General features: G+C 70.1%; 36 protein-coding genes and 6 pseudogenes. 22 read left to right on the plus strand and 20 right to left on the minus strand.

The window, feature by feature from the left end; all coding sequences use genetic code 11:
* Positions 1–102 precede the first annotated feature (102 nt).
* Positions 103–647 (minus strand): annotated as a pseudogene (locus ACFWWR_RS38250) (SulP family inorganic anion transporter); the annotation flags it as partial.
* A gap of 11 nt (positions 648–658) precedes the next feature.
* On the opposite strand from ACFWWR_RS38250, the gene ACFWWR_RS38255 reads away from it, so the two are divergent.
* A complete protein-coding gene (locus ACFWWR_RS38255; protein ID WP_383868534.1) occupies positions 659–1,015 on the plus strand; it encodes a MerR family transcriptional regulator in 357 nt (118 codons plus the stop codon).
* Positions 1,016–1,328: 313 nt separating this feature from the next.
* On the opposite strand, the gene ACFWWR_RS38260 is transcribed toward ACFWWR_RS38255, so the two are convergent.
* The 5 genes from ACFWWR_RS38260 to ACFWWR_RS38280 form a co-directional block, all read right to left on the minus strand.
* Entirely contained in the window at positions 1,329–2,792 is a 1,464-nt protein-coding gene (locus ACFWWR_RS38260; RefSeq protein WP_384308241.1) for a glycoside hydrolase family 32 protein, read from the minus strand.
* A 68-nt stretch (positions 2,793–2,860) separates the two neighbouring features.
* A complete protein-coding gene (locus ACFWWR_RS38265) occupies positions 2,861–3,733 on the minus strand; it encodes a carbohydrate ABC transporter permease (protein ID WP_383868514.1) in 873 nt (290 codons plus the stop codon).
* A gap of 1 nt (position 3,734) precedes the next feature.
* On the minus strand, positions 3,735–4,661 hold the full coding sequence (locus ACFWWR_RS38270; protein ID WP_383868512.1) for a carbohydrate ABC transporter permease: 927 nt from the start codon (positions 4,659–4,661) through the stop codon (positions 3,735–3,737).
* A gap of 89 nt (positions 4,662–4,750) precedes the next feature.
* A complete protein-coding gene (locus ACFWWR_RS38275) occupies positions 4,751–6,010 on the minus strand; it encodes an ABC transporter substrate-binding protein (protein ID WP_383868510.1) in 1,260 nt (419 codons plus the stop codon).
* 185 nt (positions 6,011–6,195) lie between these two features.
* Positions 6,196–7,230 (minus strand): LacI family DNA-binding transcriptional regulator, encoded by a 1,035-nt coding sequence (locus tag ACFWWR_RS38280; RefSeq protein WP_384308244.1) that lies wholly within the window; start codon positions 7,228–7,230, stop codon positions 6,196–6,198.
* Positions 7,231–7,747: 517 nt separating this feature from the next.
* Between ACFWWR_RS38280 and ACFWWR_RS38285 the strand changes: the two genes are divergently transcribed.
* On the plus strand, positions 7,748–8,182 hold the full coding sequence (locus ACFWWR_RS38285) for a LamG-like jellyroll fold domain-containing protein (RefSeq protein ID WP_384308281.1): 435 nt from the start codon (positions 7,748–7,750) through the stop codon (positions 8,180–8,182).
* Between the two features lie 819 nt (positions 8,183–9,001).
* Here the strand turns inward: ACFWWR_RS38285 and ACFWWR_RS38290 are convergent.
* Positions 9,002–10,528, minus strand: coding sequence for a CATRA conflict system CASPASE/TPR repeat-associated protein (locus ACFWWR_RS38290; protein ID WP_384308247.1), 1,527 nt, complete (start codon positions 10,526–10,528; stop codon positions 9,002–9,004).
* Positions 10,529–10,571: 43 nt separating this feature from the next.
* Positions 10,572–10,910 carry a CATRA system-associated protein gene (locus ACFWWR_RS38295; RefSeq protein WP_383868500.1) on the minus strand — a complete coding sequence of 113 codons (339 nt, stop codon included), beginning with the start codon at positions 10,908–10,910 and terminating at the stop codon, positions 10,572–10,574.
* Positions 10,911–11,202: 292 nt separating this feature from the next.
* On the opposite strand from ACFWWR_RS38295, the pseudogene ACFWWR_RS38300 reads away from it, so the two are divergent.
* The 10 genes and pseudogenes from ACFWWR_RS38300 to ACFWWR_RS38345 all read left to right on the plus strand — a co-directional run bounded on the left by ACFWWR_RS38300 (position 11,203) and on the right by ACFWWR_RS38345 (position 28,363).
* Positions 11,203–12,704, plus strand: a pseudogene (locus ACFWWR_RS38300) (IS200/IS605 family accessory protein TnpB-related protein).
* A gap of 204 nt (positions 12,705–12,908) precedes the next feature.
* Positions 12,909–16,043 carry a CHAT domain-containing protein gene (locus ACFWWR_RS38305; protein ID WP_383868498.1) on the plus strand — a complete coding sequence of 1,045 codons (3,135 nt, stop codon included), beginning with the start codon at positions 12,909–12,911 and terminating at the stop codon, positions 16,041–16,043.
* An 800-nt stretch (positions 16,044–16,843) separates the two neighbouring features.
* The gene (locus ACFWWR_RS38310; protein WP_384308250.1) at positions 16,844–18,868 is read left to right on the plus strand and encodes a dynamin family protein; all 2,025 of its coding nucleotides are present in this window, start codon (positions 16,844–16,846) and stop codon (positions 18,866–18,868) included.
* Positions 18,869–18,913: 45 nt separating this feature from the next.
* A complete protein-coding gene (locus ACFWWR_RS38315; protein ID WP_383868494.1) occupies positions 18,914–20,491 on the plus strand; it encodes a dynamin family protein in 1,578 nt (525 codons plus the stop codon).
* Positions 20,488–22,029, plus strand: a complete 1,542-nt coding sequence (locus ACFWWR_RS38320) for an Hsp70 family protein (protein WP_383868492.1) — start codon at positions 20,488–20,490, stop codon at positions 22,027–22,029. The genes ACFWWR_RS38315 and ACFWWR_RS38320 overlap by 4 nt, the downstream gene beginning before the upstream one ends.
* Positions 21,992–23,914, plus strand: coding sequence for a dynamin family protein (locus tag ACFWWR_RS38325; protein ID WP_384308253.1), 1,923 nt, complete (start codon positions 21,992–21,994; stop codon positions 23,912–23,914). The genes ACFWWR_RS38320 and ACFWWR_RS38325 overlap by 38 nt, the downstream gene beginning before the upstream one ends.
* Positions 23,907–25,400 carry a hypothetical protein gene (locus ACFWWR_RS38330; RefSeq protein WP_383868488.1) on the plus strand — a complete coding sequence of 498 codons (1,494 nt, stop codon included), beginning with the start codon at positions 23,907–23,909 and terminating at the stop codon, positions 25,398–25,400. Before ACFWWR_RS38325 ends, ACFWWR_RS38330 begins: the two co-directional genes overlap by 8 nt.
* A 3-nt stretch (positions 25,401–25,403) precedes the next feature.
* A complete protein-coding gene (locus tag ACFWWR_RS38335) occupies positions 25,404–27,377 on the plus strand; it encodes a dynamin family protein (RefSeq protein ID WP_383868486.1) in 1,974 nt (657 codons plus the stop codon).
* Between the two features lie 25 nt (positions 27,378–27,402).
* Entirely contained in the window at positions 27,403–27,852 is a 450-nt protein-coding gene (locus ACFWWR_RS38340; protein WP_383868484.1) for an ATP-binding protein, read from the plus strand.
* Positions 27,853–28,216: 364 nt separating this feature from the next.
* On the plus strand, positions 28,217–28,363 hold the full coding sequence (locus ACFWWR_RS38345; protein ID WP_384308287.1) for a hypothetical protein: 147 nt from the start codon (positions 28,217–28,219) through the stop codon (positions 28,361–28,363).
* Here ACFWWR_RS38345 and ACFWWR_RS38350 read toward each other — a convergent pair.
* A pseudogene (locus tag ACFWWR_RS38350) lies at positions 28,320–28,651 on the minus strand (IMP dehydrogenase); the annotation flags it as partial. The gene ACFWWR_RS38345 and the pseudogene ACFWWR_RS38350 sit on opposite strands and share 44 nt — an antisense overlap.
* Positions 28,652–28,697: 46 nt before the next feature.
* Entirely contained in the window at positions 28,698–29,675 is a 978-nt protein-coding gene (locus tag ACFWWR_RS38355) for an aldo/keto reductase (protein ID WP_384308256.1), read from the minus strand.
* 216 nt (positions 29,676–29,891) lie between these two features.
* On the opposite strand from ACFWWR_RS38355, the gene ACFWWR_RS38360 reads away from it, so the two are divergent.
* Positions 29,892–30,803 carry a helix-turn-helix transcriptional regulator gene (locus ACFWWR_RS38360; RefSeq protein ID WP_383868480.1) on the plus strand — a complete coding sequence of 304 codons (912 nt, stop codon included), beginning with the start codon at positions 29,892–29,894 and terminating at the stop codon, positions 30,801–30,803.
* Positions 30,804–31,242: 439 nt separating this feature from the next.
* On the opposite strand, the gene ACFWWR_RS38365 is transcribed toward ACFWWR_RS38360, so the two are convergent.
* On the minus strand, positions 31,243–32,226 hold the full coding sequence (locus tag ACFWWR_RS38365; RefSeq protein WP_384308259.1) for an aldo/keto reductase: 984 nt from the start codon (positions 32,224–32,226) through the stop codon (positions 31,243–31,245).
* Positions 32,227–32,388: 162 nt separating this feature from the next.
* Here ACFWWR_RS38365 and ACFWWR_RS38370 point away from each other — a divergent pair.
* Positions 32,389–32,766: pseudogene (locus tag ACFWWR_RS38370) on the plus strand (transposase); the annotation flags it as partial.
* Between the two features lie 361 nt (positions 32,767–33,127).
* Complete coding sequence (locus tag ACFWWR_RS38375; protein ID WP_383868478.1) at positions 33,128–35,425, plus strand: PQQ-binding-like beta-propeller repeat protein; 2,298 nt, start codon at positions 33,128–33,130, stop codon at positions 35,423–35,425.
* 362 nt (positions 35,426–35,787) lie between these two features.
* Here ACFWWR_RS38375 and ACFWWR_RS38380 read toward each other — a convergent pair whose 3' ends face one another.
* On the minus strand, positions 35,788–36,315 hold the full coding sequence (locus ACFWWR_RS38380; protein ID WP_383868476.1) for a GNAT family N-acetyltransferase: 528 nt from the start codon (positions 36,313–36,315) through the stop codon (positions 35,788–35,790).
* A 655-nt stretch (positions 36,316–36,970) separates the two neighbouring features.
* Between ACFWWR_RS38380 and ACFWWR_RS38385 the strand changes: the two genes are divergently transcribed.
* A complete protein-coding gene (locus ACFWWR_RS38385; RefSeq protein WP_384308262.1) occupies positions 36,971–37,960 on the plus strand; it encodes an ornithine cyclodeaminase family protein in 990 nt (329 codons plus the stop codon).
* Positions 37,961–38,213: 253 nt separating this feature from the next.
* Positions 38,214–38,738: a hypothetical protein gene (locus tag ACFWWR_RS38390; protein ID WP_384308264.1), complete on the plus strand. Its 525-nt coding sequence runs from the start codon at positions 38,214–38,216 to the stop codon at positions 38,736–38,738.
* Between the two features lie 909 nt (positions 38,739–39,647).
* On the opposite strand, the gene ACFWWR_RS38395 is transcribed toward ACFWWR_RS38390, so the two are convergent.
* From ACFWWR_RS38395 to ACFWWR_RS38405, 3 genes are all read right to left on the minus strand, one after another.
* Positions 39,648–39,953 (minus strand): hypothetical protein, encoded by a 306-nt coding sequence (locus ACFWWR_RS38395; RefSeq protein ID WP_384308267.1) that lies wholly within the window; start codon positions 39,951–39,953, stop codon positions 39,648–39,650.
* A 19-nt stretch (positions 39,954–39,972) separates the two neighbouring features.
* Positions 39,973–41,082, minus strand: a complete 1,110-nt coding sequence (locus ACFWWR_RS38400; protein ID WP_384308270.1) for an LLM class flavin-dependent oxidoreductase — start codon at positions 41,080–41,082, stop codon at positions 39,973–39,975.
* Between the two features lie 117 nt (positions 41,083–41,199).
* Positions 41,200–41,667, minus strand: coding sequence for a MarR family winged helix-turn-helix transcriptional regulator (locus ACFWWR_RS38405; RefSeq protein ID WP_384308273.1), 468 nt, complete (start codon positions 41,665–41,667; stop codon positions 41,200–41,202).
* A gap of 760 nt (positions 41,668–42,427) precedes the next feature.
* On the opposite strand from ACFWWR_RS38405, the gene ACFWWR_RS38410 reads away from it, so the two are divergent.
* Positions 42,428–42,799 carry a DoxX family protein gene (locus ACFWWR_RS38410; RefSeq protein WP_384308276.1) on the plus strand — a complete coding sequence of 124 codons (372 nt, stop codon included), beginning with the start codon at positions 42,428–42,430 and terminating at the stop codon, positions 42,797–42,799.
* Positions 42,800–42,861: 62 nt separating this feature from the next.
* Here the strand turns inward: ACFWWR_RS38410 and ACFWWR_RS38415 are convergent.
* From ACFWWR_RS38415 to ACFWWR_RS38425, 3 genes and pseudogenes are all read right to left on the minus strand, one after another.
* Positions 42,862–43,218 (minus strand): annotated as a pseudogene (locus ACFWWR_RS38415) (MarR family winged helix-turn-helix transcriptional regulator).
* 472 nt (positions 43,219–43,690) lie between these two features.
* On the minus strand, positions 43,691–44,053 hold the full coding sequence (locus ACFWWR_RS38420; protein WP_383868462.1) for an MmcQ/YjbR family DNA-binding protein: 363 nt from the start codon (positions 44,051–44,053) through the stop codon (positions 43,691–43,693).
* An 8-nt stretch (positions 44,054–44,061) separates the two neighbouring features.
* Positions 44,062–44,445 carry an MmcQ/YjbR family DNA-binding protein gene (locus ACFWWR_RS38425; protein ID WP_384308284.1) on the minus strand — a complete coding sequence of 128 codons (384 nt, stop codon included), beginning with the start codon at positions 44,443–44,445 and terminating at the stop codon, positions 44,062–44,064.
* 541 nt (positions 44,446–44,986) lie between these two features.
* Between ACFWWR_RS38425 and ACFWWR_RS38430 the strand changes: the two genes are divergently transcribed.
* Positions 44,987–45,985, plus strand: coding sequence for a helix-turn-helix domain-containing protein (locus ACFWWR_RS38430; protein ID WP_383868458.1), 999 nt, complete (start codon positions 44,987–44,989; stop codon positions 45,983–45,985).
* A 347-nt stretch (positions 45,986–46,332) separates the two neighbouring features.
* Here the strand turns inward: ACFWWR_RS38430 and ACFWWR_RS38435 are convergent.
* Positions 46,333–46,698, minus strand: a pseudogene (locus tag ACFWWR_RS38435) (transposase); the annotation flags it as partial.
* Between the two features lie 304 nt (positions 46,699–47,002).
* A complete protein-coding gene (locus ACFWWR_RS38440; protein ID WP_384308279.1) occupies positions 47,003–49,351 on the minus strand; it encodes an alpha-L-fucosidase in 2,349 nt (782 codons plus the stop codon).
* A 1,330-nt stretch (positions 49,352–50,681) separates the two neighbouring features.
* On the opposite strand from ACFWWR_RS38440, the gene ACFWWR_RS38445 reads away from it, so the two are divergent.
* The 3 genes from ACFWWR_RS38445 (at position 50,682) to ACFWWR_RS38455 (ending at position 52,498) form a co-directional block, all read left to right on the plus strand.
* Positions 50,682–51,584: an NADP-dependent oxidoreductase gene (locus ACFWWR_RS38445; protein WP_383868454.1), complete on the plus strand. Its 903-nt coding sequence runs from the start codon at positions 50,682–50,684 to the stop codon at positions 51,582–51,584.
* A 192-nt stretch (positions 51,585–51,776) separates the two neighbouring features.
* Entirely contained in the window at positions 51,777–52,007 is a 231-nt protein-coding gene (locus ACFWWR_RS38450) for a hypothetical protein (protein WP_383868452.1), read from the plus strand.
* 11 nt (positions 52,008–52,018) lie between these two features.
* Entirely contained in the window at positions 52,019–52,498 is a 480-nt protein-coding gene (locus tag ACFWWR_RS38455) for a MarR family winged helix-turn-helix transcriptional regulator (protein ID WP_383868450.1), read from the plus strand.
* Positions 52,499–53,053 lie beyond the last annotated feature (555 nt).

Consider the following 53,053-nt stretch of genomic DNA (forward strand, 5'->3'; position numbering starts at 1 on the left):
GTGTAAGACCTCAACGGAGTTCTCCGGGCGGGCAGTCGGCGACGAAGCAGAAAACCCCACGGCGCGAGCCGTAGGAATCCCCCTCGTTCACGAGGAGGAGAAAGTCAACAATGACTCCATCAGGCCGACCAGCGCCATCGCGAAGGCGTAGGGGCGATGGTGGTCAGGGTGTCCATGGTGAACGGCACGTCGGGCAGGCCGGGTGTCGGCAGGGAGGACGGCAGGGCGCCCTTGTCGCCCACGGTCGGCACGGCGATCCCGGCGGCGACGGTGATGACGATGGCGACGAGCGGCACCGGGATCACCGTGGTGATCTTCGGGAAGGACACCATCAGCGCGAGACCGCCGATGATCAGCGGATAGACGGGCCAGAGCACGTCGTGCATCTCCGGCACCTGCGCCATGAAGATCAGGATGGCGAGGGCGTTGACGAAGCCGACCATCACCGAGCGCGGGACGAACCGCATCAGCTTGGCCACGCCGAGAGCGCCGAGAACGATCTGGATGACGCCCGCCAGGATGACGGCGGCGACCAGGTAGCCCAGGCCGTGCTCACGGTTCAGCGGTCCGATGACCAGGGCGACGGCGCCGGTCGCCGCCGAGATCATCGCGCGGCGACCGCCGACCACGGAGATGGTCACAGCCATCGTGAAGGACCATCCGGCACTACGAGGAGACCGGTCTGGTCATCCCCTTCGCCCGCTCCCAGGGCGGCTTCCGCCTCTACACCGAGGCAGACATCGCCCGCCTCATGGTCATCCGCCGCATGAAGCCCCTCGGCTTCACCCTGGACGAGATGCGCGACCTCCTGGACGCCACCGACCGCGTCGACTCCGGCGAGCCGGCCGACATCGACGAGCGTGAAGCACTCCTGAAGCGGATCAGGGCCTACGAGCAGGCCGCCGCCCAGAAGATCGAGGACCTCCGCGTCCAACTGGCCCGCGCCGAAGACTTCGCCGCCACCCTCCGCGCCCGGCTCGGGACCGCCCGCCACGAGCAGGACGCCTCGGCCTGAATCACCGGCCGACAGCCGGCCCCGCGCAGCGCACGCCGGGCTCCCAAGAGGCCGCCGGCCCCGGCGACGCGGGGCTGTCGCGCTCCGCGCATGGGTCCGGTACACGAGCGAGCTGTGACGCCGCGTGGCGGGCGGCGCCCGCGAGGGTTCACTCGCTGACGCCGCCCGCCCTGCTTCGGACGACCTCTCCTGCTGCTCCCCGGCCAACCGCCGAGCAGAGCTACGGCATCCGGCGCGCCGCTGGTGCCCGTGCAGCCCCTGGCCGCCGTGGCACCTCGGTGGCCGACGGTCCCGCGGCGTTCCGCCCTTGGCGCTACGCGTCCTGCCGGTGGCCTGCCAGCAGCGATTCTTGGACGAGCCCGGCCGGGGTGAGGTCCCATGCCTCGACAGTGAAGTCGCCGCGGCCGGTGCCGGTGGCGTGGGCCTGGAGCCGCCACGGGCCGTCGGCGAGCGGATAGAACCTGAGGGTGAGCACTTGGCCGCCCGCGAGATAGATCTCGGCGATCGAGCGGTCGACCATGACGCGCAGTTCGACCGGTGTGCCGGGGGCCTCGGCGGCCGGGTACGGGAGGGCGTAGGCGCCTGCTCGTGCCCGTGCGTCCGTTGACGCGTGGCTGCGATCGACGGTGATCCGGCCGGCGGTGGGATCGAGAGTGATGTCGAGGTACTCGCTGCCGTCAGCGGAAGTGACCAGGCGCAGGCCGCTGGTGCCCGTGGTGTCGGGGGTCAGGACGGCGGTGAGGTCGAAGGTGCGGCTGACCTGGCCGAGTTCGGCCGTCCCGGACTCGGTGATGTGTCCGGTGCGGTGCAGTACGCGTTCGCCGCGCAGGGCGAGCAGCTCGCGGGCGGGACGTTGGACGACCGTGCCGTCGGCGGCGAGGGTCACCTCGCGGGGAAGGGTGAGGACGCCTGCCCAGCCGGCCTCGTTCACCCAGTCGGCGTCGCGGGCTTCCCAGGCCCAGCCCCAGAGCAGCCAGCGGTCTTCCTCGGGCGCCTTCAGCAGGGCGGGGGCGTAGAAGTCCGGGCCGTGGTCCAGCGGTACCGGTGGCGCGCTCGCCGTGAAGCGGCCGCCCTGCTCGTGGCCGGTGTGAACAGTCGTATGGCTGGGGCCGCCCTGCGGGGTCCAGTCGCTGACGATCAGGACGGCCCGGTCGCCGAAGGTCGCGTACTGGGGGCACTCCCAGCCGACCGGGGCGGTCGTGGTGGCGGGGCTGCTGACGTGGAAGGGGCCGCGATGGGCCCAGTTCTCCAGGTCGTCGGACTCGTAGAGCAGTGCTGCCCCGCGGCCGTCGGCGAAGGCGGAGCCGACGAGCATCCGCCAGCCGCCGTCCTGCCGCCAGACATAGGGGTCGCGGTACATGGTGGCGTCGGCGGGCGGCTGCGGGATGAGGAGTTCGGGCCGCTTGGCCCAGGTGTGGCCGCCGTCGTAGGACTCGGCGGTGGTGACCGGCTGCCACCAGCGGCCGGTGCGGTTGGCGGAGTAGAAGGCCACCAGTCGGCCGTCGACGGAGATCGCGTTGCCGGAGAAGCAGCCGTCGGCGTCGTCGCCGCCGGGGGTGGGGGCGAGCGCGACCGGGAGCTCTTCCCAGGTGATCAGGTCGGGGCTGCGGAAGTGGCCCCAGTGGACGTTCGCGTGCTGCGGGCCGTACGGGTTGTACTGGAAGAACACGTGGTAGTGGCCGTCGTGGAAGACGAGCCCGTTGGGGTCGTTGATCCAGTTGCGAGGCGGTCGCAGATGTACGGCGGGCAGGTGGGGGTCGGCGGGCGGCGTGGACACACGGGGCCTTTCTCGGGGTGCGCGGAGCACAGGAGGGTCAAGAGCCAGGAACGGGTGGGGATGTGGGGTCAGCCCTTGACGCCGGTGGAGGCGATGCTGTTGACGAACGACCGCTGGAACGCCACGAACAGGGCCAGGATCGGCACGGTGATCATGGATGAGTACGCCATGATCTGGCCCCAGCCCACGTTTAGCTGGAAGAAGTAGGAGATGCCCACCATCACCGGCCGCAGCTCCTCGGTCTGGACGACCATGAGCGGCCACAGGTAGGAGTTCCAGGCGGGGAGGAAGGTCAGGATGGCGACGGTGGCGACGGCCGGGCCGGACAGCGGCATGACGATGCGGCGGTAGATGGTGAACCAGCCGGCGCCGTCCACGATCGCCGCCTCGTCCAGTTCCTTCGGGATGCTCTGGAAGTACTGGTGGAAGAAGAAGATCGAGAAGGCGTTGGCGACGAACGGCACGATCTGGACCTGGTAGGTGTCCATCCAGCCGGTGGTCCACTCCAGGTGGAAGCCGTTGACGCGGAGCAGCGGCAGTTGGTTGACCCACCACACCAGCGGCAGGGCGAAGGTCTCGAACGGCACGATGAGGGTGGCGATGACGGCGGTCAGGACGAGCTTGCGGCCGGGCCAGCGCATCCGGGACAGGGCGAAGGCGGCCAGGCTGTTGACGATGATGCCGAGCACCACGGTGATCGTAGAGATCAGCACGGAGTTCAGCAGGAACCGTGCCGCCGGGACGCGCTCGAACACGCTGCTGTAGTTGTCCAGCGACAGGGCGCCGACCGGCAGGAAGGCGCGCAGGGAGCCGAGGTCGCCGAAGATCTGGTCGTCCGGCTTGAACGAGGAGACCAGCATGAAGACGAGCGGGAGCGCGAAGACCAGGGCCAGGACGACTCGGCCGGCGTGACCGCCGAGGTGTTTGAGGACGGAGGTCATGTCAGTCCCTCTCCCGGGTCAGGAATCGCTGGACGCCGGACACGCTCAGCACGAGCACGAAGAAGACCAGCGAGATCGCCGCCGCGTACGCGGTCTGCTGCTGGTCGTAGCCGGTGTGCACCGCCTGGTAGACGACGGTGGTGGTGGAGTCGAGGGGGCCGCCCTGCGTCATCACCCTGATCTGGGTGAAGAGGCTGAACGCCGCGATGGTGATGGTGACCAGCACGAACGTGCGGGTGGCACTCAGCCCGGGCCAGGTGACATGGCGGAAGCGGTCCCAGCGGCTCGCACCGTCCAGGTCAGCGGCCTCGTACAGCTCGGCGGGGATGGTCTGCAGACCGGCCAGCCAGATGATCATGTGGAAGCCGACGCCCTGCCAGACCGACATCAGGATGATGGCGGGCATGGCCGTGGCCGGGTCGCCCAGCCAGTCCGGGCCGTCGACGTGCCCCAGGGTGAGCGCCGAGATCACGTGGTTGACCAGGCCGTCCTGCCGGTAGAGGAAGGTCCACAGCAGGGACACGACGACCATCGAGGTGACGACCGGCAGGAAGTAGACGGTGCGGAAGAAGTTGATGCCGCGCACCTTCGCGTTGACCAGCAGCGCCAGCACCAGGGCGAGCCCGGCCTGGAGGGGGACGACGACGGCGGCGAAGTACGCGGTGTTGCGCAGGGACTTGTAGAAGACCGGGTCTTCGAAGAGCAGGGTGAAGTTGCGCAGGCCCACGAAGCGGGCCGGGGTGGGCGAGATGAGCCTCGCGTCGGTGAACGCCAGGGCGAAGGCGAGGGCGACCGGTACGACGAGGAAGACGACCAGCAGCACGACGGCCGGGGTGGCCATGCCGAGGGCGGCGAGGCTCTCACGGCGACGGGCTTGCGTCGTTCGGGTTCGCCGGACCGGACGCAGCCGGCCGAGGGCTGCGATCATGGTGGTCACGGTAGCTCCAGGGGAAACCGGTCCGGTTCGGGCACGCGGGAAGGCGCGGTCGGGGCCTGAACCGGACCGGGGCGGGTGGGTCAGCCGGCGTAGTAGTTGTTCGTCTTCAGGTTGGTGTCGATGTCCTTCGCGGCCTGGCCGAGCGCGTTCTTGGGGTCGGCGCCGGCCAGGATGTCCTGGGCCGCCTTCTGGAACTCGGTGGAGATGTAGGGGTAGGCCGGGGTGACCGGGCGTACCTCCGCGAACTCGCGGGCGAACTGGACGAAGACGTTGAGCTTCCCGCCGGGCTGGTAGTCGGCGACCTGCTTCGCGGCGGCGTCGGTGGCCGGGATGGTGCTGGTGGTCTTGGCGTAGTCGACGAAGTACTTGGTCTGGCGGGAGAACTCCAGCCATGCCTGGGCGCCGGCCTTGTTGGAGCAGGTGGAGCTCATCGCCCACTGCCAGGATGCGCCGCCGATCTTGGGTCCGTTGCCGAAGTCGACCGGCGGGATGACGGCCAGGTCGTCGCCGAGCTTGTCGGCGTTCTTGGCCGCGTTCCAGCTGCCGTCCCACTGGATGGCGCTCTTGCCGGCCAGGAAGTCCTTGTTGGGGTCGGCTCCGGACTTCTTCGCCATGTAGTCCTTGGCCACCAGGGAGCGGAACCAGGTCGCCCACGTGACGGAGCTCTTGCCGTCGAGGGTGCCCGAGGCGGTCTTGTAGCCGTCCCGGTCGATCAGGTCGCCGCCGAAGCTCTGCAGTTGCGGGGAGTAGGCGTAGGGCCACCACTCGCCGCTGCCGCCGGTGCCCATCTCCAGCGGGTACTGGAACTTTCCGCTCTTCTTCAGCTTGGCCAGTGCGGAGTCGAACTCGGCCTTCGTCCAGGGCTTGTCGATGGTCGGGACGCGGATGCCGTACTCGTTCAGCACCGACTTGCGGGCGAAGAAGGTCAGAGCGACGTCGTAGAAGCCGAACGCGTAGACCTTGTCCTTGTAGCGGCCGACGGTGCTGGGCAGCTGGTCGGACAGCGGGACCTCGCTGCCGGCGACGTCGATCGGGGACAGGTAGCCGCCCCAGGCCCAGTTCGGCACGTTGGGGCCGTCCACGTCGAGCAGGCAGGGGAGCTTCTTGGCGGAAGCCGCTGCCACGACGGAGTTGTTGTAGTCGCTCTGCGGGAACGCCTGCAGCTTGACCTTGTACTTGCTCTGCGAGCCGTTGAAGTCCTTGATGATCTTCTTGACGACGTCGAGCTCGGCCGAGTTGCCGGCGTTGTGCGTCCACAGTGTCAGCGTGTCGCCGTCGGCTCCGGACGTGCTGCCGCCGCTGCCGGTCGCGCATCCGGCGACCAGCGCGGTCGCCGCCACGACGGCTACACTCGCTACTGCGAGGCGCCTGGTTCTGAACACCACGAGGTTCCTCCATCTCACTGAGGCGGGTCCTGCAAGACCCGCCTGGGCGACCGGTTGCGACGGTCGCTGTTCTTGGTGGTCGTCCCGCCGCTCAGGGTCTGCGCTCCGGGCGGCGGGACAACCGTTTTCGGGTGCCGGTCTCAGCCCTTGGCGGGGCCGCCGATGGAGGCGCGGTCCTGCAGCGGCATGGGCACACGGTGTACGGCGGCTTCGAGCGGCCCGTCGCCGAGGATCAGCTCCACGGCGAGGCGGCCGAGTCGGTAGTGCGGCAGTTTCAGCGTGGTGAGCGCCGGGCGCAGCACGGACGCGATGTCCTGGTCGTCGAAGGAGATCACCGACACGTCGCCGGGCACCGACAGACCCGCCTCGCCGAGCGCCTGGTAGGCGCCGAAGGAGACCCGGTCGGCCAGGCACACCAGCGCCCGTGGGCTGTGGCCCGCCGCGAGCAGGGCGGAGACCTCCCGGTAGCCGTCCGGCGTGTCCCAGTCGCACTCGACGACACCGTCCAGGCGGGCGCCACCCTCCCGTAGGACCTCCTCCAGGCCGCGCATGCGCTCGTTCCCGGCGATGATCCCCTCGGGTGTGGCGGGGATGGCCTGGTGGCCGCCGATCGCCCAGATGCCGTCGGTGTGGCCGGCCGCGAGCAGGGCACGGGCCGCGTCCCGGCCGGCCTCGAGCTCGTCGGGGACGACGGACGGCGCGTCGAAGCCGGGGGCCAGGCAGTTCAGCAGCACCACCCGGCGCCCGAACAGTTCCTTGGGCGGTGTCACGTACCGGGTGAACATGGACGCGTAGATCACCGCGTCGACCTGGCGGTCCAGCAGCGCGTGGACCAGCGACGCCTCAGCGGCGCGGTCGCCGCCCGCCTCCGTGATGAACAACAGGTTGTCCCGCTCCCCGGCGGCCTCCATCGCACCGCGGATCACATCGCCCGCGAACGGTGTCGTGGTGATCCGGTCCGAAACGAAGCCGATGGTCTGTGTCGACTTGGTCCGCAGGCTGCGTGCGGTGACGTTCGGGCGGTAGCCCAGCTCCCGGGCGGCGTCCAGCACCTTCTGGCGGGAGGCGTCGGAGATGCGCATGTCGGTGCGGCCGGACAGAGCGAACGACGCGGTCGTCGGCGAGACGCCCGCTTTGCGGGCGACATCGGCCATGGTCACACGACGCTCAGACATCCGCTGCTCAGCTCCGTTGTTAAATCGGATTAGCAAGTTGCGACGAGACTGATGCGCACGTGGCCTGATGTCAACACTCCGGATATACCGAAAGGGAAACGGTGACACTATGAGCCGTTTTGTGAGACCTCAAGGTAACGCCCAGGTAAATCGGTGTGCATTAGCTCTTGCGTTAGCAGGAGCGGCGCGCGAACGATGCCGACCCATCACTTAAACCGATTTGGCAGGGCGTCAAACCTGCCGCGCACCCCTGGGAGCCAGCCCATGAGCCGGCCCATGAGGAGAAGAACAGCCCTCAGCGTCGTGTCCGCCGCCATCGGCGGCGCCGTCGTACCGCTCTCGTTCGCTTCCGCTCCCGCTTCCGCCGCCGCCGCCGAGGAACAGCGCGGGCCACAACGCCCCTCCGCCCGCTGGGACTTCGACGAGCGCGCCGGCACGGTCACCCGCGAGGCGGTCTCCGGCACGGCCGACCCCGTCGACTACGTCTTCAACGACGCCCGCTACAAGCCCGACAGCGATCCCGTACGGCGCCGAGGGGTGGGCGGCCGGGCGCTCTACTTCGACGGCTACTCCACCGTCGTCACCGCCCCGGGCCCCCGGCAAGCTCGACCCCGCCGACGGCATCACCCTCGACGTGTGGATCGCCCCCTACGCCTACGAGCACGGAATCGACGGCAAGCCCCAGGCGCTGATCAACCAGCATGACCCGGACGCGAAGACCGGCTTCCTGCTCGGCCTGCGCCGCTTCGGGCAGATCGTCTTCCAACTCGGCTTCGGCGCCGACCTGATCGAGGTCAAGGGTGCCGCGGACCAGCCCGCCACGAAGGGCAGGTGGACCCATGTCGCGGCCACCTACGACCCGGCCGCCCATGAACTGCGCCTGTACCGCGACGGCCGGCCGACAGGCACCGCCCCCACCCCCGACAGGGCCCCCCAACTGGCCTCCGGCTAGCCCCTGTTGATCGGCCGCAACAACCGGCCCACCCTGCTGAACGGCGAGTTCCACGCCAACACGTACATGGGCCTGATGGACAGCCTCGTGATCCGCCCCGGCACCCTGGACGACTCGACGGCACAGCAGGAACACGCCGAGAGGATCGCGGCTCTTCCCGGCCGTCGCGTGCCCCGCCCGGACCTGACCCGAACCGCGCCCGCTTCGACGGCGACCGGCACACCGACCCCAGTTCCACATGCTGCCGCCCTGGCACCGGATGAACGAGCCGCACGCGCCCGTGTACTTCAGACACTGCTCTCCTACGACACGAACGAGCGGCGTTTCTCCATCGACCGCAGCCGCTCCAGCCTCGACCCGGACGTACGCAAGAGTGCCCATGGAGGGACCGTGGAACTCGACGGCGGACGGCTGAAGCAAGGAGGTCACGGCGCACTGCACGGATACGGGAGAGCACCCGCAGACCGCCTTCGGCGACCCGGACGCCTACGCCGTGCAAGCCGCCGCGCGGCTGGTGCCGGCGGACCGGGCGGCGCGCGCGAGGCGGCACAACGCCGTGGTGGGCGCGCTCGACTCGGTGCTTAGGAGGGGCGGGGACGTCGCCGGCATGTGACCGGTTGAGGTTACTTCTCGCCCCCCCTTGTGGCCTGGCGAGTTGTCCCCACTGAGGGCACGATGACAGAGGCCGTACCCCATGCCGAGTGCGGCCATGACGACGCAGGGCCCTACCTGCCGGTTGGGGGACACGGCCCAGCACCCCCGAGAAGCCTCACCACCGCAGTCAAGGCCGTCAGCCTCGCCCGCACTCCTCGGGAGTGGTCATTCTGGTCGGTGCCGACGACTCAGCAGCCAAGTGGCGGACGCGACAGCGACGGCGCCGCCGACCACGGTGCAGGCCAGTACGGCCCCGGGGACGACGTGGGGATGGTAGGCGGCAGTGACACCCAGCCAACCTGCGCTCGCACCCAGGCAGGCAGCGGCCGGGGTGTCCGCCCAGCGGTACGGCGAGTACCGCGGGGTGAGCCCGGCCCAACGTAGGACGCCGAGGGGCAGGGCCACAGCAAGGGCGGTCAGGACGGCGATCACGGGAGCCTGCAACCGCGGGGTCAACGGCACGCGGTAGCCGAACGCTTGGATGGCCGTGAGAGCCATGACGACACCGCCGAGCGCGGAGGTCTGCAGCAGGGAGAGTCTGCTGCCACGCGTCTGCATCGCCCGGTCCACGGTGGAGGTGGCCAGAGCGCGCACGGCGTCGGTGCGCTCCCTGGCGGCGTCGAGGTGGACCAGGTCGTCCTCCACTTGGGCCAGGACCCTCTCGGCCACGGCCAGGTCCTGGTCGGCCATGGAGCCGCCGGCACCACGGCGGACGGCAGCGGGGGCGGTGCTGCGGATGTTGGCTGAGATGCCGGTGAGGGTGCGGGCGAGTTGGCGCAGCCGGGTGCTGGTCCACAGCGATCCGCCGGGTTCCAGCCGGGAGCGGTCCAACAGTGCGGCGGCGCGCAGGACTCGTCCCAGGGGCACTTCCGTGTCGGTGTCGGCTGTCCGCAGGTGACGCAGCAGTTCCTGGGCCTGGCGGTCTCCGGCCTCGATGGAGGTGTGGACCGAGCCCAGGGCCATGTGTCGCTCCGCGGCGTAGCGAAGCCGGGCCGCGTGCGACAGGTAGCGGGCCAGCGGGCGGAGCCCGTGGAATCCGTCGACGGCCCACACCCACGCGTCGAGGCGCTCCTCCAGGCTCTCGGGGGCCAGCACGTAGTGGGCGCGGCGGGCGGCAGCCGGGGCACTTGCGTCGGTCGTCCACAGGGAGAAGCCGTCCTCGGTGCGGTCGAACCCCTGCCACCAGGAGCCACCGCCGGTGACTGGGGCGTGGTCGCGTACGGCAGCGCACAGACGGCGGGTTCCACCGGGAAAGCCGCGCCGGTAGAGGGCTTCGAACACCAGGTACTCGCCGAGCACGCCCGCCGCGGGCGGGTTGCCTACGGCGCTCACCGCACGGTTCCAGTCGGTGAACAGGTCTGCCCACTCGTCCAGCGAAGCGTCGGCCGTGTTGGGGGCGAGCAGGGCCACGAGGCCGGCCACGTCGTGGTGCGCGAAGACGTACACGGAGTGGATCTGGCCCGGGGCCGGGCGGGTCGCGGCAGCCAGGACACGGAAATCCACGCTGTGGGCGGGGACCTCGGGCAGGACGAGAGCCGGGGCGGGCAGGCCGGTCAGCGGGGCGGTCATGCCCAGCTGCCGACACGCCTGCCACAGTCCGGCCAGGTAGCGGTGGGCCGCGGGCGCCGTCTGGGCTGCGGCGGGTACGAAGCACAGGACGACGAGCGCCGGTTTGGTGACCCGCGCGTTCACCCCACCCCTCCGCGGTCGGCGGTGAGCCGTAGGCGTGTCGTGGTCATTCCTGTGCGCCCTGGGAGGCGGCATCTCGTCCTGGGTCCTGCTCCACACCGGAAGGGCCGTCGAGGTCGAGGGTGAGGGAGTGGAGCAGCGGGGTGCGTTGTTCCTGCTGTTCGGGCGGCATGGGGACCCCGCCGGGCTGAGAGTTGGCCCGCCGCGGCGCCAGGAGTTCCAGTTCCCGGCGCGCCGCGCGCACCGCCTGCTCGTCGGCGATGGGGTCCGTGGCGGCGAGGGCGGACAGGACCGCACCGAAGCGCTGCCATTGTGCGTCCTCGAGCGACCAGTCCTCCGCGTCGTCGAGCAGGTTGATGAGCCGTTGGATGTCGCGGCTTGCCACGCGCCCCCCTGTGTCAAAGCTTTGGTCTGTTCCGATGCAGGACGGGACGTCTCACTGAGGGCGCCGGTTCCCGCAAAGCCCCACTCCGTCCGCAGGGGGTTTGAGCTGTTGCCGTTGGAGTGCGTTCAAAGGTGTTCTGGTGCGTGGGAGTGAGCGTGGGTGGTCTGTGTCGTGTCGCGCCTCGGCCGTGGGCTCGGTTCTCGGTGGTGAACTGACGTTCTTTCATCGAATGCGTGACCTTCCTGGGGGGTGCTCGTTTGTCATGGCGACAGGGTTCTTCGGGTGGGACGGGGTGGGTGGGCTGAGGAGTGTGGCGGAGCCGTTCGTCGTGTCCGGTCCTGGTGGTGTGGCCGTGCGGACCCGTCTCAAGCACCTGACGCCCGGCGATGAGAGGGTGCTGCGTCTGGTGGGCGCGCATCTGGGATCGCTGGCTTCGAAGGACCTCAAGGCGCGTTGCCGGGACGGCCTGGAGCATTCCGGTGAGACGTGGGCGGTGCGTAAGCGGGAGCTGACTGCGCTGTCGTCGTCACGGTGGGCTGGCAGCATCACCAAAGCCACGCACGACCAGTGGGCGCTGGCCCGCCGCTGCCAGCTCGCACACATCCAGAACCTGGAAGCCGGCGTCCGTACCATCGAGCACCGGCTGTCCCTGCCGGTCGGGCAGAAGGGGACGAAGAAGGCGGCCGGGGGTTACCGGTCGGCGCGGGAGTGGCATGCGAAGTCAAGGCGCCTGCGGGTACTTCAGGACCGGCTGACTGCCGCGCGGGCCGACCGCGAGGCCGGCCTCGTCCACGTCGTACGCGGCGGCAAGGCTTTGGCTCGCACCCGGCACCACCTGGACGCCGCCCAGCTGACCGAGTCCGCGTGGCGCGGGCGTTGGGAGGCGGAGCGCTGGTTCTGCCAGGCGGACGGCAAGTCCGGCAAGCACTACGGCAACGAGACCATCCGCATCAGCCCCGGCGGCGAGGCGAGCATCAAACTCCCCGCACCGCTCACCCATCTGGCCAACGCCCCACACGGCCGCCACATCCTCGCCTGCCGGGTCACGTTCGCACACCGGGTCGGCGAGTGGGCGGACCGCGTCGCGGCCGACCGGGCCATCGCCTACCGCATCCACTACGACACCGGCCGGAACCGCTGGTACCTGACCGCCTCCTGGCAGATTCCGCCCACCCCCACCCTCCCATTGGAGGCCGCGCTCACGCACGGTGTGATCGGCGTCGACATGAACGCCGACCACCTGGGCGCCTGGCGCCTCGACATCCACGGCAACCACCGGCAGCCCGCGCCGCTTCTTCTACGACCTGACCGGCACCGCACCCCACCGTGACGCCCAGGTCCGCCACGCCCTCACCCGCCTCCTGCACTGGGCCCACACCTGTGGTGTGAAGGCGATCGCGGTCGAGGACCGCGGTCATCGCCGTCGACCCGGCCTACACCAGCCGCTGGGGCGCCCAGCACTGGCAGAAACCCCTCACCAGCACGACCCGCACCACCACTCGCCATGATGCTGCTGCCGTGGCGATCGGAAGGCGCGCCCAGGGACACCCGATCCGGCGACGGAGAGCACCGCCCCCACCGCACCGGAGTGATGCGGTGGGGCATCGGACCGTCCAGGCCGGTAGGCGTGTTCCTGCGCGTGAGGGAACCCGCCCCCGCATCCCCGGACCACGGACACGATCCGTGCCGCCCGGACGCGCAGCGAACGCGGGCAACCAGAACGCCCAACACCGTCCGGGGCGTTCGGCCGAGCATGAGACCTGGCAACAGGACTCACTCCCGCTCAGTCTTTAGGAACGGTGCCTTTCCTCACGGTGGGCCCCCATTATGGGAAGGACCGCCGGGGGTGGCAATGACGGGGCTGGGCGGCAGAGAGGGAGCGCGGAACCGAGGCAGGTCCCGAACGCGTTACCGGAGCACCTCACCGCGGACGTCGCGCCCCCGGCTTCGACACGGGTCGCCTTCGGTTCCTGGCCACTGCCGTGGGGGGAAACCAGCATGCTGTTCACCGGTGGTGCGCGCCGTCGCGCGCGTTTGCTCGCGCGACTTGACGGGGCGTTGCGCCACCCGCGGGCCGGCGGCTCCGCCGGGTGGTTCGATCCCGGGCTGGAACGTGACGCGGGCGAACTCGTGAGGTCGGCGGGCGACAGCCTCGCCCGCGACCATGAGGTACTGGCCATCGTGGGCGGGTTCCACTGGTTGCGGGCGGGAGCCCTGCCCGAGGGGCCGCCGCGCCGGCACGAGGTGCGGCAGGCGGTTTATCTGCTTGCTCCTCTGTACGCCCACGCTCCCAAACTGGTGCCGGGCGGGTTTCGCGAGTGGCTGCCCTTCCTCGGGACGCGGTTCGCGCCCTGTGAGCTCGCTGGCGGGCCACCTCGATGGTCGGGCATGGCGGAAGCGGAGATGGACGCCTTCTTCGTCGGGCGGGACCCGGACCGTGCCCGCAGGGCCGCCGGCCTGTTCGCACTCGCCGCCGTGACGAGCGGACCCCGTCAACAGTCCGGTTTCGCCACGGAGTGCTGGCTCGGCTGCGCCATGGCTGCCGGCATCGTCTTCCTGCTGGACGGACGTAGGGAGTCCGCCGACGAGGCCGTGCAGGCGGCACGGTCCGCTCTCACCCTGTCACCGCCTTCCGGCGCCGACTCCCGGTTCTGCCGCGCCCAGTTGGCCACCGCACTGCTGGACCGCCACGACCGCTTCGCGCGCCCGGAGGACCTCGATGAGGCATTGGGCCTGCTGGAGCAGGAGTTGGCCGGCACTGCGGACGCCGACGGCGGCGCGCCCGAAGTCCTTCTGTCCCGCGCGCTGCTGAGCCGCTTCGAAGGGACCGGTGATCCAGAGGACATCGAGCGAGTTGTCTCGATGCGGCGTCGTGCGCTCGACCAGCCACAGGAGGGGCCGGGAGAGATGGGCGAGAGGATGAGCGCTCTGGCCGCCGCGCTGGAACGGCGTTTCGAATACCGGCCGGACCGGCGGGACATCGACGAGGCCGTCGAACTGCAGCGTGCCGCTGTTGACCTGTCCGGCGACTCCGTAGAAGCGTCTGAGATGAGTACCCTGGCGCGGCTTCTGGGTGCCCGCTTCGAGTGGAGCGGTGACCGCGCGGACATCGAGGAGTCGATCGAGTGGCATCGCCGTGCGCTGGAGGCGCCGTTCGGCGACGGCGCCGACCATCTTGCGCTGCTGTCCAACCTGAGCAGCGCCCTGCAGACTTCCCTGGACAGGCACGACGGCAACGACAAAGTGGGCCCGCGGGCCCCGGCCGTCGCCCATGAGGCCGTCGACTTGGCTCGCCGGGCCCTGGGAACCACGTCCGAGGAGGATCCGGACTTCGTCGGACGGCTAGGCACTCTTGCCAACGCGCTGTCCTTGCGGTCCCGCTGTGCCGGTGACGACGAGGCGCTGGACGAGGCGGTCGTCACGGCCCGGCGCGCAGCCGACGCCGCCCGTGCGGCCGGTCACCCTGCCACCGCGATGTTCTTCGTGAATCTCGGCAACCACCTCAGCCGACGCCACGAGCGTACGGGCGGCCCCGACGACCTCGCAGCGGCAGCGGACGCGTTCCGGGAAGCGACGCGGGTTTCGGGGGCCCCGGTGCCGTGGCGGATCCGCGCCGCCGACTACCTCGGCCGGTGTGAGGCGGAGGCGGGAAACTGGGCACGGGCAGTCGACGCCTTCGCGCAGGCCATCGACCTGCTGCCACGTATGGCCGCCCTGGGCGTGGACCATGCCGACGCCCACACCGCGCTGGACGAGCGGTTCGGACTCGCCGCCGACGCCGCGGCCTGCTCCCTGCACTGCGGCGACGCGCAGCGCGCGGTCCGGCTGCTGGAAGCGGGGCGCGGCCTGCTGCTGAACCGCGCCCTCGACACTCGAGCCGACACCGAGGACCTGCGCCGCGACGCACCCGACCTCGCGGCCCGATGGCACGCCCTCACCCAGCCGATCGCAGCCCAAGGACAGGCAGCGCAAGATGCGGCGGTGCGCGCCGAGGCGGAATGGGAGGCCCTGATGACGGACATCAGACGCCTGCCCCACCCATGGGCACGGCGGTTCCTCCAGCCCGCGGCACCAGAGGAACTGATGGCCGCCGCCGAGCAGGGGCCGCTGGTGATGCTCAACGCCTCCAGATACCGCAGCGACGCTCTGATCATCACCTCACAAGGGATCAGATCCACCCCGTTGCCCCTCGTGACCCGGCAGCAGTTGATCGAGCAGATCATCCGCCTCGTCGAAGCGGCCGACGACCCGTCACCGGAGAACGCGGAGGCGTCCGTGACCGCCACGTTGCGCTGGCTGTGGGACGCCGTCGCAGGGCCCGTGCTGGACACGCTCGACCTTCCCCGGCCCGCGGAGACCGGGGTGTGGCCGCGGCTGTGGTGGATTCCCGGCGGCGCGCTGTGCCACCTCCCCGTGCACGCCGCCGGATACCGGCAGGACCCGGACTCGGATGACCCCCGCTCCGTCGTGGACCGCGTGGTCAGCTCCTACACTCCGACCGTACGGGCCCTCATTGAGGCTCGCCGTATCGAACGGCTGTCCACTGACGGCGGGAACCGCATGCTGGTAGTGGCCATGCCGACGACACCTCGCGCGGCACCACTCCCCTCCGCACAGCGCGAGGCGGAGTTCCTGTCCGCTCTGTTTCCCACGACGCAACTCAAGGACTCGGACGCGTCCGCCGCCTCGGTACTGGAACACCTCCCACACCACGGCGCCGCCCACTTCGCCTGTCACGCCACGGCCGACGCCGAGCGGCCCGCCGACGGTCACCTGATGCTGACGGACAAGCTGGCCGTGCGGGACATCTCCCGTCTGAACCTGGCCCGGGTGCGGTTCGCATATCTCTCCGCGTGCGCCACCACCGTCTCCAGCCCGGGCCTGGCCGACGAGGCCGTGCACCTGTCCGGCGCGTTCCACCTGGCGGGTTTCACTCATGTCGTGGGAACGCTGTGGCCCATCAAGGACGACACCACGATGACGGAAGGCTTCTATGAGTCGCTGCCACAAGGAGCACATGGCGCACCGGAGTTCCACGCCTGCGCTCAGGCCCTCCACACCGCGGTGCTCCAAGCACGCGAGCACTCACCATGGCTGTCCGACCACTGGGCGCACGTCCACATCGGCCCATGAGACGACAGGTCCGGAGCGTCGAGCAGGCTCAGGCCGGCGACGACAACTACGCCATGGTTACGCATCCCCCTGGCCAACGACGAGCGGTCATGCACGAAGCGTTCACACTCGCCTGGTGGCTGTTCGCCCGACCACGTCTCGGTAAGACGGCGGGGCGAGCGGGTTCCGACTGAAGGCGGGTGCGGGGGCGGTGCCCCGGACAGGACCCTCCCGCGTCAACGGGAAGGCGCAGGCTGAGGACCACGGCTCCTGGTCCGAAGCCGAAACACCCTGCCGACAGCCCGGCCTGCAGAACTTGCCGCACCTTGCTCCCGCCATCGCCGCCCGGCACCGTCGCTGAGTAGTCAGGGACGCCATGGGTGAGGCTGTCATCCCGACTCCCTTCAGCCAGCTCACCGGCGGCCGGTGGCTGGAACGGCCGGTTCCGGGACGACCAATTCCGGTGGTGCCGTGGCCTTTTGGCAGGAGAGCGCCCTGCCGGGTTGCTCCGATGCCTCGCCGAGCCGGGGTCAGCAGACGAGATCCTCAACTCACTCGCCGACTACCTCGCCAAGTTCACCCCCGCCATCGACAAGCTGGACACTCGAGTTCGCCATTGCCGGCACAGGACACCAGTGCCGCAACGGTGTTGCCGTGACGGCTGGGTGGCCGGCTGCGTCAGAACGTGGCCAATCGAGCCGGGACAGGAATGCTCCGGTTTCCCTGTTTGGCGCACTTCGCCTCTGACACAATGCAATGGTGTCGCTACGGACGGTGGTTGGGGAACCGCCGCGACCGGCCTGCTGGGGGGATCTTGCGCCATGCTTGCGGCTACCTACGACGAACTGAAGCATCGGGCCCTGACGTTGTTCATGACCGCGTCCTCGTTGGCGCAACAAGCCGGCGCGGGCGTCGCAGTCGAGCGGCTCGACGCGGCTGAGCGCCCGCTGCGCGACGAGCGCTTCACGCTCGTCGTCATGGGCGAGTTCGGCCACGGCAAGTCCTCGTTGCTCAACGCCTATCTGCGAGAGCCCGGCCTCTTTCCGGTGCACTCGTACGTCTCCACCCGGCTCGTCACGACGGCCCGATTCGGTCCGGAGGAGACCGTCGTGGTCTCCCTGGCGGAGCGGCCGGGCCGCCCGGCCGAAGAGCGGCACATCGCACGGACCGAGATCGCCGCCTACGCCTCCGAAACGCACGTCACGGACGGGGCCGCCTCGCCGGACGCCGACCGGGCCACCGCCATCTCCGTCACCCTGCCCAACCCCGTACTCGCCCAGGGTCTGGTGGTCGTGGACACACCTGGCATCGGCGGAGTCCACCGCGGGCACACCGCCGCAGCCGTCGGTGTCCTCTCCTCGGCGGATGCCGTGTTGTACGTCATCGACGCTCAGCAAGAGGTGCCTGCCTCGGGCATCGCCTTCATCGAGGACGCCGCACGGGCGCTGGACGTCCGAGGCTGCCCCGCCCGGCTCGTCTTCGCGGTCACCAAGACGGACCGGGTGGAGGACCCGGACACGGTGGTGGACGAGCTGCGCTCCCGGCTGCAGGCAGTCCCCGGCTTCGACGCCGACGGCATCGTCATCGTCGGCGTCTCCTCCCGGCACCGTCTGCTCCACCTTCAGGACGGCGAGCCGGAGCGTCTGGAGCTCAGCAACTTCGGCGAGCTGGAGCGCCAGCTGCGTACATCGGTCACGCTCTCCAGGGCGCGGTTACGGCTGAGCACGGCCCTCAACGAGTTGGACTCAGTCACGCGGACGCTCCTCGCACCCGCCGAGCACGCGCTGGCAGTGCTGGACGCCGAGGACGAGGCCGAGCGCGAGCGACTCGTGGCTGCCGCAAGGCAGCACCGCGCCAAGGCGGCGGACCGCACCGCGACGGATGCCTGGAAGAGCGCTCTGGAAGCCGAACTGGAAGCACTGAACGCTGACTTGTGCACACACGCGACGTCGGTACTGGCCGAACTGTGGCGAGGGGTACGCGAGTCCTACCGAGCCCGGCCCGAGCTGCTGGACGACCCGCAGCTGGTGCTGGACCAGCTGGCCCGCCGACTCGCGCTGCTGATCGCCGATCTCGGCGAACGCGCACGCGCCGGAACAACGGAAATCCACGCGAGGGCGGCCGACCGGATCGGACTCGCCTCCTCTCCCCTGACGCCGGCCTCGTTGCCCGCCCTGCCTCCGCTGCCCGACCCGAGCACGCTGGCGCGGCCGGACGGGGACGACAGCGCGGAGTTTCTCGTCAAGGCGCTCGCCGCCTCGGTGGAAGGAGCCCGCACCGGCGCGCTGATCGGTGAACGCGTCGGCGACATCGTTTTCAGCCAGGCGCTGGGCAGGGCATTGCCCCAAGGCCCCATCGGCGGAGCGGCACAAGGCGTCATGGCGTACGGCTCTGCACTGCTGAAGGACGATGCCCGGCCCGGCTCGTGGCCCGGAGTGTCGCCCGGCGCCCTGATCGGCGCGAGGATCGGCGCCGCCGTGGGCGCCACCGTGGCGTTCGCCGGGCGGCTGCGACTCGAACGCAAGAAGGACGTGACCGACAGGGTCCACACACTGGACCGGGCACTCGCTTCCTGCGAGGAGGAACAACGCACGTTCCTGCACGAGAGCCTCGGCGAGATCGTCGGTGCGTGCGCACGTACGGCCGCCGTCGGCATGGAGAGGCTGGCCGCCCGTCAGCAGGCCGAGCACGAGGCGACCCTGGCCGAGATCGAGACCGCGCTCGCTGCCGTGGGCCAGGACGCGGTGCGCAACCGCCAGGAGCTGACCGACCGCCGTGCCAATCTCCACGCGCTGCGCATCTCGATCGCCGAGGTCGCGGACGCGACGGGGGCCCTCCAGGGCTGACCCACCGCGCACCGAGGGGCAGAGGGGCAGGGCAGAGGGGGAAGCATGGCATCGAGCCGGACGGAAACACTGGACCGGGCGCTTCGGTCGTTGCCCGACGGCCCAGCGGCACAGCCCGTACGGGTGGCCCTTCTGGGCGCTCACGAAGCGCTGCACGCGCCGTTGCGCGTGGCTGTGGCCGGGCGGGTCAGCTCGGGCAAGTCAACGCTGGTCAACGCCCTGATCGGTGATGAGCTGCTGGTCACGGGAATCAACCCCGTGACTTTCACCGTGTGCGTACTGCGGCACGCCCCGACCCCCTCCCTGACCGTGCGGTTCAGCGGCGGGACGGGGCCCGAGTCACGGCCGCTGTCGGACCTGCACCTGCTCACCGCGCGTGACGCCGACGGGGCGGAGCCGGAGGGCCTGGACCATGTGGAGATTCGCGGCCCCTTCCCGCACCTCGGCGCGTTCGAACTGGTGGACACACCCGGGTTCGGCTCCCGGTACACGGCCGACACCGCCGCGGCCATGCGTGCGCTGGGCGTGACCCCCGATGCGGTGGCCCGGTCGACGGCCGGCCAACTCCGGCGTTCGGACGCGGTGATCGCCGTACTCAACACCGCGCTGGCGGGACAGGACGCCGACCTGCTGACCCGCTTCCGGGGCGCGGACGGCACGTCACCGTCGCTCACTCCGATCACCGCGATCGGCGTACTGACCAAGGTCGAACTGCTGTGGCCCGGGGAGGTCGACGATCCCCGCGACGACGTCCTCGCGCTGGGACGAGACCACGCCCGGCGCATCATGGCGGATCCCGGTACGAGGCGGCTCCTCCACGATGTCATCCCGGTCTGCAGCAAACTCTCCGAAGGCGCGGCCGGCCTGACCGAAGAGGAGGTCGCCGACCTCGCCATCCTCTCCCGCACCCCCGAGGCACTGCTGAGGGCACGACTGGACGACCGCAGGGGCTTCGCGACACGCCAGTACGACGATCTGCCCCTGCCGCCCGAGCGACGTGGTGCGCTGGTGGCGCGCCTGAGCCAGTACGGCGTGTTCCTGGCGAGCCGGCTCGTCCGCGAAGGCGCGGACACGCCCGCGGAACTGGGCCAGGCCCTGGAGGCCGCCAGCGGCATGGAACACCTGAGGCGGACCCTGCTGTCGCACTTCGGAGAGCGCAGCGAACTGATCAAACTCGGCCGTATCGTCGACGCGGCCCGCGACCTCCGCACGCGTCAGGCACCCGCCGAGGACCCGCGCGTCCGCGCCCGCATCGGCGACGCCCTGCGCATGGTCACCGACTGGGAACACGACGAGCCGGCGTTCGTGGAGCTGCGGCTGCTGCAGCAGTGGTACGAGAGGCGCCTCGACATCCCCGACGCCGCCGGCGAGGAACTGGAGCGAGCCGTGGGTGAACGGGGCACATCGGTGGCCGACCGGCTCGGCTTCCCCCACTCGTCAACTCCACCGTCACTCGCCCGGCTCGAGCGGGCCGCCCTGGAACGCGTCGCGCACTGGCGCCGCTCGAGCATGGTGACCACCCCCGGACTCCGGCAGGTGGCACCGGTGCTGGAACGCCGGTACGCGCAGCTGTACGACCGAGTGCGGCAGGCACGGATCCTGCTGGGGGAGGAACTCACATGACCGATCCGACCGCCGCCACCCCCGCCGCCCCGGCCGGTGCCACCGCCGTCGGCACGAGTGGCCGGAGCCCCGTCCTCGTCGTCGATCTGGGGACCACCAGCTCGTCGGCCGTCCTCGTCTCCGCGAACGGGCAACAGCACCTGCTCAAGCACGCCGACGGCATCACACGGCACGACTGGATGCCCACCGCGGTCCTCCTCGATCAGGACACCTTCCTGGTGGGCTGGCAGGCCTACGAACGCCGAGGCGACGATCCGGCTCTCTACCGCACAGAGTTCAAGCCCGACATCGGCAGCGCCGTTCCCGTTCCCTTCGGCCGCTCCTCCTTCCCGGTGAAGGCGCTCGTCACAGCGGTGCTGGCGCACATCCGTGAGGTCGCCGCCGAGCTCGGTCCCGTACCGGAGCGTGTCCTGCTTACCGTGCCCGCCGAGACCATGCGCGCCCGCCGCGACGCCATGGTCGAGGCAGGCCGTGACGCGGGCTTCGACGACGTGGACCTGTTACCGGAACCGGTCGCGGCGGCCTACGCCCCCACCCTGGGCGCCGACTGGCAACCGGGCGACCTGGTTCTTGTGTACGACTTCGGCGGCGGGACCTTCGACGCCGCCCTGGTCCGCGTCGGCGACCGTACCCACGAGATCCTCGGCCAGCACAGTCTCCTGACCGGCCACGGCGGACGGGACATCGACGCCGCCCTCATGGCGGACCTCCGCCCCGCCGCCGACCGATGGCTCACCGCCGATCCCGCACGCGAAAACATCCGCCACCGCCTCGACAGGCGCACCGCGGATGCCGCCGTCACCCTCAAGCACCGCCTGAGCACCGCCGAGCGGGCCGCCGCCGAGATCGCCCTCGACATGCCCACACAGTGGGCGTCCCGCGACCGCCTCCATGACATCGCCATGCCTGTACTGGCCGGGACCGTCGCCTGCTGCCGGGCCCTCGTCAGCGAGGCGGGGACCACCCTCGATCAGGTGACCGCGGTCGTCCTCGTCGGCGGAAGCACCCGCCTGCCCATGGCCGCCGCGTGCGTCGAGAAGGAACTCGGCCTCCCCGTGCGCCGAACCGCCGACCCGACGCTCGCGGTGGTCCACGGCGCTGCCCGCTGGGCCGGACTGACCCTCGGCGACGGCACGACGGGCGAGGCGCCGACGGAGCTGGAGTACCCGCTGAGATGGCCGATTCCGGAGGGAGAGGCCAGGCTGGAGCGCTGGCTCGTCGCCGAGCACGACACCTATCCGGCAGGCGCTGCCCTCGCCCGCGTCCGCCTGACCGACAACACCCTCCATGACCTGTGCGCCCCCCGCGCGGGCCGGATCGTCCGGCTCCACGCCCTGGCGGGGCGGCGCGTCTTCGACGGTGACTGGCTCGTGACCGTGGTGCACCCGCTGCCGCCCGGGGCCGAGTTCACCTACAAACTTGTGCCCTGGACCCAAGGCCGTCGAAGCAGTACGCCGGACCCTCGGCACCCGAAGCCCTCCGAGCGGCGAGGAGGTGGCGATGACCGCGACGACGAGCGGGACGTCCCCTCTCGCTGACTGGGCCATGGACCATCTCGCGTGTGGCCGGGACCTGGTCGAGCGGCATGTTCCCGAGCCACAGGAGCGGGCGCGGCTGCTGGGCCTGCTCGACGCGGCGGCCCCCCGGATCCGGGACACCCGGCTGCGCCTCGCCGTGGTCGGCGAGTTCTCCAGCGGCAAGAGCACGCTGATCAACGCCCTGCTCGGCGGCGGCCTCCTGCCGGCGGGAGCGTTACCCACGACTGGCGCGGCCACCTGGGTGACGGCCTCCCGCGGCACGCCCGGCTACTCGTTCCGGCTGGACGGATCCGCACACCACATCGTCCCCCTGGACGGCCGGCCCCTGGCTCCGGAGGTGCTGTCCTCACTGCGCAACACCGCGCCGGACGCGGAGCCGTCGGCGGACGGCGCCGTCCTGCTGGGGGAACTGGTCTCCGAGGGGCCCTGGTGCGACCGGATCGACCAGCTGACCGTGAGCGGGTGCGCGCCGCTGCTCGACCAGGGAGCGGTCCTGATCGACACACCCGGCAGCAACTCGCCCGTCGCCGAGCACGTCCGTGTCACCCAGCAGGTGATGGCCGAGGAAGCGGACGCCGCTGTTGTCGTCGTCTCCTCGCACGTCCTCGTCACCGACTCGTTGGTGCGGTTCCTCCAGGATGCCGTTCCGGCGCAGGTACGCGGCCGGTGCGTCTTCGTGATCACGCGCATGGACGATCTCGATGGGGACGACGAGTACGCCTCGGTGCTGCGCGCGGTGCGCACGTGCGTGGAGCGGAAGCTGAGCATCCGGAACCCCGTCGTGCTCGGTGCAGCACCGGCAGGCGTCACCAAGCGGCTCGCCGGCCGGTCCCTGACCACCGCGGCCGCCCACTGGTACGAGCGGTTCCCGGAGCTGGAAGGGGCCCTCGGCCGCTTTGTCATCGAGCAACGGCCCGCCCGCGTACCCCTGCGCGTGCTGAGCTCACTCGACGAGGCACTCGCACTCGTCGAGGACGCGCTGGCGCGCCGTCACCGGGACCTGGAAGCGGCGTATGCGGACCTGACGGCGCGCCCGGTGCGCGAACTGGACGACTTCCTGTCGCCACGGGCCGAACCCGTCAGAACCGTGACCCGCCAGGTGTCCCAGGCCGCGCAGGCGGTTCGCCGGGACGTGGCCATGGCCTGCGACGCCACTTTCGGCGAAGCCGCGATCTCCCTCGTGACGTCGGTATACGCCTGCCGGTCCCGCACCGAACTGGCCACACGCCTGGGTGCCGCCGCACACACTGTCGAGAAGGCCGTCATGGCCCTGTCCGAGCAACTGACCGACGACATCGGCCGGCAGGTGAGCGACGCCGCTGCCGGGGCCGTCCGGCTGCTCGACGAGGCATTCACCGCCGAGTACGCGGACGTGCTCCCTGTCCCCGTGCCCCCCGTGGGGCAGGAACCGAACCCGATCGAGGCCCCAGGCACGCCGCCCGGCGGGCGCGTCCACGGGGCGAGACTCAGCAGTAGTGCCGTCCTCGGTGCCCTGGCGGGGAACGAGTTCCTGGGCAAGAGCGCCGCCCTGGTGCTCGCCGGGTTCCCGCTGTTCCCCAGCCTCGATCGGCTCCGGGAGGAAGTACTGACAAGCCTGGCCGGCTGGCTGGAGTCGGTGCACGAGGAGGTGCGCGCCGACGCACGACGGCTGACCGACGTCGCCGTCGCGCGGCTGGAGCAGTACATCTGCGACCTCGTGGAGGCGTACCGGGCCGCGCACACCGGCACGGTGACGCACCTGCTGAGTGACAGGGCCGAAGCGTACCGGCGCATGGGGAAGGAAGGTGCCGCGGTCGCCAAGGGGATGGCCACCGTTCGTCAACGCCGGCTGCTGGTGCGTACCCACCTGACGCGTCTCGACGTTCCGAGGGAGCCTCATGAATGACACACCCGCCGACCCCCATGCCGTGCCGTCCTCCCTGAACGACCTGGAAGAGCTGGCCCGCGCGGTCGCCGAACTGCACGCCGCCCACGGGCCGTCCGACGACGGGCCGGGCCTGGATGACGCTCCCCGTGACGCGGCCGCCGCTGACGGGGCGGTGCAGGTGGTCGCCGTCGTCGGGGAGAGCGGGCGCGGCCGGACCACCGTGGCCCGGCAGCTGGCCACGACGCCCGCCCGGATCATCGACGCCCCACCCCCGGGCGCGTTCCCGGACGCCGACGTGGTCGTGGTCGTCGTCGCCGCGGGTTCGCCGCTCGGGATGAGCGAGCGACAGGCCGTCGAGGCGACGGCCGAACGCACCGGAGGCGCGCCAATCCTGATCGCCGTGACCCGACTGGACACCCTTGACGAGGAGGAACGGCCCGCCGTGCTCTCGTACGTCCAGCGGCGGGCCCGCACCATCCTGCCCGCCATCCGGGTCGTACCGGCCGGACGCACCCCGGACGAGGGCCAAGACGTCCGCGCCGAAGTGGCCGCCGCGCTGGGGAGGATGACGCGAGAGGCCACGGCACGCCGTCGCCTCCGGGTCAGGCTGGGCGAGCAACTCGCACTCCTCGGCGAACGGGCGGCACACGAGGCCGCCCTCCAGGCTCAGCGGCGGCAGCACCGCGCAGCACAGCAGGCGGCGGCGAAGGAGGCCCGGGCCGCGGGCGAGGAGCGGTGGGCGAACATCCTCGCCACTCTGACACGGCGGTGCGCACAGGAGGTGAGGGCGGCCCACACCCTGGTGCGGGCCCATCGCACGAGCCTGCTCCAGGACGTCCTCGGCGCCCATGAGCACGGTGATCGGGCAGCACTGGACCGGGTCGACAAGGCGACGCGGGCAATCCTCGCCCAAGGCCGGGCCCAGGCCGACACCGCACTGGCCGTGGACAGGGAGGGGGCCGTACGGCAGGTGCACGACCGGTTCCGGATGGATCTGGCCGCATTCCTCGCCGAACCGCCGGACGCGATGCGCACCGGCGCACCCGAACCGGCGCCCGTGCCCGCAACACCCCCACCCGGGCGGCGGCGTCACACGGCGGCCACCGTCGCCGCCGGTGCGACGCTCACCGTGGTGCACCTGGCCAGGGGTGCGAACGTCCAGGCGGTCGGCATCGCGGGGCTCACCTCGTTCCTCCTCGCCCTGGACCATCGTGAGCAGGGGAAGGCCCGTGCCGCCGCGGCGCGCGACCAGGCGGACCGGATCGCGGCCGCCATGGAGGAGTGGCTCGCCCGCTGCACCGACGACGCGTACACGGCCTTGCTCGGCGGCGTACGCGCGGCCCGGGACCAGTGGCGCGCCGAAGCCACGCCGCCCGCTCCCGCCGACGGCGACCACGCCGACGAGCCGGACTGGAGCGGGCTCCAGAAGCGTGTGGCGGACCTTGAACTCGTCCTGCGGGAGCTGAACCTGCGCGAGTACGTACAGAAGGGGGAGGTGTGCTGACGCATGCCCAAGAATGCTGACGCGGACGACCTCGGCGGCATCGCCAGGAAAAGGCTCGTTCTCCTGGAGTTGACCCAACGGCAGTCCACGGTCGTCCGTGAGCTGCGGGACGACGCCGTCGCCGGTGACCTGGCGGATCTCGAGAAGCAGGTCCGGGACGGACGCTTCACCGTGATGATCGTCGGCGACTTCAACCGGGGCAAGAGCACCCTGGTCAACGCCATTCTCGGCGACCGGGTCCTGCCCACCAAGCCGGAACCGACCACCGCCGTCATCACAGAGGTGCACTACGCCGAGCAGGCCACGGCCCACTTGTACCCGACGTCCGACAACGGCCTGACGCCCGAGCCGGTACCGGTGGACGTCGACCGGCTCGAGGAGTACCTGGCGGTGGACCAGGACGACCCCGAAGCGGCCAGCCCGTACAAGCGCGCGGTGGTGCGATGGCCGGTCGACCTGTGTCGCGACGGAGTGGTGCTGGTCGACAGCCCTGGGCTCAACAACATCAATGTGCACACCGACATCACCTTGAACTACCTGCAGAGCGCCGATGCGGTGATCATGGTGGTCGACGCGACCGTCGCCTTCGCCGAGAACGAGCGCCACTACCTGGAATCCAGGATCCGTGCCAATGGCCATGAAGACGTCCTGTTCGTGATCACCAAGACCGACACCCTGGACGAGTACGAGCTGCCGATCGCCCTGCAGTCCATCCGACGGACGGTGGAGAACCTGCGCCGCCCGCGGGAAGCGCTGTTCTTCGTACGCGCCAAGCAGGCCCTCAACGGGCGGATGAGCGGCGACCAGGAACTGATCGAGAGCTCCGGAATCACCGAGTTCGAGGAGGCGCTGTCCGAGTTCCTCGCCCGGGAGAGGGGACGCGTGCAGCTCCTGATCGCCGCGAACCGACTCGGTATGTACACCGCCATGGCCCACGGCGCGGTGGCCGACCGCCGCCGGCTCGCGGCCTCGAGCCGTGCGGAACTGGAGCGACGGCATGCCGCGCTACAGCCCGATCTGCTCGCCCTGGAGGCGCGTCGGCAGAGGTTCCTCGACGGCGCCGGCGCGGTCATCGACGAGGCACACGTCTCCATCGACGCACGCGCCAGGGACCTCCTGCGCACCATCGCCGACCGGTGCGTCGACTGGGCCGTGACGGCGGAGACGGAGGCCGGTATCGGCTGGAGCCTCCGGGTGAAGAAGAACGCCGAGGCGTTGGCCAAGGAACTGGGCGCCGCGATCGCCGCCCGTGCCGAGTCGGAGGTCAGCACGTGGCAGGCCGAGGTGCTGAGGCCGGTGTTGGAGACGCATGGTGCCGTCCTCTCCACGGTGATGGAGAGCGAGGTCGAGCGTTTCGAGGCCGACCTCAAGGCTCTGCGCTCTGCGCTCTTCGCAGCCGGAACGAGCGACACCATCGGCGAGGGCGCCGGGCCCGGCGTTGGGGAACGCACCGTGGCGACGGTACTCGGCTGGGTCGGCGGCGGACCGGCCCTCGGCTTCGCCGGCGCCAGGTTCGGCATGAAGGGGATGCTCAAGCAAGCGGCACCGATCATGGGCGGGCTGACCGTCGGCATCCTGCTCGGCGTCGGGACCGGAGGACTTGCCTTCATCGCGATGGGCATCGCGGCCGCGCTGAACCTCAAGGAACTGCCCGCGGCGGAGAAGAAGGTCCGCCAAGCGATCGGTGAGCGCCTCAGGGACCAACTGCTGGCCCAGCGAGAGGCGCACGCCGCGAAGATGGCCACGGAGGCCGTTCGGGGTCTCCGTGACGCCACCAGTAAGTTCGCGTCCGGCCTGCACACCGAGATCGAGTCGGTACGCAGCCAGGTGGACGCCGCTCTCGAGGCCAAGCGGCGGGGCGGGGAGGCCGTCGCCGCGGAACTTCGACTACTGGACACACTCGCGGCGGAGCTGGACCGCATCGACCACGACACCGCCGAGTTGCTCGCGGGACTGGACCCCCTTCCCGGCCTGTGACCGCGGAGTGGGAGGAAGGAAGGCCATGGATCCGAAAGACCTGCACGTCATGCTGACGACACTGGTCCGTCTCACCTCCGTGGAAGATCAGGCCGCGTATGTCACGAGACACCCGTCGCTCCTGCGGACGCCCGCGCGCCACGCTCTGCTCAGCAGGATGTACGGCGACGCCGACCGACAAGGCGACGACAACCTCCGGGTCAACACCGTCAAGAACGCCGCCTCCGACACCTCGGTCCACGTCTCCATCGCCGCCGACCCCGACACCGTGCGCCTCATGGTCGAGGACACCGGCCCGCCCCGTACCCCGCGTGCACGCCGTGGCCGGACGGGCAGCGGCCGGGGCCTGGTCGGCATGCGGGAGCGCGCCGCCCTCTACCGGGGCGAGGTCAGCGCCGGGCCCAACCCTCACGGTGGCTGGACCGTCCACGCCGTCCTCATCCCCAACCCGCCGGTCAACTCCCTTGAGAAATAACCCGCTTGACGATCGTCCTCACCGTCGACGAGCAGGCGCCGCAGCGGATTGGGCTTCGGCACGCTGCTGGAGGCTCGCCCCGGCCTCACCGCCGTCGGCGAGGCCGCGGACCAGCGCAACAGTCCGTACCGCAGCCGAACTCCGCCGATGCCGTCCTGATGTCCGCATGCCCGGCATGGACGGTATCGAGACCACTCGGCCCGTCGTCGAGTCCGACAGACCTCCCGGGGTCCCTGCCGACCAGCTTCGAACCGCACGAGTACGCCTACGGCGCGCTGCGCACCGGAGCCGGCGGGTTCCGGCTCGCGGACGCCTCCCGGCCGAACTCCTGGTTTGGATCAGGACGGTCGCGTGCGGGGACGCCGTGGACGCGCCCGCCATCCCGCGCCGCCTGTTGGAAACCGTCACCGCGACGACCGCCCGGCCCGTCCTCGGCATCGCCCCGACCCGCGTCTGGATGGCGGGCAGGGCGAAGCCGTCCGCGTCCCGTACGCGAAGGGCACTCTGGTGAAGCTGCCGGTGGCCGCCGACTCCGTCGAAGCCGTACCGGCCGCCGTTGCGGCACGAGATGTGCAGGCCCTTGGCGCAGTAGTCGCAGGTGTTGTCGCTGTAGGTGAACGGGGCGCCCCATGGGGCGGCCGGCGTCGGTGGCGGGCATCGACGCGTAGGGCCACAGGTCGCTGCCGCACACGCACGCGGCCAGCGTGCGCACCACCGCGTCCGTCGGCTGGACGATCTTCGGGTCGGGCCGGTCCTCGACGCGAACGTCGCCGGCTCCGTACATCACTGCTGCACGCATGGGGGTACCACTCCAAACAGGGGTCGTGCTGGGGGGGTGCGGGTGATCAGCGTTCGAGCATGTGCGCCTGGGCCTCGGTGTGGGTGTCGCCGGCGGCGGGCGGCAGGCTGCTGAGCTTGTGGAGCTGCTCGCTGGTCAGCGTGACCGTGTCGGCGGCGGTGTTCTCCTCGACCCGGCTGACGCGCTTGGTGCCCGGGATCGGGGCGATGTCGTCGCCCTGGGCGAGCAGCCAGGCCAGCGCGACCTGCGCGGGCGTGGCGCCGGCCTCGGTAGCCAGGGCCTTGACCTCGTCGGCGAGCGCCAGGTTGCGCTGGAAGTTCTCGCCGGTGAAGCGGGGGTTGCCGCGCCGGAAGTCGTCCTCGTCGAACTGGTCGGTGGGGCGGACGGTGCCTGTCAGGAAGCCGCGGCCCAGCGGAGAGAACGGCACGAGGCCGATGTTCTGCTCCCGCAGAAGGGGCAGGACGCGCTCCTCGATACCGCGGGTCCACAGCGAGTACTCCGACTGCACCGCGGTGACCGGCTGGACGGCGTGGGCGCGGCGAATCGTGTCCGGGCCTGCCTCGGAGAGGCCGAAGGCGCGCACCTTGCCCTCGTCGATCAGCTCCTTGACGGCGCCGGCGGTCTCCTCGATCGGCGTGTTCGGATCCACCCGATGCTGGTAGTACAGGTCGATGTGGTCGGTGCCCAGCCGCTGCAAGGAGCCCTCCACCGCGGTGCGGATGTTGGCCGGGCTGGAGTCCAGGTTCCACGCGCCGTCGCCGCCGTGCGAGACCAGGCCGAACTTGGTGGCCAGCACCACCTGATCCCGACGCCCCTTCAGCGCCCGGCCCAGCAGTTCCTCGTTGGTGTAGGGCCCGTAGATCTCGGCGGTGTCGATGAGCGTGACGCCCAGCTCCAGCGCCCGGTGCACGGTCCTGATCGACTCCGCGTCGTCGGTGCCCGCGCCGGTGTAGCCGTGGGACATGCCCATCGCACCCAGCCCGATCCGGGAAACCTCCAGGTCACGCAGCTTGATGTACCGCATCTCGCCTTCTCCGGTTGGTGGCGTTGCCCGGCCCCTCACTCTCGCCCGGCCCGGCACGTCGTGCCGATTGGAACCTGGGCGACGGCGAGGGCGCAGGCGTCTTCCTCATTCACCTTCGCCCGGACTGCTCCGGTGTGGCAGGGCGGGCTGTTCAGGGGTAATGACAGGGCCCCCTCCCGCCCGCGCAGCGGGTGCCCAGCGGGTGAGACTGGAGTCATGGCATCCGAGAGCGCGCACAGCGAGGGCGCCGAGCTGGGCCGCTACCTGCGCGCCCGCCGCACCCAGACCAGCCCCGAGCACGTCGGCCTCGCCGTCGGCACCGGCATCCGCCGTACCCCCGGTCTGCGCCGCGAGGAGCTGGCCACCCTCGCCGGCATCAGCATCGACTACTACGTGCGCCTGGAACGCGGCAAGGAGACCCGCCCCAGCCCCGCCGTCCTCGACTCCCTCGCCCGCGCCCTGCACATGGACGACCAGGAACACCAGCACCTGCGCGAGCTCGCCGCCCGCGCCGCCCGATACACCCCCGAACCCCCGCCCGCACCCAGCCGCACCGTGCGCCCTCACCTGAAGCTGCTGCTGGAGTCGCTGAGCCCGAACCCCGCCTACGTGATCAGCCGCAGCATGGACATGCTGGCCTGGAACCGAGGCGGCCTCGCCCTCTACGCGGGCCTGGAGGACTGGCCGGCCAAGCACCGCAATCTCGCCCGATACCTCTTCCTCCACCCCGCGGCGCGTGATCTGTTCCCGGACTGGGACCGCCAGATCACCGGCTGCGTCGCCCGGCTGCGCGCCGTCGCCGGCACCGCCCCCGACGCTCCCGACCTCACCAACCTGGTGGGTGAACTCCTCCTCAAGAGCCCCGACTTCGCCCGGCTGTGGGAACGCTACGAGGTCACCGGCCGCAAGCCTGCGCAGAAGACCTTCCACCACCCCCGCGTTGGCACGGTCACGCTCACCTCCCAGTCCATGCAGCTGGAAGGCACCCCCGGCCAGCGCATCGGCGTCTACACCGCCGAACCCGGCACCCCCGACCACGACGCCCTGCTCCTGCTCGACATGACCGCTCCCCAAGCTGAACAGCACTCGGCGCGGTCGGACGCCGAACAGCACCGCCAGCAGCCGTAGGCGCGGGGCACCCGGCCCGATCAGCGGATGCAGCATCTGGTGCACGCACCTGTTGGGCGGCCAGAGAGGCGAACCCGACGCCGAAGCGCCACGCTGCGGCCACCGGCGTCCGAGTTCGCCCACGAAGCCGTCCCGGATTGTGTGAACCGGCGGCTTCCGCCCGTGCAGCGCAGAAGATCCGCCGCCAGGAGCAGGGACACGAACACGCCGCCGCCCAGCTCATTGCGCTCCGCGGCCCGAATGCGACCCGGCCCTTTGGCTGCGTGAGGCCCTGGCTGCAGTCAGCGCCCGCAACATCCGGCACCACGGGGGCGCACAGACTCTGCAGACAGTTGACTCGTGTTGCCGCTCAGCCGTCGAAAGTACCAGCGCGGGCTGCCTCGTGCTGTCAGCAGGAACTGATCGATGATCGGCCGATGGATCTCGGTCCAGGCGATCGTCAGTCGTGCACCGGTGCCCGCTCGTCCAGGAGGCCTTCGCTTCGCAGATCGTCCCAGACCTGTGCCGGGATCTTCACGCCGAATGCCGCGATATTGCTGCGTACTTCCTCTTCTGTACGCATTCCGACCACGATCCCCGAGACGACCGGATGGCGTAGCGGGAAGGCCATCGCCAGCTCCGGGAGCGTCACACCGTGTGCCTCGCAGACATCGGCAATACGCTGCGCGCGCTCCAGCATCTGCAGGGCGGCGGGCACGTAGTCGAAGGTGGCCCCCTCGGCGGGCCGGGGCATGGCCAGCAGGCCGGAATTGAATATCGACGCCGCAAGAACCGAGATCCCCCTGTCCGAGCACGCGGGCAGCAGTTCGTCGAGGGCGCTCTGGTCCAGAAGCGTGTAACGGCCGGAGAGCATCACCACATCGACGTCCGACTCCTCGACCAGACGGGTCAACTTGCCAGGGTGGTACATCCCCGCGCCGATCGCCCCCACCAGCCCCTGGGCACGCAGTTCGGCGAGGGCCGGATAGCCCTCGCGCAGGGCATCCTCGAAGCGCTCCTCAGCGTCGTGCAGGAACAGCACGTCGATACGGTCGACGCCCATCCGTTCGAGTGAGTCCTCCACGCTGCGCAGAACACCGTCCCGCGTGAAGTCCCACACGCGGCGGTGCGTGGCAGCCACCGCAAAGCTTTCGTCCATCCGGCCCGCCGGATCCTGCGGGACCAGCAGCCTGCCCACCTTCGTCGACAGCGTCACCTCCTCGCGGGGCTTACCGCGCAACAGGCCACCGGTGCGGCGCTCGGAGTGCCCGATGCCGTAATGGGGAGAGGTGTCGAAGTAGCGAATCCCGCTCTCCCACGCCGTCTCAAGAGCTCCCGCGGCAGTCTCGTCGTCCAGCGGCGCGAAGAGCCCGCCGAGTGGCCCGCCACCGAAGCCCAGTTCCGTGACCTGCACCTTGCTCTTCCCGAGCCGGTTCCGCCTCATCCGCCGTTCCCCTCATATGGTTGGTGACGCGCGATCATGTTGAGTGGCCCTGGACCACCACTTCAAGCGGATTCCCACACACGCGGGGCGTGATCCGCCGAACAGGTCCTGATCTCTCCAGTCAGAGATCGTGCCGTGCTTCGTGTCCTGAGCTGGTTCTTCTTCGACCCGTCGTTGCTCGAGCGGCGCCGGCGCATCGACCGGGCCCTGTTCGCCGTGGTGATGGAGGCATACGTGCACGGGGTGTCCACCCGCAGCGTGGATGACCTGGTCAAAGCGCTCGGGGCCGACAGCGGGATCTCCGAATCCGAAGTGTCGCGGATCTGCGGTGAGCTTGACGCCGAACTCGACGCGTTCAAGGAACGGCCCCTGGACCACACCGTCTTTCCCTACATCTTCCTGGACGCCACCTACTGCAAGGCCCGCGTCAACCACCGGATCGCGTCTCAGGCGGTGGTCATCGCCACCGGCATTTCCACCACCGGCCACCGCGAGATCCTCGGCCAGTGCGGGGTGACCTTCGGCACATCGGAGGTCTTCGCCGGGCTGGTGGTTTCATCCTGCACTTGTTTCCCGCCTGTTGCTTCTGGCGCACTGTTCCCGCAGGACGGGCACGTGTCACCCGATCTCTGACACAACGTCAAGTCAGCGTCGTGAGGGGTGAGTAGGACGGAACGCCTTCGTCCGGGAGAACGGCGACGGTTGCCGACAAGCACTCTCATGGGCCGCTTCAGCCTCTAGTCTGCTGCCAGACCCCCCACAGGGCCTTCCCCCGCGGCATGGGCGGGACTCCCGCCCGTACCACCGAGAACAGGCGGCCGAGGGCATGCAACCACTGCACCCAGAAGATCCCGAGCAGCTAGGGCCCTACCGCCCGGTGGCCCGTCTTGGAGCAGGCGGGATGGGCCGGGTCTATCTGGCCACCTCGCCGGCCGGCCGCACCGTCGCGGTCAAGGTCATCCGTCCCGAGATGGCCGGGGACAAGAACTTCCGCATCCGCTTCCGGCGCGAGGTGGCGGCCGCGGCGGCGGTCGGCGGCGTCTACACGGCGTCCGTGGTGGACGCCGCGCCGGATGACGAGACGCCATGGCTCGCCACCGCCTACGTAGCCGGCCCCACCCTGGCCGAGGCGGTCGCCGCACACGGGCCGCTGCCGGTGGAGACGGTCCTCGCGCTGGGCGCGGGCATCGCCGAGGCGCTGATCGCGGTGCACGCCGAGGGGCTGGTGCACCGCGACCTCAAGCCGTCCAACGTGCTGCTCGCCGCGGACGGTCCGCGCGTCATCGACTTCGGCATCGTCCGGGCCCGGGACGGTTACCAGCTCACCGGCTCCGGCGGCCTGTTGGGCTCGCTCGAGTACGTCTGTCCCGAACAAGCCACCGGCGATCCGGTGGGACCGGAGGGAGACGTCTTCTGTCTCGGCTCGGTGCTCGCGTTCGCGGCGTCGGGACACGCGCCGTTCAGCGGGGCCGCCGCGGCCGCCCTGCTCTACCAGGTGGTCCACGGTTCGGCCGATCTGACCCTGGTGCCCGAGCCTCTCGACAAGATCATCAGCCTCTGTCACGCCAAGGACCCGGCCCTTCGTATCAGCCCCGACCGGCTCTCTGCGGCCTGCGCGCCCGGCGGTGCCGAACAGGTGCTGACGGAGGGCTGGCTGCCCGCGCGAGTGGCCGCCATGGTCGACGACCGCCGGGCGGCCGCGACGGATCTCGACCGCCTCGCGCGGACCCTGACGCCCGCACGGCCGGCGGCCGACGCAGCCGCCGGGGCCCCCATTGCGTCCGCCCGATGGGGGTCGGGCCGGACGCCGGTGGGGCCGTCGTCGCACGGGACCGACGGCGGATACGGCGCGGCGGCACCGGACCGCGTCCTCCCGACCGGAGACGCCGACAACCGCACCGCCGGTGGAGCCGGAGCCACCGGTGGAGCGCCGCCCACCACCGAGCCGCCGGAGCGGAGACCCCCGGCGGCCGCGGCCGAATCGGCGGAACCGGCGACGGAACGTTCCGTCGCACCCGCGCACCGCCGTGCCCCCGAGCGCTCCCGTATCGGCCGTCGCACCCTCCTCGCCGTGACCGCGGGCGCGGCCCTCGTCGGGGGCACCGCCCTCGTCGTCGGAGGAAGAACCGGCGGGCAGCGGGCGCGTCGGCCCGGCCCCGCCCCCGAGCCGACCTGGGTCTACCGCGGCGGCCCGCTGCTCCAGACCCCGGCCGTCTTCAACAACGGCACGGCCCTGCTGAAGAGCCGCCCGGGCAACATGATCTGCCTCGACCTGAGGAACGGATCCCAGCCCGTATGGGTCTACCAGGGCATCAGCCTCTCCCCCAGTCCCGTCCTGCTGGCCAACGACGCCGCGGTCGCCCTCGGCACCGGTGCGACTCTGATCGGCGTCGACCTGGCGGGCGGCGCCGAGAAATTCACCCTCGACTTCGGCCGGGACTTCCAGTTCGACCAACTCCTCGGTGGATACGACGGCCATGTCGTCTCGGTCCTCGGCGCCAGGCTGGAACGCCGGTCAGAGGAGCAGGGCGTCGCGACCTCCACCAGCGCGGTCTTCGGCGTCGACCTCAGGGCCCGCCGGGCCGTCGTTATTCCGATCAACCCCGAGGACGTCGGAGTTCCCCTCAAGCCCGTCATCACTTCCGACTACTTCGTCTACGCCGACGGGCTGCGCAATGTCACGGTCCGCAGCACCCGCGATGGCGGTGGCCTGCGCTGGCGGTACCCGGTGGGCTACGACCTGCGGCCGGGTCTCGCGGTGCTCGGCGGAACCGTCTTCGCCATCGGCTCCGAGTTCATCGCCCTGGACCTCGCCACCGGAAAGCTCCGCTGGAAGGCGAAGGCGGAACGCGGCATGTTCGCCTCCCTCGGGGCGGGCGGCAACACGGTCTACGCCACGGGCACCGATCCCTACGGCGTCCACGCCTTCAACGCGGCGACCGGCACCCGGCGCTGGTTCTGTGAGACGCCCCGCCTCAACGTCGACCACCCGATCGCGGTGGGGGCGCACGCCGTCCATGTGCCGGCCTTCGAGAACAGGAACGGCTTCTACGCGATCGACGCCGCCTCCGGCCGTCTGCTGTGGAACTTCACCGACGGCCGCGAGACCGGCGTCAACGACTGGCAGCTCTCCTGCGACGGCGCCGGACACCTCGTGGCCCAGCACTTCGACCGGGCCTACGGACTGCCCGTCACCTGAGGACCGGTACCCGGACAGCCGGACCGCACCTGGTTTCACGTCCAGCCAGCCGCGGGGGTCCCGAGTCGATCATGTCGAGTCCAGCGATCACGTCGAGTGCAGCGAGCGCACCCAACACCTGCAGACGGAGCGGCCACCGGGCCCGAAGCCGGGCGTTCCCCCGTACCGCACTCCGGTCTTCGTCCCTCACCCCAGGACACCCCAACTGGCTGCCGGTTCGACCTCAAGGCGCTGTAGTGAGGGGATGAACAGGCTCAGCATGACTGCTGCGAGTCCAGTACCCGGCCTGGAAGTTCTCGTCCGCTGGCCTGGCTTTCCATCTCCTCCCCGCTTCCGGTCGCATCTCAACCGAAACGGCGAGGTCAGTCGCCGAGTACCCGCTCCCACAGCAGCCCGTCCCGCCAGCTCCCGTCGAGAAAGATCGAGGAGTGCGCGACGCCGTACGGGCTGAACCCGTTGCGGCGCAGCACCCGCTGCGACGGCAGATTCTCCAGATTGGTGGACGCCTCGGCGCGGTGCAGGCCGAGTTGGTCCGTCATCACCCGGAGTGCAAGCCCGACGGCGTGCCCGGCGTGCCCTTGGTTCTGGGCGACGCCGGCGATCCAGTATCCGACGGAGCCGCGGCGCAGGTGCGGCTGCGGCAGGATGCCTCCGACGGTGACCTGCCCGATCACCTGGTCGTCGGCGAGCACCACGCCCGGCCAGACCGAGCCGGCCCGGTAGCCGGCCAGCAGGCTGTCGATCCGCTCCGCCTGGCCCTCCGGGGTGAAGAAGTCGGCCGGCTGGGCCGGTTCCCACGGCCGGAAAGCCTCGAAGTCCCGCACGCGATGCGCGGCTATCGGGGCGGCATCGGTGGGCTCGATCAGGCGGATCCTGGTGCTGCTGCGCATGGGCTGATCCTCGTCGCGGTGCGGCGGATGAGACGGCCAGCCTATGCAAGGGTGCCCGCGCCGCCGCACCCCACGCTCGCCGGAGGAGCCCTCGTATCCCGTGGCAAGCAATCACGCCGAGCCGAAACTCGTGAACATCACCCGCCCGGGGTCAGCCCGTTCCGTCCGACGACCGGCAGTGCGCCCCGGCCTGCATAGCGCTCTTTGGCGCTCCTGCCCTCTGCAGGTCATCGAGCAGGCCCGGTGGCCGGGCCTGACGAACAGTCAACGACCAGAACTCGTCAGCCGTGCCGGGCCGGTGACCCACTTCCACAGACCAGTGCCCTGCATCGAGACTGCGGGAGTCGGCCACGGCCAGGTCGCCCGAGGTGAGACGGTAGAGCAATGCCGCTTCCACGTGATCTGCCGACGCGGCCGTCCGGCGCTGCAGGCTTTCGGCGCAGCGGGCGCCGGCATCGCCGGCAACAGGCGATAGAGGCATGTCGGCGAGTCGCCAGCCTCTGTGTCGGCGTCCACGCTGATGTGCTCAGGCGCCTACGGATGAACGACGTGTCACGAAGGACGGCGTGTCGTAGCCGCCCCCATGAGGGTCTGCGGTTGACGCTTTGGCTGTGCGGTCGCTGGCCGGATGACCGGCATCAGGAGGTGGAGGCGCATGCTTGTTCTGGGCCGCTCGCAGGTCGAGGGCCTGCTCGACGTGGACTCGCTGATCGATGCCCTGGCCCCGGCGATGGCAGACCTCAGCGCCGGCCGCGCCTCGGTACCCGACCGCATCGCCGCCCTGGTGCCCGAACGCGATGGATTCCTGGCGGCCATGCCGGGCTTCCTGCCGTCGGCCGGCGTGCTCATGACCAAGCTGGTGTCACTCTTCCCGCACAACGACGGGGCACGGCTGCCTACGCATCAGGCACTGATCGTGGCGTTCGATCCGGACACCGGCGAGCCCACCGCGCTGCTGGACGGTACGGCCATCACCGCGGCGCGCACCGGTGCCTGCTCCGCACTGTCGGCGCGGCTGCTGGCCCGCCAGGACGCGACAGTGCTGGCAGTACTGGGCACCGGCGTTCAGGCCCGGTCCCACGCTCGCGCGATCTGCCGGGTCCGCCCGATCCGGCACATCCGCCTCGCCGGCCGGGACCCGGCGAAAGTCGCTGCCCTGGCTGAGGAACTCTCAGCCGTACTGGAGGGCGAAGTCCAGGCCGTGTCCAGCTACGCCGAGGCACTCGACGGCGCGGACATCGCCGCCGCGACGACGCACGCCGTCGAACCCGTGATCCGACGTTCCTGGCTGACACCCGGGGTGCACATCACGTCCGTGGGGTACAACCCGGCCGGCCGCGAGATCGACGACGCCACGGTCACCGAAGCACTGGTGTGCGTCGAATCGCGCCAGGCTGCGCTTGCCCCGCTCCCCGCGGGCAGCAACGACCTGCTCATGCCGATCCGCGACGCCCTCATCACAGCCGATCACGTCCACGCCGAATTGGGCGAACTCATCGCCGGCAGCAGACCGGGGCGCACCACACCGGACCAGATCACCCTCTACAAATCGGTCGGCGTGGCGGCACAGGATGCCGCGGCCACGGCCCTGGTCATCGCCTCCGCCCGCGAACAGTCAATCGGCGAGGAGATCACGCTGCGGTGATGCCGCTGCCGGCACGCGATCACGGCGACTGGCTCGGCACCGCGCGGTCCACCGGTTGAGCACGTCGCGTGTACGCGGTTAAGAACATTCGTTCGCTCATACACCGACAGGGCAGCTCCCCGCGCTCGCGGGGATGGTCCCAACGTTCCCCAGGGCGAAACCGAGCCAGCCGTAGCGCCCGCCTCCCAGCGACGGTTGACGAATAGTTGATACATCAAGTATACCGGATGACACATCAACAAAGGGATGGGTCATGGAGACAGTGCAGAGCCGGCAGCGGGCGGAACCCGGTGCCTTCACCGCCTTCGCCCGCTTCGTGCTCTCGGGCGGCGGGGTGGGGCTCACCTCCAGCTTCGCCGTGGCAGCCCTCGCCTCCTGGATTCCCTGGGCTCTGGCCAACGCCCTGATCACCGTGGTTTCCACGCTCCTCGCCACCGAGCTTCACGCACGCTTCACCTTCGGCGCGGGCGGGCGCGCGACCCGGCGCCAGCATGTGCAGTCGGCCGGGTCCGCTGCGGCCGCGTATGCGGTGACCTCTGTGGCGATGCTTCTCCTGCGACAGCTGGTGGCGGCGCCCGGTGCGGTGCTCGAGCAGATCGTCTACCTGTCCGCCTCCGCACTCGCCGGTGTCGCACGGTTCACGGTGCTGCGCCTCGTCGTCTTCGCACGGAACCGCTCGCAGGCCACCACCACCATCCGCACCGCACGTCCCGTGCACGCGACCCTGGCCCCCGCCGCGGCCCCAGCCGCCCCCGCGGTGCTCTCTCGCGCGGCCTGACCGTTTCGCCAGGTGGCCAAGCTGCGAGGCTCTGCTCTCACCATGTTGACCTCCGCACCAGCGAAGTCGTCCAAGCAGCGGGGCGCACCTGGCTCCGCCGTGAGAAGCGCACCTCAACTGGGCTGCGTGACAACGTGGAGACCACGGGCGTCCCAGTCGAAGCTGGGCCGGTGAGGTGGCTTCCCAATGGAGAAGTCGAGCAGCGTTGGCTCCCGCGCCGTGGCAACGGTGAGATCCGAGTGAAGGCGGACCCTGGTTCGAGACGATGTCTGCGACGGCTCGGCTCAGGGTCTCGCGGACCGGTGCGGAGTGGCCGACCTGCAGGGCGCCGTCGACCAGCAGTCCGGGTACACGGGCGGTGTGGTCGGGGTCCGGTTTCGGGGCGGTCTTCACGCTTCCAACGGTCACCCTCGTGCGTGCGGCCAGGGACCGGCACGGCAGATTCGTCCTCGCGAAGTCAACTCGATTCTTCCGCCCGCTCGCGGCGACGGCGGGGCCGTGACCGTCGCGGAGATCGAGGAACTGTTCGAGCCCGGGAGCTCGCCCCGGACACGGTTCACCTGCAGTGGGTGTTCGTGGAGTCGGTGCTCGCCCTGTCCGCCGTGGACTTGGCCGCGCGGATCGAGAGGACGACGGTGCGCTCCATCCTGGAGGTCACCCAAGAGGTGCCGGGCAGGGAAGGTACGGCGGGAGCTGAATCTCCGGGCGGTGGGCGAGGGCGCAGGCCTGGAGGCCCGTCTGTCCCAAGAGCTCCGGCGACAGGGCTACGGAGAATCGCCGACGAGCCGGCTCCAGCCGTCTCGGCATCTTGTTGGCTCTGCGCCCCCCCTGTCGCGACGTGTCGTTGCACAGGTGAGTAACGCCGCGAGGGGCCTCACCCGGAATCCATCGTGAGCGTCGGCTCGGAGGTCACGGACCTCCGAGACAGCGGCCGGTCCTTCCACGAGGCCGCTGCCTCGCCGAGGCCGCCCCGGACGCTCCTTCAACGCAGCAGCCAGGGCCGGTCTGCTCCTGGGCATCCTCGACAACAACGGCGAGGAGACGGGCGATGCCTAAGTAGGCCGGAGCCTCGAAGAGCAGTTGGGCCCTCTCCCAGCGTTCGAGGACGCGCTCCTGGTGTGGCACGTTGACGCCGTTGTCGAACAGGTGCAGGGCGCCGGCCCAGCGGTCTGGCGCCGCTCCGTCCTGCGCCGGGTAGCCGTTGCGGTTGCCCAAGCTGTCGAGTTGACGGTCATCAGCCCTCCCTTGCTGCCGATTCCCGAGTGAGGCCGGGGCCGTGGGCGGAGAGCAGCGAGGCATGGGTGGGGGCGTCGGGCGCATCGGCCGGCCGGCCGACGGCGAACTCCTTGCGCAGCGCCGGGACCACCTCCGCGCCAAGCATGTCGATCTGCTCCAGCGCCGCCTCGAGTGGAACGCCACCGCCGTCCACCATGAACAGCTGGCGCTGGTAGTCACCGGCGTACTCGCGGAAACTGAGCGTCTTTTCGATGACCTGCTCCGGGGTACCGACCGTCAGCGGGGTCTGCTCCATGTACTCCTCCATGGACATCCCGCCGCCCATCACCGGTGAGCGGTCGAAGACCGGGCGGAACTCGCGTATGGCGTCCTGGGAGTTGCGGCGCATGTAGACGTGGCCGCCGAGGCCGACGATCGCCTGCTCGGCGCTGCCGTGACCGTAGTGCGCGTACCGTTCCCGGTACAGGTCGATCATCTTCCGGGTGTGCTCCTTCGGCCAGAAGATGTTGTTGTGGAAGAAGCCGTCGCCGTAGTAGGCGGCCTGCTCGGCGATCTCCGGGGAGCGGATGGAACCGTGCCAGACGAACGGCGGCACGCCGTCCAGCGGCCGTGGGGTGGAGGTGAACCCCTGGAGTGGCGTTCGGAACTTCCCCTCCCAGTCCACGACGTCCTCGCGCCACAGCCGCCGCAGCAGGGCGTAGTTCTCGACGGCGAGGCTGATCCCGTCGCGGATGTCCTTGCCGAACCACGGGTAGACGGGGCCGGTGTTGCCGCGGCCCATCATCAGGTCCACCCGGCCGTCGGCCAGGTGCTGGAGCATCGCGTAGTCCTCGGCGATCTTCACCGGGTCGTTCGTGGTGATCAGCGTGGTGGCCGTGGAGAGGATGATCCGCTCCGTGCGGGCGGCGATCCAGCCCAGCATCGTGGTCGGGGACGACGGCACGAACGGCCGGTTGTGGTGCTCGCCGGTCGCGAAGACGTCCAGGCCCACCTCCTCGGCCTTCTGCGCGATGGCGACCATCGCCTTGATCCGCTCGTGCTCGGTCGGCGTACGGCCCGTGGCCGGGTCCGTGGCGACATCACCGACGGTGAAGATGCCGAACTGCATCGTGATTAGCCTTTCCATCATGTTGATACATCAACTACTACTCCGCAACACGCCTGGCCGAATCCGTATTCCGGCTGCACCCATCAGCGGTCCTCACTCAGGCGCGGGGACCGAGCATCAGCACCGTTCCTCCTCCAGGCGATCGACGATGCGGTCTGCCATACGGGCGAACGCCTGGAGTTCGTCGGGAGTCAAGGGCTCGATGAACAGGCGTCGAACATCACTGACATGACGGGGCGCGGCTTTCGCGATCACTTCCCGCCCCTCCGGGGTGATGACCACGAACGCGCCGCGACCGTCCTCGGGGCATTCCTGCCGGTCCACCAGCCCGCGCTTCGCCATGCGGGAGACCTGATGCGACATCCTGCTCTTCTCCCACTCCAGACACCTGGCCAGATCCACATGACGCATGCGTCCGTCGGGCGCCTCCGACAGGTTGACGAGTACGGCGTAGTCGGAGCCCGACAGGCAGGACTCCGACTGCAGACCGCGGGACAGGCGCCCGTCGAGCCTCTCGTACATCCGAATGACGCTTCGCCAGGCACGCTGCTCCACCGGGGTGAGCCACTGTGATTGTTTGTTCATCGAACAAGTGTAGGCGATTGGTTGATTAGTCACCTACCGATCCGGCCTGTGAATTCCGACGAGCGGCCAGAGCGCGTGAGTCAAGTTCCGCCGCGAGCCACTGCACGACCGCTCCCGATCAGAGTCCGGGCCCACTGCGGCAGCGTCCGCCGAACGGTCATCCAACGCCGAACCCCATCGCATTATGCGGACAGGCAGGGACCGTGCACAGCCCCGAAGGAGGCCACAGTGGGCGGTCGCACGACGGATAAGCGATCAGTCGGAACTTCCTCGACAAGCAGAGCCCAAGGCCTTCCGTACCCTGAGGGAGACGCCGGAAGAAGCGGTCAACGTCCGCGTCTGCCAACTGAGCGGCTGCGCCACCAAGGCGGCCGCCCGCGGGCACGTCGGCACGACAGCTCGGTGTACTGGCCGCCTCGCGGCTTTCGAACTCTTCACCGCTCAGGGCGCACGGCTCTCACGCCGGCCCAGGTGCGACCGACCCGCAGGACACCGACTGCCAGGTACCCGCCCACGAGGCCGGCCGACAGGTGCTCACCGAGGACCAGATCTCCGCGGCCGTCCGCGGCGATCACCATCAACGCGTTCGACCGACTCTCGATCACCCACCCGGTGCGGGAGGTCGACCAGAGGCGACGCACATTTAGTTGACACATCACGACCGCTTCCCTATGTTCCTGGATAACACGAACTGGTTGACGAAACAACCAGTGGCCCGTGCCCCGGCCGGGCACGGGCCACACCGGAAGGGACCACCCCCATGTACATCACCGCCGCCGTCCTCAGCGTGCTGCTCGCCCTTGTGGCGCTGGCCGCAGGCGTGCCGAAGGCAATGCTGAAGGGCGACGTGTCCTCGGGGCTCCAGTCCCACATGGGCCTGAGCGCCGGGCTGGTCCGCTTCATAGGACTGGCCGAGGTCGCCGCGGTCGTGGGCCTGGTCGTGGGGCTCTTCTGGCAGCCTCTGGGCGTCACGGCCGCCGTCGGCTTCGGGATCACGATGATCGGCGCGGTGGGCTTCCACGCCAAGGCCGGCGACTACGCCGACCCCACAACGCGCGGAAACGCCATGGCCCCCATCTTCCTCGCGCTGGTCTCCGCGGCGACCGCCGTCACCCTCGGACTGGCCATGTGAGCCTGCCCCCTGGGGCACCGCCCCGGCCGCCCCCGCCGCAGCGGTCGGAGACCGCATCCCGGTCAGAACGGCTCTTGGTACAGCCGTTCGACCACCCGCTCGGGGATCCGGGCCAGCGTCGTCAGCTCCGCGGTGGTGGCATGGTCGAGGAACAGCGAACGCACCACCTCGGCATGGAGCGGAGCGGCCTCTTCCATCGCCTACCGACCCGCTGGTGTGATCACCACGAACGCGCCACGGCCGTCTTCGGGAGAGTCTTCTCGCGTCACGAGCCCGCGCTTCGCCATCCGGCCGATGTGATGCGACAGCCGGCTCTTCTCCCATTCCAGCGTGTGGGCGACATCCAGAAACCGCCGCCGTCCCTCGAGCACGTCAGTCAGATGGACCGGTACCGGCACCTGGCAGTCAGCGGTGGACAACTACGAATCCGACTGCAGCAGCCGGCCCCCGAGCCTCTCATGCAGGCGGACGAAGCTCCGCCACACGTGTTGCTCATCCGTGATCAGCCAACGCACAGCCTCTGCCCTGGCGAAGGTCTGAACGTCGTTGACCGATCACCTGGGCAGCGACCTACCGCCCTGAGGAGCGGCTTCGACCCCGGAAGCGCGGCGCGACCTGTCCTGCCCTGACTGCTTCGTGCCGCGCTTCCGGCCTCTCGGCAGAGCCACACTTCAGGGAACCAGGGTCCGTGTTTCCCCCATCGCCGGTTTTCCTGCGCGGTGAAGGGCTGTTCGGCCCAGATGGTCTTGCCCTTCTGACCGTGGCGACAACTCCAGCGCGTGGTGAGCTGCGCCACCAGGAACAGACCCGGCCACCCTCGTCGCTGTGGCCTGCCTGCCGCAGCCCTCGCTGCATGGGCGGTCTGTCCGTGGTCGGCCGTTTGGCTGGTGGTCATCCGGGACGGCGGTTGCGCGGAACCGTCTCCACGACGAGGTGGTAGGAGTGGTCGACGAGTTCGGCGACCAGGTCCGCCGTGACGCCCCGGCCGGCTCCTACGGAGATCCAGTGCCGCTTGTCGAGGTAGCGGCCCGGCGTGAGAGACGGGTACTGGCCTTGCAGCAGCCGCCCGTGCTCCGGTTCCACCTTGAGGGTGACGATGAGTTCGTCCGGGTCGTCGGTGACGATCAGGAAGACCTTGTCCGCCACCTTGTAGACGTCCAGTTGCTCGGTGAACGGGCGCCCATGGCTGACTCCTGGGAGCGCGAGTGCGGTGTGGCGCGCGGTGTCCTGGAGCTTCGTGCCGTTGAAGGACATGCCGGAGGTCAGGCGCGGAGGCCGTAGGTGTGCGGGTCGACGGGCTGCTGGGACTTGGCGAGCCCGCTGACGACAAGTCGATAGGAGTCGGTCACAAGCTCCTTCACCAGCGTCTCGTCGATCGCGTTTCCACCCTCCAGCGTGATCCAGTGCTTCTTGTTCATGTGGTAGCCAGGGGTGATCTCCGCGTGCTCGCGACGCAGGGCGGCCGCCTCGTCGGGCGCCGATTTGAGAATCACCATGGGCTCACCCGTCACCTGCGTCATGAGCATGAAGACCTTGCCGCGCACCTTGTACACCTCCCACTCGGGCCCGAACGGGTGCTCCAGCCCAGCCCCGGGAAGTTCCTCGGCGTAGTCGGCCGCGGTCCTCTGCAGCGTCTCTCCGTCCATGTTCATCAGCTCCTTCATCGATCCGAACGCCCCGACCGGCGGTACGGGGCACCGGGTGCCGTTGGGGCATGATCAGTACGAACAGCAGTGCCAGCAACACGACCGCGGCGTTGAGCACGCACGACGCGCGGTACCGTCACGGGAATCCGCTGGGGTGCGGACGGTTATGCGGTCGGCGCCACGCGGGCGGTGAGGTCCGCGTACTCCGATACGGCGGCCGCGTACTCGTCCGGCATCTGCGCCGGTGACATCAGGTCAGCGCCATGGCACAGCCCAGGCATGAAGCGCAGCGTGCTGTCGACGCCCGCCTCGATGAGCTTGCGGTGGTCGAACTCCTCCGCCCAGGCGAGCTGTCTCCACCCGGGAGGACTGCCGGAAGCTCGGTGCCGGTGCGATGCATGTGTGCGGGGACCTTTCTCTCGTTCATGCAAGGGCGAGGGCGAGTGCCCCGGCACCCCCCACGCCACGGCACGCACACGCGCGGGCCGCGATCACCATCCTTTCTCTCCAGATGACAATCCGGTCGGTAAACTGCGGACACATGATGGTCGACAGGCGACACCCGCCGGGGGCAGAGCAGGGCTCCTCCGCCCTCTTCGTCGCACGGCCCGACTCCGCCGCACGCGCAGAGCCCGAGCCCGTCCCGCTGTACCGCTTCCAGCCCCCGGTCGGCACCCCGTACGGCCTGGAGGTGACCACTGTCGAGGACTTCCACGCCGACCACGACGACTGGCCGTGGAATCCGCCCCGTCCGGGCCGTGCCACCTTCCACTACCTGATCCTCGTCACGGAGGGTGAACTGCGGCACGACGTCGATCACGTCACGTGCACCGTCGCTCCCGGCCAGTGGCTGTGGGTGCGCCCCGGGCACGTGCAGTGCTGGCACGACCCCGGCACCGCCCGTGGCCCCTTCATCCTGTTCGAACCGGAGGCGCTCCGGCCCGACACCGCCCGCGAGCTGGCTCCCCTCACCGCGCACGACGCCCCCGCCGTACTGACCCCGCAACCCGACGACGCCCCCTGGCTGGAACAGACCGCGTTCCAACTCCTCGACGAACACCGTGCCTTGGGACGCCGCCCGCTCACGACCCATCACGCCCTGCGCTGCAGCCTCCTCGAAGCCCTGCTGCTACGCCTCGCCAACTCACCGGACATCACAGAAGCTCCGGTCGCTGCCAGAACCACTCCCCTGGGCGGCACCTCGGGACGACAGCCGCTCTACGAACGATTCCTGGACGCCCTGGAGCTGCACTACCGCGAGCTGCACCGCGTCGACGACTACGCCCGGCTGCTCGGCTGTTCCGTACGAACCCTCAGCCGCACCACCCGGGCCGCCACCGGCACCGGAGCCCGGCAGGTCATCGACCAGCGCCGACTGCTCGAAGCGCGCCGTCTGCTCGGTCACGCCCGGTGGACCGCCCGCGCGGTCGCCGACCAGCTCGGCTTCACCGACACGGCCAACTTCGGCCGCTTCTTCCGGCACCACACCGGCCTCACCCCCGCCGCCTACGCGACTCGTCAGGCCACCCCGGATCCCTGAGACGCACCCGCCGGTGTGAATCCCAGAACTTCGCGTGACGTCACGAGGATTCGACTTCAGGCCCGCGACAGAGGCTCCCTGCAGTCACAGGCCTGGACAAGCCGAGCGTCGTCATCACTGGGCAGGCTCCGGCATCGGGCGGGTATCAAGTTGTCCTCCCCCTCGTCGGTGCACCTGCGGGTCGTCGGCGTAAGCAGTTGCGACAGTGTCGGCGCGCTCGTCGACGAAGGGGTCGAGGTCACCGGTTCCCTGGACGCCATGGTCAACAGCGCGGGCCCGCTCCGCCGACCCCGGCGAAGTCGCCTCGCTCGTGCTGTTCCTGGCCTCCGACGGGGCCTCCTGTGTCGATGGCCAGGTGAGCGTCGGGCGATCTTCGGTGTGATGCCACCCTCGCGCAGGCGCCGGCGATAGATGCCGTGGTCGTAGCCGTGGTCGGCGTGTAGAGCCGGGACTCCCGTGGCCGGCCCCGTTGTCCCGCACCGGCCCAAGACTGGTCGATCAAGGGCCGGAGCCGGGTGACGTCGTTGCGGTGACCGCCGGTCGAAGACACCCGCAAAGGAGTGCCGCGGGCATCGGCCAGGACGTGGTGTTTCGAGCCCGGCCGTGCCCGGTCAACCGGGCTCGGGCCGACTTTTGGGCTGCTCCGCCCCCCGCTTGGCCTGCACGCGGGACGCATCGATCGTGGCGCGGGAGAAGCCGAGGCAGTCGGCCGCCGTAACTGGTCGCTTCCCCCGCGCCATGGTCACATCCCACAGAAGACGGGATCACATACAACTCCACCGTGTCACAAAAGGATCATTCGCAAGACCCCTTACGCCGGGCCTTGCCCGACGCAGTGCGGGTCAGCGACCGGCGGCACCTGTGGGACAACCGCTGCGAGCCGCTCCTCCTGCCGGTGGACGGCGTACGTGTCTGATCACAGGGCGTGATCCGATGCCGGCTCGGTATCCGTTGAGGAACCGGTGTCGCGAGCAGCGTCATGCCGTCGCGCGGTCATACTCAGGGGTACTTCGGGTCTCAGGCACGCCAGTGCACCTTGAAGACCCACGCGTGCTGCCCCGCCTTGCGTGCGGCTTCCGGGACGTCGATCACCAGCGCCCCGTTGCTGAGGGTCCAGGTCAGGGGCCGGCCGTGGCCGAGCATCGTCACCTTGTCGCCGCTGCGAATCGGGATCGGTGCTTCGACGGTGAGTTTGGCGCCCGGCTTGGCCAGGGAGTGGATGTAGAAGGCCTCGTCCGGGCGGATGGTGAACCGCAGGTCCTCGCCCAGTTCGGCCATCCGGGACCAGTAGGTGGTGTCGTAGATCGCCTCTCCGTTGGTGCGCAGCCAGCGGCCTGTCTCACGCAGCCGGGTCTGCATGATCTCGGGGATGGTGCCGTCGGCACGCGGGCCGATGTCGAGGAGGAAGTTGCCGTTCTTGGAGACGATGTCGACGAGGCTTTTCACGACCGCTTCGGTCGTCATGTAGGCGTCGTCCGGGGTCGCCTGGTTGTAGCCGTAGCTGAAGGGGTCCAGGCCGCGGCTGGACTCCCACTTGGCGACGACCGTGTTGTCGTACGTCGTGTACTCGGGGGTCGTGAAGTCGTGGAAGCCGATGCCCGAACGGTCGTTGACGGTGACCTCGATGGGCCGGGCACGGTTCTTCGCGTGGTTGAAGTACTCGGCCAGGACATGGAGGCTGTCGTTGGCGCCGCCGATGTCGCACCAGATGAGCTCCGGGTCGTAGCCCTGGATCAGTTCCAGCATCTGCGGGGCCTGGTAGTCCTTCACGAAGTCCTTGCCCGCGGTGTAACCCGTGTACGGCACCGGCTCCAGGGTGTACGGATTGCGCGGGGCGTGACCCATCCACGGGTTGTCCGGGTTGAACCACTCGGGCATGGAGAAGTAGAGCCCGCGGTGGAGTTCGGGGGTGTACCGGCGGGACGCCGCGAAGAGTTCCTTGACGAGGTCCCGCTTCGGGCCCATCTTCACGGAGTTGCGGTCGGAGACCTTCGTGTCCCACAGCGCGAAACCCTCATGGTGCTTCGAGGTCAGCACGTGGTACTCCGCGCCCGCGTCCCGGAACAGTTCGACCCAGGCACGCGGATCGAACTTCTCCGCCGTGAACATCGGGATGAAGTCGTCGTAGGCGAAGTTCTCGCCGTACTTCTCGCGGTGGTACCCGTAGACGGCGTTCTGGGGATCCTGCATGTGGTTCCAGTACCACTCGGCGTACTGCTTCCCGACCGGCGACCAGGCTGGCACCGAGTAGACGCCCCAGTGGATGAAGATGCCGAACTTGGCGCCCTGGAACCAGTACGGCGCCTGGTGGCCGGAGAGAGAGGATGCAGTGGGCTGGTAGTCGGCTACGCCGAGGGTCAACCGGCTTTTCTGCGCGGTGACTTGGGTTCCGCGTCCGGTGACGGTCACCGAGCCGTCGCGGACCGTGCCGGGGGCGACGCCCGCACGGTTGCGGATGCCCACGCGGATGCGGGCCTGCTCACCGGGGTCCAGGCGGCGGACACGGGCGGCCTCGACGGTGCGGGCTCCCGGAACCTCGACGCCCACCGACACGCCGTCCGCGGCCAGGACGGAGACCGTCCCCGCGTTGACGACGGTGGCTTCGATGCTCTGGGCGCCGGACGACTCCAGCAGCGAGTTCGTGGACCGGGCCGCGCGCAGGGCCAGCGCGCGTCCCTGAGCGGCAGGTTGCAGGGACAGCGCGAACACGTGGAGCGACGCCTTGTTCGGCTGCGCCGGGTTGGTCACCGGGAGCGTGATCGCTACGGCGTCGCGCTGTGGGTCGAGCCACAGTTCGGACGTGCCGATGCCCACGCGGTGTTCGTCCCTGGTGCCGTCCGGTCCGTAGCGGTACGGCACCGACAGAGATCCACCCGTGGAGTACCAGTCGGATCCGCCGAGGGTGGCGGTCGTGGTCGAACCGTCCGCGTAGTGAACCGTCGCTTTGCCGGAGGCGTTGCCGTAGCTGCCCGCGGTGAGGAAGACGGCCGAGAGGTAGCGGCCTTTGGGCAGTTCTACGCGCTGGCCGAGTGCGACGACATTGTTCTTCGCGCCTGCGTCCGAGGTCGGGAAGACGAAGGGCATGCCGTCGACTTCGACACCGCCCGTGGGAAGTTCCTCGCCCGGGAACGTGTAGCCCGAGCCGTCGAAGTCGCCGCCCCGTGCGGAGGCGGTGTCGACGCCGTCGTTGTCGTAGAGGGAGTCGAGTGGAACAGGGACGGGGTCGGGGACGGGAGCCCACGGCCCGGCGTGCTCGGCGAGTGGTTCGGCGGCGTGTGCGGCGGTGGCTGAGGCGAGGGGAAGGGTCACCGCGGCGGCGACTCCGGCCGCGGCGCCCAGGACCTGACGTCTCGGATACATACCCATGAGCGGCTCCAATTCATCGGATGTCTGATGATTGATTAGACTCACCATGCTGTCAACGGCGCCGACAGAGAGGAAGGTTGAGAGCATAGGTAGGATGACAAGGTGGATGGCCAGGACACATGTGCCGTTCGACCCGTTTCTGGCAGATCGCATTCGCACCACAGCCAGGCCCTGGAAGGACAGCGGGCCGGTTCAGATCACCGGGATGCGCAACCTTCCGTCGCCGCGGCGGGAGTTATTGAAGGCAGTTCCTCGGCGGCACGGCCGGGCTGCCGCCGGCCACCTTGACCCGCGGTCGTCGCATGCCTGACTCACGTCGCCGCGGCTCGTCACGGCGTCCTTCCGGTGCGCGTCGGCGGCCGCGGCGGGGATCGGCGGCGTGCGTGCCTCCAGGCTGACGGCCAGGTCGTCGAGGGGGCAACAAGTTCCACGAGCCGGGTGGGCGGACACTGATCGAGCGGCAGTACGTGGGTGAACCCGCCGGCAGGCCGGTCGAGAGGTATGGCCGGCAGCTGTGCTGCGAGCCGGGTGCGAGCAGCGTCAAACTGCTCGACCGGGCGGCAGGCCCACCGGCCGCCTCCTGCTCTCCCGCCTCACGGATCCGACGCCGGCACCGCACCCGCGAGATGCGGCGCCGGGCCGGCGCCAGACACGGCGTAGGCGACAGCATCGATGGGCGTCCCGCCCCTGGGGCAGCTCGGCCGGCCAACGCTCGACGTTGAAGTCCGCCCGGACAGGTGCCCGGCCAGACCGCCGACCCGGAACTGAGCCGGCGCTGGGCTGCTCCGGGTGGCGAGCGGCTGGCCTGCTGCGTCGCCATCCGCCGCCCGAGATCGCCACGACGACACCGGCCGGCTTTGCGCCTGGTCCGCCAACAGGCCCTTGAGCCGGGACGGTCGAGGATGGCTGGGGCAGTGACAGCCGCTGCGGCGCCGGTGCCGACCACGACGGCCACCTGCTCGACCGGCGCCTTTGTCTTGGCGGCTGCGTGGTTTCGGACAGTCCCCCTGTGGCCTGCTCTCGCCGCGACGATGGACACCGCGTGGCCCCAGCCGAGGACATGTTCGACGGCGCCGCCCCTACGGCGGCCCTGTCCACCCCTGCGTCATGGCCGCGCCGCCTGGGGCGCCGCACTCTCGGCGCCCGAGCGCAAGGCTCGCTCCGGCGGGGCGCCTCCCGCTTCGTCCGCCGTCCGAGGAGACCGGCGCGCGACTGCGGCCGATCTTGCGCGGCCCGAGCGACAGCAAATACTTGGCTGGCCACATGTTTGCTGCTAACGTGGTTATGTGTCCAGCCACCTAAATGGGTGGGTGACGCGAGAGGAGTCGTCATGAAAGCCATCCTGTTCGACCGTTTCGGCGGCCCGGAAGTACTGCACGAGGCGGACATCGAGGCCCCGCAGCCCGGCCCCGGGCAGGTCCGCGTCCGCGTCAAGGCGGCCGGGCTGAACGCGCTGGACGGCAAGATCCGCTCCGGGGCACTGGAGGCCAGGTTCCCCACGCCGCTGCCCGCCGTCCCCGGTGGCGAGCTCGCCGGTGTGGTGGACGCCCTGGGCGAGGGCGTGCAGGACGTGCAGGTCGGCGACGAGGTGCTGGGCTGGTCGGACACCGGCTCGTACGCCCAGTACGCGCTGGCCACCACCGTGGCCCTCAAGCCCGCAGGCCTCGACTGGCAGCACGCGGTCGCGCTGCCGGTGGCGGGCGCGACGGCCGAGGGGGTCCTTGACCTGCTCGGCGTCGCCGCCGGGGAGACCGTGCTGATGCACGGCGCGGCCGGAGCGGTCGGCACCCTGGCGGTCCAGCTCGCCACGGCCCGCGGAGCGCGGGTCATCGGCACCGCCGGCGCCGCCAACCAGGACTACCTCACCTCGCTCGGCGCCACCGCGACCCTCTACGGCGAGGGCCTGGCCGAGCGGGTCCGGGCACTGGCCCCCGACGGCGTGGACGCGGTGTTCGACCTGGCCGGGAAGGGAGCCCTGGAGGACTCCATCACCCTGCGCGGCGGCACCGAGCGCATCGTCACCATCGCCGACCTCGGCGCGCACCAGTTCGGCGTCACCTTCTTCAGTCTCCAAGAACGTTCGGCCGCCCACCTGGCCGCGCTGGCCCAGAACGCCGCGACCGGCAAGCTCCTCACCACCGTCACCGCCTACCCGCTCGCCCAGGCCGCCACAGCCCAGCAGGCCAGCGACGCCGGGCACGGCCGAGGCAAGCTCGTCCTCACCGTCGACTGATCACGCCCGCCTTTCCCACTCCTTCCGCCACGCCCTCCCGCTTTCCCGGTCACCACTTGGTCATCACAGCACCGAAGGCCCTCTCATGCCGAACCTCCTGCGGACGTCGGCCATCGCCGGTGACATCTCCGGCCCACACCGCCTCCACGTCCTCCACGCGGGCGACCACGCTCTGCTGGGCACCCTGCGCGCGTGTGGCCGACCACCCTGATCCTCAACCCGGCCGGCACCGACCTGCCCACCGGCGCCAAGGACTTCGACGACGGCACGGCCGGCCCTGTCTCTGTCGGCACGCTCGCGCTCATCCACCCGGACCTGGTCGAGCGGCTACGCTCTGACGGGCCGCTGACCACCCCCGATCCCGCGACCTTCTACGGCGGCGGAGCGGTCGGCTACACCGACTACCCCACCTACACCGTCTGAGGAACCGAACTATGCCCGCCCCGACACCCCACATCCCCACTACGGCCAGCGAGGGACCGATGAGCTACGCGATCTTCCAGCTCGCCCGCGCTCACCGCGCCCGCGCCGGCGCCATGCTCCGCGAGATGGACCTGCATCCCGGACAGGAACTGCTGCTGATGCAACTCCTCGACCGGGACGGCCAGACCCAGTCCGAACTGCTCGAAAGCGTCGGCCTGGACCACTCCACCGTCTCCAAGTCCCTACGCCGCATGCAGGACGCCGGCCTGCTCGTCCGCGAGCCGGCCGCACACGACCGGCGCGTCATGGTCGTCCATCTCACCGACAAGGGCCGTGCCATGCGCGAGCCCATCGCAAACATGTGGCGGGCCCTGGAGGAGACCTCCGCACAGAACCTCTCGGCGCAGCAGGCAGATGCCTTCGTCCGCACCGCCTACGCCATCGCCGACGCGATCAGCAGCGGCGCTCTTCCGGAAGAAGAGTCCCGGTAACTCCCCCGTTTGCACCCCATGTTGGCGTGCCCCACGCGACAACTGGGCGGGTATGCGGACATGGGGTGCAATCGTTGGGATGTGGCGGAGTCACTGCTCACCTCCGCACGTCAGGTCGAACGGGTGGTTGCGGGGCCACAGCCATTCAAGCACCAGCTGTCCCGGTGTAGCAGGCGGAGCTCATCCGGGGAAGGGCAACACGCCCGCGGGGACGGCGGGCCCTTTCCCGTCGCCAACTGGCTGCACATCAAGGATGGCCGCATCACCCGCGTCCAGGTCACCTTCGACCTCGGCAAGCTCCTGAAGCTCGGCGGTGACCCGCGCAAACGGATCCGCGCACCAGAGGCCCGCCCCTTGAGCGACCGGGCCGACGGCACCCACGTCCGCAGCCGCCCTGCCTCGCCCACCCAATCCCCAATCCTCCATCCCTCATCCCTCATCCCCCATCCCCACCACTGTGCTGATGGAAAGTGAGACCCCCATGACCACCACCCTCCCCGTCCTCGTCGTCGGCGCGACCGGCTCCCTCGGCGGCAAGGTCGTCGACGAACTGCT

The sequence above is a fragment of the Streptomyces sp. NPDC058678 genome, assembly GCF_042714835.1.
In the GTDB taxonomy this organism is placed as follows: domain Bacteria; phylum Actinomycetota; class Actinomycetes; order Streptomycetales; family Streptomycetaceae; genus Streptomyces.

Bases quoted from the DNA above. Each gene is read 5' to 3' on its own strand.
- ACFWWR_RS38265 (WP_383868514.1), bottom strand. From the start codon at position 3,733: ATGACCTCCGTCCTCAAACACCTCGGCGGTCACGCCGGCCGAGTCGTC.
- ACFWWR_RS38270 (WP_383868512.1), bottom strand. From the start codon at position 4,661: ATGATCGCAGCCCTCGGCCGGCTGCGTCCGGTCCGGCGAACCCGAACG.
- ACFWWR_RS38280 (WP_384308244.1), bottom strand. From the start codon at position 7,230: ATGTCTGAGCGTCGTGTGACCATGGCCGATGTCGCCCGCAAAGCGGGC.
- ACFWWR_RS38305 (WP_383868498.1), top strand. From the start codon at position 12,909: ATGCTGTTCACCGGTGGTGCGCGCCGTCGCGCGCGTTTGCTCGCGCGA.
- ACFWWR_RS38310 (WP_384308250.1), top strand. From the start codon at position 16,844: ATGCTTGCGGCTACCTACGACGAACTGAAGCATCGGGCCCTGACGTTG.
- ACFWWR_RS38315 (WP_383868494.1), top strand. From the start codon at position 18,914: ATGGCATCGAGCCGGACGGAAACACTGGACCGGGCGCTTCGGTCGTTG.
- ACFWWR_RS38320 (WP_383868492.1), top strand. From the start codon at position 20,488: ATGACCGATCCGACCGCCGCCACCCCCGCCGCCCCGGCCGGTGCCACC.
- ACFWWR_RS38325 (WP_384308253.1), top strand. From the start codon at position 21,992: ATGACCGCGACGACGAGCGGGACGTCCCCTCTCGCTGACTGGGCCATG.
- ACFWWR_RS38330 (WP_383868488.1), top strand. From the start codon at position 23,907: ATGAATGACACACCCGCCGACCCCCATGCCGTGCCGTCCTCCCTGAAC.
- ACFWWR_RS38335 (WP_383868486.1), top strand. From the start codon at position 25,404: ATGCCCAAGAATGCTGACGCGGACGACCTCGGCGGCATCGCCAGGAAA.
- ACFWWR_RS38340 (WP_383868484.1), top strand. From the start codon at position 27,403: ATGGATCCGAAAGACCTGCACGTCATGCTGACGACACTGGTCCGTCTC.
- ACFWWR_RS38355 (WP_384308256.1), bottom strand. From the start codon at position 29,675: ATGCGGTACATCAAGCTGCGTGACCTGGAGGTTTCCCGGATCGGGCTG.
- ACFWWR_RS38360 (WP_383868480.1), top strand. From the start codon at position 29,892: ATGGCATCCGAGAGCGCGCACAGCGAGGGCGCCGAGCTGGGCCGCTAC.
- ACFWWR_RS38365 (WP_384308259.1), bottom strand. From the start codon at position 32,226: ATGAGGCGGAACCGGCTCGGGAAGAGCAAGGTGCAGGTCACGGAACTG.
- ACFWWR_RS38375 (WP_383868478.1), top strand. From the start codon at position 33,128: ATGGGCCGGGTCTATCTGGCCACCTCGCCGGCCGGCCGCACCGTCGCG.
- ACFWWR_RS38380 (WP_383868476.1), bottom strand. From the start codon at position 36,315: ATGCGCAGCAGCACCAGGATCCGCCTGATCGAGCCCACCGATGCCGCC.
- ACFWWR_RS38385 (WP_384308262.1), top strand. From the start codon at position 36,971: ATGCTTGTTCTGGGCCGCTCGCAGGTCGAGGGCCTGCTCGACGTGGAC.
- ACFWWR_RS38390 (WP_384308264.1), top strand. From the start codon at position 38,214: ATGGAGACAGTGCAGAGCCGGCAGCGGGCGGAACCCGGTGCCTTCACC.
- ACFWWR_RS38400 (WP_384308270.1), bottom strand. From the start codon at position 41,082: ATGCAGTTCGGCATCTTCACCGTCGGTGATGTCGCCACGGACCCGGCC.
- ACFWWR_RS38405 (WP_384308273.1), bottom strand. From the start codon at position 41,667: ATGAACAAACAATCACAGTGGCTCACCCCGGTGGAGCAGCGTGCCTGG.
- ACFWWR_RS38410 (WP_384308276.1), top strand. From the start codon at position 42,428: ATGTACATCACCGCCGCCGTCCTCAGCGTGCTGCTCGCCCTTGTGGCG.
- ACFWWR_RS38420 (WP_383868462.1), bottom strand. From the start codon at position 44,053: ATGTCCTTCAACGGCACGAAGCTCCAGGACACCGCGCGCCACACCGCA.
- ACFWWR_RS38425 (WP_384308284.1), bottom strand. From the start codon at position 44,445: ATGGACGGAGAGACGCTGCAGAGGACCGCGGCCGACTACGCCGAGGAA.
- ACFWWR_RS38430 (WP_383868458.1), top strand. From the start codon at position 44,987: ATGATGGTCGACAGGCGACACCCGCCGGGGGCAGAGCAGGGCTCCTCC.
- ACFWWR_RS38440 (WP_384308279.1), bottom strand. From the start codon at position 49,351: ATGGGTATGTATCCGAGACGTCAGGTCCTGGGCGCCGCGGCCGGAGTC.
- ACFWWR_RS38445 (WP_383868454.1), top strand. From the start codon at position 50,682: ATGAAAGCCATCCTGTTCGACCGTTTCGGCGGCCCGGAAGTACTGCAC.
- ACFWWR_RS38455 (WP_383868450.1), top strand. From the start codon at position 52,019: ATGCCCGCCCCGACACCCCACATCCCCACTACGGCCAGCGAGGGACCG.